The sequence below is a fragment of the Ekhidna sp. genome (genome assembly GCF_040220215.1).
In the GTDB taxonomy this organism is placed as follows: Bacteria; Bacteroidota; Bacteroidia; order Cytophagales; family Cyclobacteriaceae; genus Ekhidna.
In genome coordinates, this window is the sequence record NZ_JAVJTR010000025.1 from 115,343 (window position 1) to 172,243 (window position 56,901).

The 56,901-nt window shown below is 42.3% G+C and carries 60 protein-coding genes (2 of these 60 only partly in view); 26 read left to right on the forward strand and 34 right to left on the reverse strand.

Going from position 1 to position 56,901, the window contains the following annotated elements:
- On the forward strand, positions 1 to 859 hold the 3' portion of the coding sequence (locus RIC88_RS16850) for a hypothetical protein (RefSeq protein WP_350218741.1). Its footprint begins 248 nt before the window's first position; only the last 859 of its 1,107 coding nucleotides appear in the window; the start codon falls outside the window, past its left edge; it ends in the stop codon at positions 857 to 859.
- Between the two features lie 33 nt (positions 860 to 892).
- Here RIC88_RS16850 and mnmC2 read toward each other — a convergent pair whose 3' ends face one another.
- Positions 893 to 1,552: a tRNA (5-methylaminomethyl-2-thiouridine)(34)-methyltransferase MnmC2 gene (mnmC2, locus tag RIC88_RS16855; RefSeq protein ID WP_350218742.1), complete on the reverse strand. Its 660-nt coding sequence runs from the start codon at positions 1,550 to 1,552 to the stop codon at positions 893 to 895.
- Between the two features lie 29 nt (positions 1,553 to 1,581).
- On the opposite strand from mnmC2, the gene RIC88_RS16860 reads away from it, so the two are divergent.
- Positions 1,582 to 2,079, forward strand: a complete 498-nt coding sequence (locus tag RIC88_RS16860) for a DinB family protein (RefSeq protein WP_350218743.1) — start codon at positions 1,582 to 1,584, stop codon at positions 2,077 to 2,079.
- A gap of 333 nt (positions 2,080 to 2,412) precedes the next feature.
- Here RIC88_RS16860 and RIC88_RS16865 read toward each other — a convergent pair whose 3' ends face one another.
- A complete protein-coding gene (locus tag RIC88_RS16865) occupies positions 2,413 to 3,840 on the reverse strand; it encodes a M28 family peptidase (RefSeq protein ID WP_350218744.1) in 1,428 nt (475 codons plus the stop codon).
- 148 nt (positions 3,841 to 3,988) lie between these two features.
- Here RIC88_RS16865 and gcvP point away from each other — a divergent pair, with 148 nt between their 5' ends.
- Complete coding sequence (gcvP, locus tag RIC88_RS16870; protein ID WP_350218745.1) at positions 3,989 to 6,874, forward strand: aminomethyl-transferring glycine dehydrogenase; 2,886 nt, start codon at positions 3,989 to 3,991, stop codon at positions 6,872 to 6,874.
- 42 nt (positions 6,875 to 6,916) lie between these two features.
- Here gcvP and RIC88_RS16875 read toward each other — a convergent pair whose 3' ends face one another.
- The 6 genes from RIC88_RS16875 to RIC88_RS16900 form a co-directional block, all read right to left on the reverse strand.
- Positions 6,917 to 7,633, reverse strand: coding sequence for a hypothetical protein (locus RIC88_RS16875; RefSeq protein ID WP_350218746.1), 717 nt, complete (start codon positions 7,631 to 7,633; stop codon positions 6,917 to 6,919).
- Between the two features lie 102 nt (positions 7,634 to 7,735).
- Entirely contained in the window at positions 7,736 to 8,167 is a 432-nt protein-coding gene (locus tag RIC88_RS16880) for a hypothetical protein (RefSeq protein ID WP_350218747.1), read from the reverse strand.
- A 121-nt stretch (positions 8,168 to 8,288) separates the two neighbouring features.
- Positions 8,289 to 8,861, reverse strand: a complete 573-nt coding sequence (locus tag RIC88_RS16885) for a hypothetical protein (protein ID WP_350218748.1) — start codon at positions 8,859 to 8,861, stop codon at positions 8,289 to 8,291.
- A gap of 42 nt (positions 8,862 to 8,903) precedes the next feature.
- The gene (locus tag RIC88_RS16890; protein ID WP_350218749.1) at positions 8,904 to 9,041 is read right to left on the reverse strand and encodes a hypothetical protein; all 138 of its coding nucleotides are present in this window, start codon (positions 9,039 to 9,041) and stop codon (positions 8,904 to 8,906) included.
- Positions 9,042 to 9,139: 98 nt separating this feature from the next.
- Positions 9,140 to 9,925, reverse strand: coding sequence for a thioredoxin family protein (locus tag RIC88_RS16895; RefSeq protein WP_350218750.1), 786 nt, complete (start codon positions 9,923 to 9,925; stop codon positions 9,140 to 9,142).
- Between the two features lie 69 nt (positions 9,926 to 9,994).
- On the reverse strand, positions 9,995 to 10,528 hold the full coding sequence (locus RIC88_RS16900) for a hypothetical protein (RefSeq protein ID WP_350218751.1): 534 nt from the start codon (positions 10,526 to 10,528) through the stop codon (positions 9,995 to 9,997).
- On the opposite strand from RIC88_RS16900, the gene RIC88_RS16905 reads away from it, so the two are divergent.
- On the forward strand, positions 10,509 to 11,543 hold the full coding sequence (locus RIC88_RS16905; protein WP_350218752.1) for a strictosidine synthase family protein: 1,035 nt from the start codon (positions 10,509 to 10,511) through the stop codon (positions 11,541 to 11,543). The genes RIC88_RS16900 and RIC88_RS16905 overlap by 20 nt on opposite strands.
- A gap of 249 nt (positions 11,544 to 11,792) precedes the next feature.
- Here the strand turns inward: RIC88_RS16905 and RIC88_RS16910 are convergent, their stop codons facing one another.
- The 3 genes from RIC88_RS16910 to RIC88_RS16920 form a co-directional block, all read right to left on the reverse strand.
- Entirely contained in the window at positions 11,793 to 13,847 is a 2,055-nt protein-coding gene (locus RIC88_RS16910; RefSeq protein ID WP_350218753.1) for a T9SS type A sorting domain-containing protein, read from the reverse strand.
- Between the two features lie 73 nt (positions 13,848 to 13,920).
- Complete coding sequence (locus RIC88_RS16915) at positions 13,921 to 16,785, reverse strand: FAD-binding and (Fe-S)-binding domain-containing protein (RefSeq protein ID WP_350218754.1); 2,865 nt, start codon at positions 16,783 to 16,785, stop codon at positions 13,921 to 13,923.
- 64 nt (positions 16,786 to 16,849) lie between these two features.
- Complete coding sequence (locus RIC88_RS16920) at positions 16,850 to 17,143, reverse strand: GIY-YIG nuclease family protein (protein WP_350218755.1); 294 nt, start codon at positions 17,141 to 17,143, stop codon at positions 16,850 to 16,852.
- Positions 17,144 to 17,275: 132 nt separating this feature from the next.
- Here RIC88_RS16920 and RIC88_RS16925 point away from each other — a divergent pair, with 132 nt between their 5' ends.
- The 10 genes from RIC88_RS16925 (at position 17,276) to RIC88_RS16970 (ending at position 24,899) form a co-directional block, all read left to right on the forward strand.
- The gene (locus RIC88_RS16925) at positions 17,276 to 17,827 is read left to right on the forward strand and encodes an RNA polymerase sigma factor (RefSeq protein ID WP_350218756.1); all 552 of its coding nucleotides are present in this window, start codon (positions 17,276 to 17,278) and stop codon (positions 17,825 to 17,827) included.
- An 80-nt stretch (positions 17,828 to 17,907) separates the two neighbouring features.
- On the forward strand, positions 17,908 to 18,702 hold the full coding sequence (locus RIC88_RS16930) for a HEAT repeat domain-containing protein (RefSeq protein ID WP_350218757.1): 795 nt from the start codon (positions 17,908 to 17,910) through the stop codon (positions 18,700 to 18,702).
- A 17-nt stretch (positions 18,703 to 18,719) separates the two neighbouring features.
- Positions 18,720 to 19,550, forward strand: coding sequence for a DUF4097 family beta strand repeat-containing protein (locus tag RIC88_RS16935; protein ID WP_349566397.1), 831 nt, complete (start codon positions 18,720 to 18,722; stop codon positions 19,548 to 19,550).
- Between the two features lie 12 nt (positions 19,551 to 19,562).
- Positions 19,563 to 20,393, forward strand: coding sequence for a DUF4097 family beta strand repeat-containing protein (locus RIC88_RS16940; protein WP_350218758.1), 831 nt, complete (start codon positions 19,563 to 19,565; stop codon positions 20,391 to 20,393).
- Positions 20,394 to 20,498: 105 nt separating this feature from the next.
- Entirely contained in the window at positions 20,499 to 21,428 is a 930-nt protein-coding gene (locus tag RIC88_RS16945; RefSeq protein WP_350218759.1) for a bile acid:sodium symporter family protein, read from the forward strand.
- 115 nt (positions 21,429 to 21,543) lie between these two features.
- The gene (locus tag RIC88_RS16950) at positions 21,544 to 23,376 is read left to right on the forward strand and encodes a SurA N-terminal domain-containing protein (protein ID WP_350218760.1); all 1,833 of its coding nucleotides are present in this window, start codon (positions 21,544 to 21,546) and stop codon (positions 23,374 to 23,376) included.
- 86 nt (positions 23,377 to 23,462) lie between these two features.
- Positions 23,463 to 23,723: a DUF493 family protein gene (locus tag RIC88_RS16955; protein WP_350218761.1), complete on the forward strand. Its 261-nt coding sequence runs from the start codon at positions 23,463 to 23,465 to the stop codon at positions 23,721 to 23,723.
- A gap of 12 nt (positions 23,724 to 23,735) precedes the next feature.
- Positions 23,736 to 23,969: a 4a-hydroxytetrahydrobiopterin dehydratase gene (locus RIC88_RS16960; RefSeq protein WP_350218762.1), complete on the forward strand. Its 234-nt coding sequence runs from the start codon at positions 23,736 to 23,738 to the stop codon at positions 23,967 to 23,969.
- 154 nt (positions 23,970 to 24,123) lie between these two features.
- Positions 24,124 to 24,393, forward strand: coding sequence for a hypothetical protein (locus RIC88_RS16965; protein WP_350218763.1), 270 nt, complete (start codon positions 24,124 to 24,126; stop codon positions 24,391 to 24,393).
- Positions 24,394 to 24,464: 71 nt separating this feature from the next.
- On the forward strand, positions 24,465 to 24,899 hold the full coding sequence (locus RIC88_RS16970; RefSeq protein WP_350218764.1) for a YHS domain-containing (seleno)protein: 435 nt from the start codon (positions 24,465 to 24,467) through the stop codon (positions 24,897 to 24,899).
- Between the two features lie 134 nt (positions 24,900 to 25,033).
- On the opposite strand, the gene katG is transcribed toward RIC88_RS16970, so the two are convergent.
- Complete coding sequence (gene katG, locus RIC88_RS16975) at positions 25,034 to 27,208, reverse strand: catalase/peroxidase HPI (protein ID WP_502880010.1); 2,175 nt, start codon at positions 27,206 to 27,208, stop codon at positions 25,034 to 25,036.
- Between the two features lie 64 nt (positions 27,209 to 27,272).
- Between katG and RIC88_RS16980 the strand changes: the two genes are divergently transcribed.
- Together RIC88_RS16980 and RIC88_RS16985 are read left to right on the forward strand one after the other, a co-directional pair.
- Entirely contained in the window at positions 27,273 to 28,139 is an 867-nt protein-coding gene (locus RIC88_RS16980) for a DUF3089 domain-containing protein (protein WP_350218765.1), read from the forward strand.
- Positions 28,136 to 28,345, forward strand: a complete 210-nt coding sequence (locus tag RIC88_RS16985) for a hypothetical protein (RefSeq protein WP_350218766.1) — start codon at positions 28,136 to 28,138, stop codon at positions 28,343 to 28,345. Before RIC88_RS16980 ends, RIC88_RS16985 begins: the two co-directional genes overlap by 4 nt.
- Before the next feature lie 126 nt (positions 28,346 to 28,471).
- Here the strand turns inward: RIC88_RS16985 and RIC88_RS16990 are convergent, their stop codons facing one another.
- The 6 genes from RIC88_RS16990 to rsmI all read right to left on the reverse strand — a co-directional run bounded on the left by RIC88_RS16990 (position 28,472) and on the right by rsmI (position 32,860).
- On the reverse strand, positions 28,472 to 29,299 hold the full coding sequence (locus RIC88_RS16990) for a DUF4349 domain-containing protein (RefSeq protein WP_350218767.1): 828 nt from the start codon (positions 29,297 to 29,299) through the stop codon (positions 28,472 to 28,474).
- A 44-nt stretch (positions 29,300 to 29,343) separates the two neighbouring features.
- Positions 29,344 to 29,946: a MarR family winged helix-turn-helix transcriptional regulator gene (locus tag RIC88_RS16995; protein WP_350218768.1), complete on the reverse strand. Its 603-nt coding sequence runs from the start codon at positions 29,944 to 29,946 to the stop codon at positions 29,344 to 29,346.
- Positions 29,947 to 29,964: 18 nt separating this feature from the next.
- Positions 29,965 to 30,585, reverse strand: coding sequence for a hypothetical protein (locus RIC88_RS17000; protein ID WP_350218769.1), 621 nt, complete (start codon positions 30,583 to 30,585; stop codon positions 29,965 to 29,967).
- Positions 30,586 to 30,587: 2 nt separating this feature from the next.
- Positions 30,588 to 31,316, reverse strand: coding sequence for a hypothetical protein (locus tag RIC88_RS17005; protein WP_350218770.1), 729 nt, complete (start codon positions 31,314 to 31,316; stop codon positions 30,588 to 30,590).
- Positions 31,317 to 31,397: 81 nt separating this feature from the next.
- On the reverse strand, positions 31,398 to 32,183 hold the full coding sequence (locus tag RIC88_RS17010) for an inositol monophosphatase family protein (protein WP_350218771.1): 786 nt from the start codon (positions 32,181 to 32,183) through the stop codon (positions 31,398 to 31,400).
- On the reverse strand, positions 32,180 to 32,860 hold the full coding sequence (gene rsmI, locus RIC88_RS17015; protein ID WP_350218772.1) for a 16S rRNA (cytidine(1402)-2'-O)-methyltransferase: 681 nt from the start codon (positions 32,858 to 32,860) through the stop codon (positions 32,180 to 32,182). Before rsmI ends, RIC88_RS17010 begins: the two co-directional genes overlap by 4 nt.
- Before the next feature lie 570 nt (positions 32,861 to 33,430).
- Here rsmI and RIC88_RS17020 point away from each other — a divergent pair.
- The 3 genes from RIC88_RS17020 (at position 33,431) to RIC88_RS17030 (ending at position 35,995) form a co-directional block, all read left to right on the forward strand.
- Positions 33,431 to 34,219, forward strand: a complete 789-nt coding sequence (locus RIC88_RS17020) for a PhzF family phenazine biosynthesis protein (protein ID WP_350218773.1) — start codon at positions 33,431 to 33,433, stop codon at positions 34,217 to 34,219.
- 177 nt (positions 34,220 to 34,396) lie between these two features.
- Positions 34,397 to 34,564: a hypothetical protein gene (locus RIC88_RS17025; protein ID WP_350218774.1), complete on the forward strand. Its 168-nt coding sequence runs from the start codon at positions 34,397 to 34,399 to the stop codon at positions 34,562 to 34,564.
- 207 nt (positions 34,565 to 34,771) lie between these two features.
- Entirely contained in the window at positions 34,772 to 35,995 is a 1,224-nt protein-coding gene (locus tag RIC88_RS17030; protein ID WP_350218775.1) for a WG repeat-containing protein, read from the forward strand.
- 146 nt (positions 35,996 to 36,141) lie between these two features.
- Here RIC88_RS17030 and RIC88_RS17035 read toward each other — a convergent pair whose 3' ends face one another.
- The 3 genes from RIC88_RS17035 to RIC88_RS17045 all read right to left on the reverse strand — a co-directional run bounded on the left by RIC88_RS17035 (position 36,142) and on the right by RIC88_RS17045 (position 38,617).
- A complete protein-coding gene (locus tag RIC88_RS17035; protein ID WP_350218776.1) occupies positions 36,142 to 36,975 on the reverse strand; it encodes a dienelactone hydrolase family protein in 834 nt (277 codons plus the stop codon).
- An 82-nt stretch (positions 36,976 to 37,057) separates the two neighbouring features.
- Complete coding sequence (locus tag RIC88_RS17040) at positions 37,058 to 37,705, reverse strand: TPM domain-containing protein (protein ID WP_350218777.1); 648 nt, start codon at positions 37,703 to 37,705, stop codon at positions 37,058 to 37,060.
- A gap of 12 nt (positions 37,706 to 37,717) precedes the next feature.
- The gene (locus RIC88_RS17045) at positions 37,718 to 38,617 is read right to left on the reverse strand and encodes a TPM domain-containing protein (RefSeq protein WP_350218778.1); all 900 of its coding nucleotides are present in this window, start codon (positions 38,615 to 38,617) and stop codon (positions 37,718 to 37,720) included.
- A gap of 69 nt (positions 38,618 to 38,686) precedes the next feature.
- Here RIC88_RS17045 and RIC88_RS17050 point away from each other — a divergent pair, with 69 nt between their 5' ends.
- Positions 38,687 to 39,277, forward strand: coding sequence for a LemA family protein (locus RIC88_RS17050; protein ID WP_350218779.1), 591 nt, complete (start codon positions 38,687 to 38,689; stop codon positions 39,275 to 39,277).
- Here RIC88_RS17050 and RIC88_RS17055 read toward each other — a convergent pair whose 3' ends face one another.
- The 3 genes from RIC88_RS17055 to RIC88_RS17065 form a co-directional block, all read right to left on the reverse strand.
- Positions 39,278 to 39,967, reverse strand: a complete 690-nt coding sequence (locus RIC88_RS17055) for an energy transducer TonB (RefSeq protein WP_350218780.1) — start codon at positions 39,965 to 39,967, stop codon at positions 39,278 to 39,280. It abuts the gene before it with no gap.
- Between the two features lie 229 nt (positions 39,968 to 40,196).
- The gene (locus RIC88_RS17060; protein WP_350218781.1) at positions 40,197 to 40,712 is read right to left on the reverse strand and encodes a hypothetical protein; all 516 of its coding nucleotides are present in this window, start codon (positions 40,710 to 40,712) and stop codon (positions 40,197 to 40,199) included.
- A gap of 125 nt (positions 40,713 to 40,837) precedes the next feature.
- On the reverse strand, positions 40,838 to 41,557 hold the full coding sequence (locus RIC88_RS17065; protein WP_350218782.1) for a DsbA family protein: 720 nt from the start codon (positions 41,555 to 41,557) through the stop codon (positions 40,838 to 40,840).
- A gap of 134 nt (positions 41,558 to 41,691) precedes the next feature.
- On the opposite strand from RIC88_RS17065, the gene RIC88_RS17070 reads away from it, so the two are divergent.
- Positions 41,692 to 42,258: an RNA polymerase sigma factor gene (locus RIC88_RS17070; RefSeq protein ID WP_350218783.1), complete on the forward strand. Its 567-nt coding sequence runs from the start codon at positions 41,692 to 41,694 to the stop codon at positions 42,256 to 42,258.
- Positions 42,245 to 42,631 (forward strand): DUF6768 family protein, encoded by a 387-nt coding sequence (locus tag RIC88_RS17075; protein WP_350218784.1) that lies wholly within the window; start codon positions 42,245 to 42,247, stop codon positions 42,629 to 42,631. The genes RIC88_RS17070 and RIC88_RS17075 overlap by 14 nt, the downstream gene beginning before the upstream one ends.
- Here RIC88_RS17075 and RIC88_RS17080 read toward each other — a convergent pair whose 3' ends face one another.
- Positions 42,632 to 43,621: a hypothetical protein gene (locus RIC88_RS17080; protein ID WP_350218785.1), complete on the reverse strand. Its 990-nt coding sequence runs from the start codon at positions 43,619 to 43,621 to the stop codon at positions 42,632 to 42,634.
- A 225-nt stretch (positions 43,622 to 43,846) separates the two neighbouring features.
- Between RIC88_RS17080 and RIC88_RS17085 the strand changes: the two genes are divergently transcribed.
- A complete protein-coding gene (locus tag RIC88_RS17085) occupies positions 43,847 to 44,167 on the forward strand; it encodes a PadR family transcriptional regulator (RefSeq protein ID WP_350218786.1) in 321 nt (106 codons plus the stop codon).
- Between the two features lie 22 nt (positions 44,168 to 44,189).
- On the forward strand, positions 44,190 to 46,802 hold the full coding sequence (locus RIC88_RS17090) for an ABC transporter permease (protein ID WP_350218787.1): 2,613 nt from the start codon (positions 44,190 to 44,192) through the stop codon (positions 46,800 to 46,802).
- Here RIC88_RS17090 and RIC88_RS17095 read toward each other — a convergent pair whose 3' ends face one another.
- Complete coding sequence (locus RIC88_RS17095; protein ID WP_089354946.1) at positions 46,803 to 47,315, reverse strand: DUF350 domain-containing protein; 513 nt, start codon at positions 47,313 to 47,315, stop codon at positions 46,803 to 46,805. It lies immediately after the preceding gene.
- A complete protein-coding gene (locus RIC88_RS17100; protein ID WP_350218788.1) occupies positions 47,312 to 48,112 on the reverse strand; it encodes a hypothetical protein in 801 nt (266 codons plus the stop codon). The genes RIC88_RS17095 and RIC88_RS17100 overlap by 4 nt, the downstream gene beginning before the upstream one ends.
- Positions 48,113 to 48,199: 87 nt before the next feature.
- On the opposite strand from RIC88_RS17100, the gene RIC88_RS17105 reads away from it, so the two are divergent.
- On the forward strand, positions 48,200 to 48,640 hold the full coding sequence (locus tag RIC88_RS17105) for a BLUF domain-containing protein (protein WP_350218789.1): 441 nt from the start codon (positions 48,200 to 48,202) through the stop codon (positions 48,638 to 48,640).
- A gap of 59 nt (positions 48,641 to 48,699) precedes the next feature.
- Complete coding sequence (locus RIC88_RS17110) at positions 48,700 to 49,152, forward strand: DUF6265 family protein (protein ID WP_350218790.1); 453 nt, start codon at positions 48,700 to 48,702, stop codon at positions 49,150 to 49,152.
- A 26-nt stretch (positions 49,153 to 49,178) separates the two neighbouring features.
- On the opposite strand, the gene RIC88_RS17115 is transcribed toward RIC88_RS17110, so the two are convergent.
- From RIC88_RS17115 to RIC88_RS17145, 7 genes are all read right to left on the reverse strand, one after another.
- Complete coding sequence (locus RIC88_RS17115; RefSeq protein WP_350218791.1) at positions 49,179 to 52,421, reverse strand: S41 family peptidase; 3,243 nt, start codon at positions 52,419 to 52,421, stop codon at positions 49,179 to 49,181.
- Between the two features lie 65 nt (positions 52,422 to 52,486).
- On the reverse strand, positions 52,487 to 53,641 hold the full coding sequence (locus RIC88_RS17120) for an MFS transporter (protein WP_350218792.1): 1,155 nt from the start codon (positions 53,639 to 53,641) through the stop codon (positions 52,487 to 52,489).
- Positions 53,641 to 54,651, reverse strand: a complete 1,011-nt coding sequence (locus RIC88_RS17125; RefSeq protein WP_350218793.1) for a glycosyltransferase — start codon at positions 54,649 to 54,651, stop codon at positions 53,641 to 53,643. The genes RIC88_RS17120 and RIC88_RS17125 overlap by 1 nt, the downstream gene beginning before the upstream one ends.
- On the reverse strand, positions 54,652 to 55,356 hold the full coding sequence (locus RIC88_RS17130) for a TIGR04283 family arsenosugar biosynthesis glycosyltransferase (protein ID WP_350218794.1): 705 nt from the start codon (positions 55,354 to 55,356) through the stop codon (positions 54,652 to 54,654).
- Entirely contained in the window at positions 55,353 to 55,757 is a 405-nt protein-coding gene (locus RIC88_RS17135; RefSeq protein WP_350218795.1) for a VOC family protein, read from the reverse strand. The genes RIC88_RS17130 and RIC88_RS17135 overlap by 4 nt, the downstream gene beginning before the upstream one ends.
- 2 nt (positions 55,758 to 55,759) lie before the next feature.
- Positions 55,760 to 56,104 carry a DUF4260 domain-containing protein gene (locus tag RIC88_RS17140; protein ID WP_350218796.1) on the reverse strand — a complete coding sequence of 115 codons (345 nt, stop codon included), beginning with the start codon at positions 56,102 to 56,104 and terminating at the stop codon, positions 55,760 to 55,762.
- A gap of 12 nt (positions 56,105 to 56,116) precedes the next feature.
- Positions 56,117 to 56,901: the 3' portion of an aminotransferase class V-fold PLP-dependent enzyme gene (locus RIC88_RS17145; protein WP_350218797.1), read on the reverse strand. 487 nt of this gene lie beyond the right edge of the window; only the last 785 of its 1,272 coding nucleotides appear in the window; its start codon lies beyond the right edge, outside the window — the gene reads right to left on this strand; it ends in the stop codon at positions 56,117 to 56,119.

The window sequence follows — 56,901 nt, forward strand, 5'->3', positions numbered from 1 at the left end:
CTTCCGGGCTAATAACGAGACTGGAGATTCTGAGCAATTCTATGTTCGACCGCACCAATCCGGAAATCCAGATGCGAATCAGGCAGCACCGACAACCAAAAACATTTCACCATGGCAACTGTATTTTGGCCCCCGATATTCGTTTGCTTACAAATACAATTATGAAACCTGGACTCACATAAAGATTCTAGTGAATGAAGATAAGGCTCAGGTATATCTGGATAATAGTGACAAACCAAATCTCTCCTGGGATCTCTTTCATAAACCGGAATCCGGCAAGATCATCATAAGAGGGGGTAACTCGTCTGGCTTTCATATCGCTAACATCAAAGTCTCATTCGACGCTCCTGATCTTGTTGATTTTAGCCCAATTGAAAGGGAAGCTATTCCCAATTTGATCCAGGAGTGGGAAGTCTCAGACATGTTTGAGGAAAAGCTTCTTGAAAACCCAAACAATATCGAAGAGGCCCTGGCGAACAGGAAGTGGCAAGGGAAAATAAAAGCAGAAGAAGGGACTGCCGCTAATATTTCCAGAATCCAAAATTTATATAATGGCGAGCCTGGCAATACCGTTTTTGCAAAAATCACCATTACCTCAGAAAAAGATCAAATGAAACTATTTGAGTTTGGCTACAGTGACCGGGTTGTAGCAATTCTTAACGGAAAACCCATCTATTGGGGAAACAATAAATGGCGAAGCAGAGACTACCGATACCTAGGTACGGTAGGGTTATTTGATGGGATCTATCTGGATCTAAAAAAAGGCAAAAATGAGCTCTTGATGGCTGTTTCAGAAGATTTCGGTGGTTGGTTAATTACCGGGAGATTTAAAGATAATAGCGGGGTAATTGTAAAATAGGTTTCCATGTGAGTCGGTCTTCTGATCGGCTTACTATTTTATTCCCCTCACCATCTCCTTCTTACCCATCGCTCCTTGTAGCGTTTCAACCTTAAATCCAGCTTCTACGAGGTTGCGTTTGAATTGTCCCTGAGCACAATAGGTGGTGAGTATTCCTCCTTTATCTAACAGTGAGAAGCATTTCTTTAGGTTCTCCAATGACCAAACTTCCGGTTGCTTGCTGGGTGCAAATGCATCGAAGTAAATAATGTGAAATGAGTTTGAAGTGGTGAAGTCTTCAAGCCGGGAAGTGGTTTTATATAAGCTGAATGGAAGCGTTATGCTAAGTTCTTTCTCCCATTCAGTTTCATGAATCTCAAGAAGTAAGCCCTTCTCCTTTTCGGATTGGAAGAAGTTCAGATTCTGATAAATCTCTTTTTCAATCGGGAAGGGTTCCAAAGAAGTGAAGTGAATTTTTTGGCTGTGTCTTGCCGCAAATTGCGCTGTTAGAAAGGCATTCAGACCGGTTCCCAGACCTATCTCCAGAACTTTGATTTCCTCAGCTTGATTTCCGAACAACCAATGTTCAAGTCCTTCACGTATAAACACATGCAAGGATTCTCCTCTGGCTCCTTTTGTGGAATGGTAGGTCTCGTTCAGCTCTTCATCAAATAAGCTGTGAGAACCATCTTCGGTGGTAATGATCTTGATCATGTGCTATCTTAAAACTTAAAATTGATGCAATGGAAATATACGATGGTCAATCCTTTGTTAAATACCTGGACAAAGTAAAAGCAAGAACGGCAAGATTGTTTGACTTTATCCCTGAAGATAAAATCGAGTGGACTTATCAGAAGGGGAAGTTTACCATTGGTGACCAGATAAGACACCTGGCAGCTATAGAACGCTTCATGTATGTTGAGAATGTTCAATTGAAACCTTCCAAATACAAGGGATGCGGAATCGAACTGGCTGAAGGGAAGGAGGCCATCATAAATTTTTACCTTCAAATGCAAAAGGAATCACGAGCGGTTTTTGAGCGTTTGAGCCATGAAGAGATGGAAATGAAATGCGAAACACCAGGAGGCGTTAAGATCACAGTTTGGAAATGGTTGCGCGCATTAATAGAGCATGAGGTTCATCATAGAGGACAGCTTTATATGTATTTAGCCATGTTGGGAGTAAAAACACCACCGCTTTATGGGCTGACGTCTGAAGAGGTTATTTCAAGGTCGGTGTGAGTATTGATAGGGATTTAGTATTTATTTATCGACTGAATATGGGACTCTATAATTTTAGGATCACATTCCTCCAGAGGTTTGTAGTTCCTATTTCAACAAACCCCATCACTATCTTGAACCCAGTCAAATCTCCTTAGATCGAAATCTTAATGTATCTCCAGGAAAGGATTTTTTAAACCAAAACTTTCCCTAAAATCACTTTAAATATTTATTATTGTACTAGAAAGATGGATTAATAGTCTTTCTTTCCATAGCTGGTTGAAAAGATCTTGTGGGGCGAAATGCCCCACAATGATCAATTTCTCTCAACTAGTCTCTTCCACAAAACCCTCGCTACTTATCTACTTTTATTCTTTCTTCTCTGTTGGCTATTTCCCATCCGGTATGGAAAACGAGCTTGGCTCTTTTCTCCATGGTCTCAAACTCGATCTTTTCAATCGTGTCAGTCGGTTGGTGATAGTCCGGGTGCGTTCCATTGAAGTAAAAAATAATCGGAATGTTATTCTTTGCGAAGTTGTAATGATCAGATCGATAGTAGAATCGATTTGGATCGTTCTCATCATTATAAGTGTAATCCAACTCAAGATTTGTATAAGTAGTGTTTACTTTTTCAGAAAGATCATGAAGCTCCTGAGATAGCTTATCCGAACCAATTACATAGATGTAATCTGAGTTTTCGGAATGTGCATCATCCACTCTTCCTACCATGTCAATGTTCAGGTTTACCACCGTATTCGCAAGCGGAAAAACCGGATCCATATCTGTATAATATCTCGATCCCAAAAGTCCCTTCTCCTCACCCGTCACTGTCATGAACAAGATGCTCCTTTTTGGTCCTTTCTTTTTCTTTGATGCTTCTACAAAAGCTTCCGCAAGCTCCAAAACAGTAACAGTTCCGGATCCATCGTCATCTGCACCATTGTGAATTTCCCCGTTGATAATTCCAACATGGTCATAGTGAGAAGTAATCACCAAAATTTCGTCAGGCTTTTCTGTTCCCTTTAGTAGGCCCAATACATTTTCAGTCTCGACAGGTTTGTCGAGGTAATCTGCATTAAAAACAACCGTTGCAGTCTCCCCTGCTTTAATTTCTGAGAAAGGCTTTCCATACAACCAGCCAGCTAAATCCATATTAGCAATGACAAGTTTAGTAGCTGAATTGTCTCTATCATCCAGCTTTAATGATGGCTTTTTCAAATATGGACCGTATCGGGTGATCATCGATTGGAACTCTTCCTCATTTTCCAAAGCAAAGAATACTCCGGCAGCTCCTGATTCCTCAGCTTTTTGAGCCTTTTCCTGTAGGCCTCCAAGCTGATCCGCTACAAAAACAATGTACTTCCCTTTGTAGTCTATTTCTTTATTTTCTTCATCCGCCAAAATTAGCTGAATGTATTCTTCGCCTGAAGTTTCAGCACTCGAGTAATACACGAAATCTTCAAACCCGACTTTCTTTTCATCTCCTTTTCGGAAATAAACCGATCCGATTGACGCCTCTGTCAAATTAAACTTCTGAAAGTATGAACCATTTACAGGTGCTTCCAGACCTAATGACATAAAGTGATTGGCAATGTATTCAGCAGCCATTTTTTGCCCTTTCTGACCCGTTTCCCTGCCTTCATATTCATCAGAAGCCAGAACTGAAAGGTGCTCTTTAAGATCATTTGCTGTGATTGTTTTTGCAAACTTAACGGCCGTTTTATCCTGTGCGAGTAGTCCGAAGGCCACAATCAGGCCCAGTACATAAGTTAACTTTCTCATTTTGATATATCGTATTAAAAAATCAAGGCCTAAAGCTAAGGAATTTTGATGCGGGCAAACCAAATAATTACACTAATGGTTAGGAAAGAAAATACTTTTTGTACTGAGTGTCCTGACGTAAATTTGCGGCCTCTAAACAGTGCCCCTGATGAAATTAAATCTAAATGATCGTGTAGAGTTTGAAAGAAGACATAATGGACCTTCGGAAGAAGAGGTTACGAATATGCTTCAAGTCATCGGTTTAAATTCGGTTGACGAATTAATCCGAGAGGCTATTCCCGCTCCAATTTTGAAGAAAAAGCCCTTAGATCTTCCCCCTTCATTAAACGAATTCGAATATTTGAACCGAATGCAGAAGGTGGCCCACAAGAATAAGGTTTTCAAGTCATTCATTGGGCAAGGATACTATAATTGTGTAGTGCCAACCGTTATCCAACGAAATATCATGGAAAACCCCGGATGGTATACTGCTTACACGCCTTATCAGGCGGAAATAGCTCAAGGAAGGCTTGAAGCACTGATCAACTTTCAAACGATGGTTATCGATTTGACGGGGATGGAAATTGCCAATGCATCGCTCCTTGACGAAGCTACTGCGGCCGCTGAAGCCATGACCATGCTTTATGGTTTAAGAAAGGGGGATAAAAAATCATCCAATAAGTTTTTGGTAGACGAAGAGGTTTTCCCTCAGACGCTTGACGTACTCAAAACCAGGGCTCTTCCATTTGGCATAGAGCTCGAAGTGGTTGATCTGGCAAATGTAGATCTCAGCTCTCAGGAAATTTTTGGCGTATTCTTCCAATACCCAAACAACTCCGGGTCGGTTAGGGACTGGTCTTCTATAGTTTCTGAAGCCCAGGAGAATAATGTCTATACTGCATGTTCTACGGATTTACTTGCCCTGACACTCTTAACTGCGCCTGGTGAGTGGGGTACCGACGTGGTGGTTGGCACAAGTCAAAGGTTTGGCGTGCCTATGGGATACGGGGGGCCTCATGCAGCATTTTTTGCCACCCGTGATGCATATAAAAGATCCATTCCCGGTAGGATCATCGGTGCTTCCAAAGATGCTCATGGGAATGATGCCTATCGAATGGCACTTCAGACACGCGAACAACACATTAAGCGAGAACGAGCAACATCAAACATTTGTACAGCTCAAGTCCTCTTAGCGGTGATGGCCGGTATGTACGCGGTATATCATGGTGCGGTGGGTCTAAAACAGATTGGAGCCAGAACACATGGATTAGCCAAAGAGACTGCAAACACAATTGCTCAGTATGGTTTTGAAAATCAGAACACTTACTTTTTTGATACACTTAGAATCCCCCTTGATTCAGATCAATTAGTGCACCTGAAAAAATTAAGTCACAAAAGCGAAATCAACTTTCGGTATTTTGAAGATGGGGTTGGCATTTCATTTGATGAGTCGCATACCGTCCATGACGCCAATGAAGTAGTAAAGCTATTTGCCCGATTAGGTAATGCATTCGAAGCTCCGATTGTAGAAGATTTTGAAGTGGAGTTTCCATCGACTCTCATGCGGACTACACCGTTTCTGGAGCATGCTATCTTTAATCGATATCATTCGGAGCACGAATTACTTCGCTACATGAAGCAATTGGAAAACAAAGATATTTCGCTGGTTCACTCGATGATTTCTTTGGGTTCATGTACCATGAAGTTGAACGCCACCACAGAAATGATCCCTGTGACCTGGCCTGCGTTCGCTAACATCCATCCGTTTGCCCCAAAAGATCAGGCGGAGGGTTATGGTATACTCATCAATGAGCTACATGACTGGCTGGTAGAAATTACCGGATTTCATTCCGTTTCGTTCCAACCAAATTCCGGAGCGCAAGGAGAATATGCCGGGCTGATGGTTATTAAATCCTATCTGGAGGGAACAGGGCAACCAAATAGAAATGTAGCCTTGATCCCATCGTCGGCACACGGAACAAATCCCGCCAGCGCTGTAATGGCAGGTATGCGGGTGGTAATTGTGAAATGTGATGAAAATGGAAACATCGACGTAAATGATTTAAGAGAAAAAGCAGAAACGCATAAAAAAGAACTTGCCGCCCTGCTGGTCACTTATCCTTCCACCCATGGTGTGTTTGAAGAAGCAATTATAGAAATCTGTGAAATCATCCATGAAAATGGTGGCCAGGTCTATATGGATGGTGCCAACATGAACGCTCAGGTAGGCTTAACTTCTCCCGGAATCATCGGGGCAGATGTTTGTCACCTGAACCTTCATAAAACATTTTGTATTCCTCACGGAGGTGGTGGCCCAGGAATGGGGCCAATCGGAGTAGCAGAACATTTAACCCCATATCTTCCCGGACACGTAACTGAGCATAACAGCAACCCGGCAGTCTCAGCGGCAGCCTACGGTAGTGCCAGTATCTTGCCTATCCCACATGCTTACATTGCGATGATGGGGGCTGAAGGTCTTACCAATGCAACAAAAATGGCTATTCTCAATGCTAACTATATCGCGGCAAGGTTAAAAGATCATTATCCTGTTTTGTATGCGAATGATAAAGGGCGAAACGCGCATGAGTTGATCATCGATTGCAGACAGTTCAAAAAGTCAGGAATAGAAGTGGAAGACATTGCAAAAAGACTCATTGATTATGGGTTCCACGCACCAACGGTTTCATTTCCTGTTCCGGGTACCATGATGATTGAACCAACTGAAAGCGAAGTACAGGAGGAGCTGGATCGCTTCTGTGAAGCCATGATTGCCATTCGCGCGGAAGTTCAGGAAGTTATTGATGGGGTAGCTGATGCAAAAGACAATCCACTTAAAAATGCCCCACACTCTTATAAAGTGCTTGTTGCAGACGAGTGGAAGTATCCTTATACCAGGGAAAAAGCTGCTTTCCCAGCTCCGTATGTTAAGGAGAACAAATTCTGGCCAACTGTGAGTAGGGTTGACAATGCCTATGGTGACAGAAATTTGGTATGTAGTTGTTTGCCACTGAGTGAATATGAAGATGTGGAAGCGGCTATTGAGGCGGAGGCTTAAGCAACAGAAAGGGGGCGATTTGCTCCCTTTTTACACTGGCCATTAAAAAAGATACACTGTTATTCCAGTTTTATCTGAGTATATTTTTTGCGTCCCCAATGTGATATTATCTATTCTAGGCAAGTCAATCTTATGCAAAAGTGTATCATAATGTTTAATGACTTTCCCTGTTGGCTCACCGCTTTCATCATATTCATCTATTTCCTTTTCAAAGATTATCTTTCCCGTTGAAAGATTGTAATCGACACTCTCGTAACTTGGCAAGTTCATGTACGAGCTGGAGAAACCAATAAGATAAAAGTCATCATTTTGATACCTATACTTATGTGTTTTGGACCATTTATCTCGACTACCACCGAAGTGGTGAATAGTTAGAATTCCGTTTATTATCTCCATGTTTTCGTATCCACTTCCCATCATTCCACCTGATTCGCTAGGATAAATTGCTTTATTTGAGGATTTCAATAGGAGCCATTCAGGGTTGTTTTTATAGGCTTTATCCGTATTTTTTTTATAGATATGTAAAAACCTTACATTCCCCAATTCAGCTTCCAAGTTTGAGTCATAAACTACCACCAGCTCGTCGATATTATCATTGTCTAAGTCACCAACGACAGAGTCTATTTTAATAAGCTTAATTGAATCATGAGTCTGGCTCAAGGATATTTGTCCATAAAACAGCGCGAATAAAAGCCAGAAAATTCTGATGCTTGTAAGATATGACCGTTTTGCCTTTTCAAAATTATTAATAGATCTCATTTTGACTTATAAATTATAAACAACTACACCTGAATCAAGTGCGATTTTAATTGGTGGCATTTTCCTGCACCTGATTTTCCTGCACCTGTACGTGACAATTAATTAAGTTAATATGAGAATGGGGATTATACAACCATTTTCTTCTGGACACAAATTCGTACATTCAATCCATTCTCCATCTATTGTTGGATGTTGACACATCTCCCCTCCCGGACTACCTCCTCCCCCAAAGTCATCAACCTCCGGTTCCGGACCGGCCATTTCACGCACAAGCCGACACGTTATCACTGTATGGCTATACTCACAGTCATCCGGCTGACCGGATCGTTTAGTGCAGTAGTAGTAATCCGTGGCATAACACTCCGTCCTGCCTCCCGCTTCTGTGCCAATTTTCCACTCAGTGACAAACTCCCCTTTCTTATTCAAAATACCGTAGTGGCTGTTGATGCCAATCCATAACAAGTACATAGCCGGTGAAAAGGCTGTCGTTTGTTGTAGCGACTGGTTGAACAATCTCAAGGTGAATTTCTCCATCCTTACGGTAGGAAAAAACAAAGGAACGCAACTGATAATAATTTTCTTCTCAAGTGAGTTGTCAAATCTTGTTTGTGTGTCTCAAAATATCAGTGAAGCTTAACTCATCATACTGAGCCATTCACAAGATCTTTCTTTTAAACCAAATTCGTTCGACTGATTCTTTATCCGTTCTTAAATCAATCTGTATGAAACTAAAAGCTTTTCCATATTTTTTGGTTAACGTTAGTTCTGGTGTTGCTTTTTCAATTTGTATATTATCCTCACTTCTAGCCGATATTGATTTAAGGAGAGGGTTTATAGATTGGCTAACACGTACTTCGTTCCCAGAAATCGAAACGTTTATTTCTGTTCCATCAATTATGATTTCACTCAATTCTATTTCACCACTGTAATTTGTGTAAATCAAAGTAATACCATCATAAACAAATGTCCACCATTCATCAGCTGGAGTTTCTTTATAGTCTGAATCCAGCGGTTCGCCGAAAACTTTCAGGCTTTCAAAACCATCCCCAGGGAAAATCAAACTACCAACACTTACGCCATTGATATTAAAATCGAACTTCGATTCTCTTCTGATAAGCATAGATTCCTGATCCTGAGCATTCAACCCAAAAACCAAAAGTATTAGCCAGAATAAAACGAAAGCATTTTTATTTCTAATTGCAATCATAATTTTCGATTGTTTCTCCATTGCTGTCAAATTTTGTGCTTAAGTAGTTTTCGATATTAAGTTTCATGCTTTTTCGCTTTCAAAATGTGCTTTGACATCCGATACTTCCAGCTCATGATTTCTTTTCGATTGCTCTATAGGATTTTCCCTACAGGAAAAAATTGTAGCTATTAAGATAGCCAGATAGGTAATTCTCTTCATTTTCCAAGTTAGGTTCAATAAAAAAAGCCCTTAAAGTTATAAATAACGGCAAGAGCTTTTCCAATACCCATTTTCGGGTAATTTTATGAAACTGTTGATCAATCGAGCTGAGCTAATAGTTCTTTGGAGGTGATTTTATCCATAAACTGTTGCATTTTATCTGTTTGGCCTTCACATTTATAGCAATATGCCATGATAAAGTTTTTCATCTCTGCTTCCTCCATCTTATCTACTTTTTTCATGGCTTTCTTGTAGGCTCCTTTATATGCCTGATTCAAAATAAGATTGAATTCAGCCTCAGTTGCCAAGGCTTCAGATGATGATTCTTTTACCGATTTTTTGAAGTGCTGATCACTTAGGTTCAGGACATCCCTTTTAAGAGTCGGGCTTTCCATGTTTTTTGCTGCATCCTGATACCACGCTCCCAAAGTAAAATAGGTGTTAGCATCCGCTTGATTCTGTATTAATTTAGACAGATGATCTGATGGTGCAGGAGTGGACGGAAACTCCTCAAAAGCTGTCATATATGGTGAGGCACTTGAAAAACCGATTTCTTCCCAAACTGATTCTCCTGAAGCATCCATGATTACCACTTTGGGGATGGTGTTAGCGCTGTATTTCAAAGCGGTGTTTCTATCAGAATCCACGTCTATTTTGAGAAAAATAAACTTATCCGCATAAGCATTCATCTCTTCTGTATTCCACATATCGCTATCCATCTTCTTACATGGTCCACACCAGATTGCCCAAAAGTCCATCACAATAAGCTTGTTTTCATTGAGCGCCTTTGCTCTTGCAATGTCATAGTTTTTTATCCATTGTAATTGTCCAAACGAAAAAGTTGCTGTAAAAACAAACAACATCAAAACTGAGATTTTCTTCATGTCTATATTTTTTAGTGAATTAGGTTTTGTAAAATTAATTTTTTTTACATAACCTACAACTGCTTTGCTTTACATTAGGTTACATAACCTGATCTCAAAAGATCCCTCGACTTTGTTCTCATTGTCAAGAACAGCTTGTAGATATCCTATTACTATCTGGTTATCGATTGCGTAAATTTCCATGAAGCCACTTGTGGCAGTTATGTTTTGTGAGGTAGAAATTTCGAATGTGACTTGAACCTGGTTGGGATCCAGGGCCTGAGGTGTTACAAAAAAGCTGCCCTCGGCTGGTTTAAATATCGCTTTAACGTGAGTTAAAGAGGGGTTGGGTTGAGAGCAGGGGTCACCTACGGTTTCTTCACTTGATAGAAAACGAACCCGGTATTTAAAATCAGACGAGATTAGATATCCGTTTGCGGATTTGTAAGACCACTCCTTTCCGTCAATAAATCCCTCAAGCCTATTGGCGGGAAGCTGCACATCGTCGCTATTGCATCCGGTTAAAAAAAAAGTAAGAAGAAGAAATCCAATCAAATGGATTTTAAAAGATTCTCTACTTTTATGAATTACACCTTTAAACACTATGAAAAAATTCTTACTCACACTTCTAATCATTGTCATCCTGATCGGCGGGTTTATCCTATACATCTTTTCCTCCACCGGATATTTCCGTGAAATTAATAACACTGAATCGTATGAAGTTATTGCAGAAATTCCGATGAAGGGTGCAGAAGACTTTACTATAAGTTATGAGGATGGGTTTATGATCATCTCACAGGATGACCGAGCTGGAAGAAGGGATGGCAAGCCATCACAAGGTCATCTTTATTACCTGAATCTTGACTCAGACAATTTTCAGCCAAAAAAACTCACTGCAAATTATCAACTTCCATTTTATCCACATGGAGTCAGTTTATTGAAGCTGGATTCTGCCCATTATCAAATATTGGTTGTCAATCATGCAAGAGGTCATACCATAGAAAAATTCGAATTGTTTGGAGATAGTTTAGCCTATATGGTCACTTACAAAGATGAAAGTATGATCAGTCCGAATGATGTGATCGCCTTGGATAAGGATTCGTTTTATTTCACCAACGATCACGGATATACCAGCTATTGGGGAAGAATGGCAGAAAACTATTTAGGAGTGGCAGCCTCCAACGTCATGTTTTATGATGGGAAATACAGAAAAGTAGCGGATGGCATCAGCTATGCCAATGGCATCAATATTTCAATGGATCGACAGCAACTTCTCGTTGCTTCACCCAGAAGCTTTAAGTTGAAATACTATGACATTTTGGAAAATGATGATCTTGTACATGATCGGGACCTGAATGTGGCTTCCGGTATCGACAATATTGAATTGGATTCTGAGGGAAATCTCTGGATGGGTTCGCACCCCAACCTTATGGCATTTGCCTCCTATGCTGCAGGAAAAAAAGAAATTGCTCCTTCTGAAGTTATTAGAGTGATAGATGGAGAAAAAGTGGAAAGCTTATTCGAAAATGACGGTGCTTTTGTCTCTGCCAGCAGTGTAGCTGCTCCATATAAAGACCTGATTTTCATTGGAACGGTGATGGATGATCGGCTAGTGATTTTGAGGAAAAAGTGTGTGTAGATAACTCTTTTTGAGCGGCAGTGATATCGTAAGCTCTTATTTAACCTATCCTTGTAGATATTCTCGTTTTGAAAATCTTGGAAAACCTTCTTTCTTGTTTGGGAAATAATACTTGACAAAGGGATGTATCTACATGAACCAGCGATCCGGGATACAATTATTTAGGGCAAATAACTTTTTCATTTTGCTTCCAAAAGGTCGAAAGGTAATTTACTGTCTAATTGTATTATGCAAATTTTGTCTTGGGAGTCAATAACCCTTTAAGATTTTAAAAGTTCGGTTGGTTTCTTTAAGGTGAATAAAATAGATGCCATGCTTGTGCTTTCCTAAATCAAAGCTTAGGCTAGAGCCATTGGTACTTTGTGATTGTAAAAGCCTTCCTGCAGAATCAACCAACTCGAAAGTCAAAGGTGTAGAATTGTTTAACACTTCGATGACCACCAGGTTGGATGAAGGATTAGGGTAAATCAAAACGTCACGCATCTCACCCACTCCTAATGCATCTATTACTATTAACACCTGTTCCACATCTTCAGCAGCATGATAATTTCCATTCCCCATTTGTGACGCTGTAAGGGTTGTTGACCCTTCACCTGCGATTGTAACAACACCATCTGATGTTACAGTCGCTACAGAGGTGGCGGAGGAAGTATATGTCACCTCTAGGTTGGATGAAGTCGTAGCGGTAAGGACAAATGAGTCGTCATCAATATCTTTAATAGGTAAGGGATTAAAAGTGATGGTTTGACCGGCCTTATTAACCGTGATGGATTGTATAACATCATCAGCAGGGTTATAGTCGTCATTTCCTGCCTGAGAAGCTGTGATATTGCAAGATCCGGCACCATTTATAGAAACTGTTGAACCTGATATAGACACTATGTCCTCATCGGAACTGAGATAAGCGATTTGAAGAGATGATGTAGTAGTTGCTTCCAGTTCAAAATCCGGATCTCCGAAGGTAACATCAGCAAGAGGATCAAAAGTAATTGTTTGATCCATTTTATCTGAGAGATTATATTTCCATAAATCATATTCATCTTCAATGTCATCGCTTCCGATAAAATAAAGCTCTCCATTGAAAATGGTTTTAAGGTCATGAACATAGAAATCTGGAGCTGTTGTTATGACAGATGCACCGTCAGTAGGGTTGTAGATTCCAAGGTTATTATCGATACGATAGTAGAGATTAATGCCGTCTGATAATATTTCCGTCCTGTTATTTACATCCGGCACCACAACCGTTGTTCCTTCATCCGTGCCATCCGATTTCCAGAGGTGGCTTTCTGCCACGAAATAAATCTCCCCCATATAGTCAATGAAGTTTTCCGGGAAGCTATCGCCTGCTCCTTCGTCTAAATCCTTAACCAGCCCTGTTCCAGGGGCCGTACCATCAGTTTTGTAAAGCTCAATCCCCGCATCATCATCTGCCGCTCTGAAAAAGAGGTTGCTGCCGGATGCAACCATTGGGTCATTGATGCGGCCACTGGTGAGAATATCTGTTAATTTTTCAGTGCCAGCAATGGTGCCATCTGAAATCCAAACTTCATCTTTAGTTACATCGCTAGCGGTCCAATTGTAAAATAAGATATTTCCCTGGTGAAAAGTCACATATTCAGGGTTGGCATCCGCTCCTAGGTCAGAAAGCTTGTTTGTGCCGACCTCTGTTCCATCGGATTTCCACAATCCAAATTCGGATGCTTCCGCAGCAATAAAATAGAGTGTTCCATTCGCATTCGCTATATATCTAACTAATGAGCCTGTTGCCCCAACTTTTATGTCCTTCACCTGAACTGTACCTCCTTCTGTTCCATCTGAAATCCATAGTTCTTCACCATCTTCATCCTGTCCGGTAAAAGCCACTCCACCATCAAATTCCACAATGTATTCAGAATCAAATCCAAAGTTATTTCCTGAGTAAATATCCTTTACGAGAACAGTGCCGGCTTCAGTACCATCCGATTTCCATAATTCCTGTCCTGTGGATACTCCTTCATTTGCAGCAAAATATAAAACGTCATTTACAACTAAGCCAACTGGTTGATTAGGCATCCCACTTCCAGATGTATGGATGTCTTTTATCATGACTGTTCCACTGACCGTACCATCTGACTTCCACAACTCTCTACCATTTGCGGAAGATGAAACCGCAAAAAAGACATAATCATTATTTTGATCAATGTAGATCCAGCTTGATCCAACGGAAGCATTGCCGTTAAAGACTAAATCGTATTCTTCTTGTGCTTTCGCATAAAAAGTGAAGCACAGAGCTATACAAATGAGGAAAATTTTGTGATGTAACATGGTGAGGGTGAGTTGATTACCCTCAATTTAAATAAAAAAAAGAATAGGTTGTATTATTCTAACTTCTATCTATTTATAAAATCTCCACAATATGTCTCGCTACTTTGCCCGTTCCATCCAAAATCTGATGGCGACAGGATGTGCCAGATGCCAAAATGATCGTGTCCTTTTCTGCTTCCCGTACTTTAGGGAAAAGCACCAGCTCGCCAATTTTCATGGACACCTCAAAGTGTTCTTTTTCATAGCCAAATGAGCCTGCCATTCCACAACATCCACTTGGGATCATTTGCACATCAAAACCTTCGGAAGCCTTTAAAATCTTAATAGTAGGTGTCATTGATGAAAGTGCTTTTTGGTGGCAATGGCCATGTACCAGTATTTTCTTTTTAGATCTTGGGAAGTCTTCTGACTTCAGCCTTCCTACTTCCAACTCCCTAGCTAAAAACTCTTCGATCGTAAAGGTTTTCTCGGCTACTTTCAGTGCCTGTTCCTTTTCTTTTCCCCGAAGCAAATCAGGATACTCATCTCGGAACGTCAGTATCGCGGAAGGTTCAATTCCTACCAGACAGTTATCCTTCTTGAGAAGTGAATGAAAGAGAGCCACGTTTTGCTCGGCCAGCTCTTTCGCTTCCTCCAGCATGCCTTTAGATAAATATGCTCGTCCACTGATGGCATGATTAGCCGCTCTCACTTCATATCCCATCCGGTCCAGAAGCATGATTGCCTTTTTGCCGATCTCCACATCCAGGTAATTAGTAAACTCATCAAAGAAGAAGTAGACCGTCTTTTTAGGTTTCCTCTGAAGCGAATGAAATTTCTTATCAAACCAGGATCGTAAGGTCTGATTCGCCATCTTAGGGATCGAGCGTTTTGAAGCAAATCCCAACATCGGCTTGGACAGATTTCTGGTCAGGTTAAATGCCCAGGGAGCTTTCTCAAACCGCTCCATGCTTTTCGCATAATTGGCGATCATCCGGGTTCGAAAAGGGGCTCCTTTTTCTTTCATTGACTGGTACTGCCACTCGGCTTTCAGCTTTCCCATATCCACATTCGATGGACATTCTCGTTTGCAGCCTTTGCAAGACAGGCAGAGGTCCATTACCTCTTTGATTTCGGGCTGTGTGAATGGGTTTACTTCTTTGGATCGAGTGAGCATTTCCCGTAGAATATTGGCTCTTGCTCTGGTGGTGTCTTTTTCGTCCCGGGTGGCCTGATAGCTGGGGCACATCGTTCCTCCGGTCAGTTCCGATTTTCGGCAGTCGCCTGATCCGTTGCATAGTTCCGCAGCACGAACAATTCCTTCTTCTTGTGAGAAGTCCAACATGGTCTCAAACTCAGGAGTATCTTGATTCTTCTCGTACCTGAGTGACGAATCCATCGGCGCTGTGTCAACAATCTTCCCTGGGTTGAAAATATTGTGAGGGTCCCAGGCAAGCTTCACTTTTTTAAGTAGCTGATAGTTTTCCTCCCCGATCATTCTTGGAATGAACTCTCCTCTCAAGCGTCCATCTCCATGCTCCCCGGAAAGTGAGCCATTGTATTTTTTGACCAAATCGGCGATCTCTTCAGCAATGGTTCTGAAGAGCTTGACTCCTTCTTCTGTTTTCAGGTTCAGATACGGGCGAAGGTGCAATTCACCGGATCCGGCATGCGCATAATGCACACTATACAATCCATACTGGTGTAATATTTTGTTGAAGTCGCCAATGTAATTGGGGAGGTCTTTTACGTCAACGGCAGTGTCTTCGATAACCGGAGCGGGTTTTGTATCTCCTGGAATGTTGGATAGCAGGCCCAAACCGGCCTTTCTCAGGTTCCAGACCTTGGTGATATCATCTCCTTTGATAATCGGAAATGCATAGCCTAATCGTTGCTTACCCACTTCCGTTAGAAAATTCAGGATACGGATATCTACCTCTTTTTCCGTTTCACCTATCAGCTCGACAACCAGTATAGCCTTAGGTTCACCTTCTACAAAAAATCGATTCTCCGCTTGTTCTTTATTTCTTGCAGTAGCCTCCAGAATGTAATGGTCCATCAATTCACAGGCATAAGGCTGATAATTAAGCGCAATCAGGTTTGCTTTCAAGGCATCATCGATTGTTTTGGTATGAATGCAAACGAGCCTCTTATGACCTTCTGGTATTTTGGTGATCTTCAGTTTGGCGGCTGTTACAAACGCTAACGTTCCTTCCGATCCGGCTATCAGGGAGCAGAAGTTGAATGGTTTTCCATCAGGATTAAAGGGCTGCATATCTGCCAGCATATCCAAGGCATACCCGGTGTTTCTTCGTGGGATGTTTGGCTTAGGGAATTCCTTTTTGATCCGCTGGACATTCGCTTCATCCAAAAGGATATCCGAGATGTTTTGATATAGCTGGTTTTCTAATTCAGATGAACCTCGCAAATCATCGTTTTCCTTGAAATGCACTTCCGAACCATCGGATAGCAATGCCTTCACCTCCAGTAAATGTTCTCTCGTACTTCCATAAACGACAGAGTTGGAACCACAACTGTTGTTTCCAATCATCCCTCCGATCATCGCCCGATTGGCGGTGGATGTTTCAGGAGCGAAGAAGTAGCCATGTTTTGATAGCTCCCGGTTGAGTTCGTCACGTACAATTCCCGGCTCCACCCAGGCATATTCTTCCTCAAGGTTGACTTCCAGGGTTTTTGTGAAATGTTTTGAAACATCTACGACAATTCCACCACCAACTACCTGTCCGGCCAGGGATGTTCCGGCTGTACGAGGAATCAGCGAGGTTTTATTTTCAGCAGCAAATCGAATGAGATTTTTGAGGTCTTCATCAGTCTTTGGAATCGCTACACCCTCCGGTACTTCCCGATAGGCAGATGCATCCGTAGCATAGATATGACGGATGGCTTCTCCGGTATGCAGCTCGCCTTTCAATTCCTTTTTTAGACTTCCGAAGTTCATAGGTCAAACCTAGCTGAGATTTTTCATTATAGCACGTCACCTCGAACGAATGTGAGAGGTCTCCTTAATCTAGCGAATCATGAAGATCGTCCCAGTTGGGATTAATTATATTAATAAGTATCGATTTCTTTCTTCTCCCGAATTTCTTAATCTGCTTCTCTCTAGTAATAGCTTCTTCGATCGTTGGGAGATGCTCAAAATAAACCAGTTTAATAATGTTGTACTTCGCTGTAAAGCTTTTGGGATATAACTTGTTTTTATGCTCATAAACTCTTGAATAAAGGTTCGATGTAACACCAGTATATAGCACAGTATTGTGTTGATTGGTCATAATATATACTGAACCCCCTCGCTCCATTTCATAAAAATAGTGATCTGGCTTAAAACAAGGAGACTTCTCAGTCGTACCTCCTTCGAAGTGACGAAAGAAATTTCCAATCCCGATGTAACCTTCCGAAATTAGGGGAGTTTCCCCGACAGAATGCACCAAATGAACCTACTGGAAGACCACAGTTTGATGTTGAAAGTGAAAGAAGGAGAGGTAGAAAAACTCAACCTGCTTTACAAACGGTACAGTCGCCGATTCTTTGGCTTCTTCTATGGAATGACCCATGATGGAGCGACAAGTGAAGACCTGGTGCAAAACGTCTTCATGCGGATTTTGAAGTACAAGCACACCTATAAAGAAAATGGCGATTTTGAGGTGTGGGCCTTCCAGATGGCGAGAAACGTGCATCACGATCACTACCGAAAGAATAAACGATATGCTTTTCAGGAGGACATGAATCCCTATGAAGAGCGATTGAGTGAGAATATAAATCAGGAGGTAGAAATGGAAAAAAGTGATGAATTGAATTACCTGCAAAAAGCACTCGCCAACCTATCAGAAGAAAAGCGGGAGCTGATTGAGTTGGTACGGTTTCAAAAAGTGAAATACGCCAAAGTGGCGGAGATGCTGGGTGTGACGGAAAGCGCCATTAAGGTACGTGTACATCGAATATTAAAAGAATTGAGAGAATCCTACATAAAAATGGACATCTAATCCCCCTTTGAAGGGGGGTGTGGAGGATGTGAGATGGCAGGGGGATGTAAAGAAGAACACTAATCTCAAAATGAGATATTATGAAAATAACAAATAAAAAAGCGGAAGAACTCTGGCAGGATAAGCTGGCAGGAAACATCAGCGAGAATGAAGAAAAGGCATTGAAGGAGTTTCTTCTATCCAATCCTGAGAAAGCTAAGAAGCTGAAAGACCTGGAGCAAACCTGGGACTTGTTTGAGGAGATCGAACGACCTGAACCGAGTGATGCCATGGATGCCCGCTTTGAAGGAATGATGTCCGCTTATTCGGAGAAGCAAAAAGAAGTTCGTCCAAATGTGCTGGACTGGATTGTAGCACAAATGACCAAAAGCTGGCAGGTAGGTCTGGCGTCATTGGTGATGGGGCTGTTTATTGGTTGGTGGATGTTGCCATCTCAGGATCAGAAGCAGGATATTGCTCAACTGAGCAGTGAAATCCAAAGCATGAAAGAAATGATGATGCTTACCCTCATTGAGCAGCCGAAGGCACAGGAACGTATTCGTGCTGTAAATATGGCTGCCGATATGCCAAAGGCAGATGAGAAAGTGATTAATGCATTGATATCTACGCTGAATAACGATGATAATATCAACGTACGATTAGCCTCTTTGGAATCTTTGGTGCGCTATGTCGATGAGCCTGATGTTAGACATGCTTTGGTAGATGCACTGAAGATGCAAGAGTCGCCGCTGATGTTGGTTGCCATAGCAGATGTGTTGGTGGCCATTCAGGAAAAATCATCCGTGGATGCCATGGAAAAGCTGAAAGAAAATACCGAAGATGAATTCGTGAAGGAAAAGCTTAACGAAAGCATCGAAACACTCAAGAATACATAAACTCAAAATAAGGACTAATGAAATTATTACTCATACTATTAACGCTGATCAACCCGGACCTCAAGGAGGACAGGATCGTGATCAACAAAACATACGATATTCCAAATGCTGAGAAAATGCTGGTAATGATCCACAACATGAATGGGGATGTGACGGTGGAGGCCACTGAAGGAAATCAGGTTTCGCTGGATTTAACCATTGAGATTTCAGCATCTTCTGATGATTTAATTGACCAGGCAAAAAGGGACTTAAAGCTTGGAGAATACATCAAAAATGACTCACTGGTTTTGTATATGAAAGCGCCATTTATGAGAAGGTGTGATGGACAGCAGTTTTGGGGATACAATATGAATGATGGCCCTGACTATTCTTTCAAATATCAGTACAAATTGAAGGTGCCAAAAAAGATTGCTATCCATGCAAAAACCGTCAACAATGGAGACGTGCTGGTAAGGAACATGGAAGGGAAAGTAATGGTGAGCAATGTAAACGGCGACATTGAGGTTGAAAACGTCCACGATCTAAGACGTGCTTCAACGGTCAACGGAGATGTGGACATCACGTTTGTGAAAGCCCCTCAAATGCCGGTAAAGTTCCATACCGTAAATGGTGACTTTACTTTCGAGCTGCCGGATGACTTCAATGCGCAGGTATATTTCGACAGCATGAATGGGGATCTGTATACTGCATTTGACTACAAACGGATGAGTCCCAAAGTAGAGAAGAGCGAACGTAATGGAACCTTCAAAATTGGAACCAAAACCGGCGTAGAAATAGGGTCTGGTGGCCCTGAACTTTCGTTCAAAAGCATCAATGGAAATGTTTATTTGAAAAAGAAGAAATCATAAATAGATAAGAAAATGAAAAAGTTAATAATCATATTATTTCTTGTAGCCTCAGCTAGTGTGTGGGCACAGGATTTCAACGAGCGTTTAGTAATTCCGCTCAGTTCACCAAATGCGAAAGGCAAATTGGAAGTTGGCCAAGTTCGTGGTGACATAAAAGTGGAGGCCTATAATGGTAAAGAAGTGATCATTGAAGCGACAGCTAAAACTTCTGATCATGACCATGATGGAGATTGTGTTAGCTGTGATGATAAAGGCGACAATGATCGATCGGTTCCGGCTGGGATGAAAAAGATAGCTAGCAGTCCGATTGAGTTGAGCGCTTCTGAAAACAATAACAGAGTAAAGATAGAAACCAACTCCTGGAAGAAACCAATTAATCTTTCGATTAAAGTTCCAGCCAATTTTGATCTTGAAGTTTCTACAGTACATGGGAAAGTAGATGTAACAGGAATCAATGGAACTCATGAGATTTCAGCCGTGCATGGCCCTTTGACTTTGAAAGATATGAGTGGGTCTATTGTGTCAAATACGGTTCATGGAGACATCATTGTAAATTTTATTAAAGTGACTCCAAATGAGCCCATGTCATTTGTAACCCTGCACGGAAATGTAGACGTGACTTTTCCTTCGGGAATCAAGGCAACCGCCAAGATGCGATCAGATCGGGGCGAAATATTCACGGATTATGATATGACAGTAGACCGATCAAAACCAGAAGTGAAATCAGATGATGGAAAGTATAAGGTATCCATCAATTCCTGGGTATTTGGTGCTATCAACGGTGGTGGTCCGGAGTACACGTTTAAAAACATGCACGGAGATATCATTATCCGGAAGAAGTAAATCTTTTTAAACGTCATCGCGAACGTATGTGAAGCGATCTTAATTTTAAGATTGCTTCACTCCTTCGTCGTTCGCAATGACGATCATTTATTTTATCTTGCCCTGATGGATTCGATCGATCAGGTCACACTCAACTTCAGTGAAGCCAACTTATTTTACCTTAATCTAAGTCTTGGATTCATCATGTTTGGCGTGGCTATCAACCTCCGCGGGGAAGATTTTATTAGGGTGTTGAACAATCCGAAAGCAGCTTTCGCAGGCATCTTATCACAGTTTATCATTCTTCCAGTTCTTACATTTCTTTTGATTCTAATCATTCAGCCTCGTGCCAGTTTTGCACTAGGGATGATGTTGGTGGCGGCCTGTCCGGGAGGGAACATCTCCAACTTCATGTCTGCAATGGCCAGAGGAAATGCAGCACTTTCCGTAAGCTTAACCGCGGTATCAAGTACGTTGGCCATTATTCTTACCCCTATTAACCTTACTTTATGGGCAGGATTCTATCCGCCTACAGCAAATATCCTCACGGAAGTCAGTCTTGATTTCTGGCAGCTGCTGAAGACCATCACTATGCTGCTGCTCATCCCTATTGTTTTGGGCATGGTTTTAAGAAAGTGGAAACCGGGAGTTGCGGACCGTCTGCATCCTGTTATGCATTACAGCTCTATTGGAATTTTTGTGGCCATTGTTCTGATGGCTTTCAGTGCCAATTTCGATCTCTTTCTGCAATACATTCATCTGGTGATTTTACTTGTTCTCGTTCACAATGCCATTGCAATTACAGCAGGATACCAGATGGGAAGGGTTTTCAAACTTGATGAGCAGGATAAACGGTCCATTGCCATAGAAACAGGCATTCAAAATTCCGGGCTTGGATTGATCCTTATTTTCTCCTTTTTCGATGGATTAGGGGGGATGGCGATAGTAGCAGCCTGGTGGGGCATCTGGCATATTATTTCAGGGTTGAGCATTGCCTGGTTTTGGAATAGAAATGCAGAATTATCCACAGCCACCGTTCCTGATTCGAATGGTTAATTAAGGCATGTGATAATCAAGACATTAACCAGATTTCCTGAATATTTCTTGTGAGTAGCCAATAGCAAATTATTTCCTTATTTTTGCCGACCTCAAAAAGAGCATTTAGAAGATTATGGCACTAATAGGAATACTGAGAAACAAGATGGGTAAGATCGTGGTGGGAGCAATCATGGTCACCATGGTAGCATTCATTGGCACAGATTTAATTGGAAACTCATCTATTTTAGGTGGAGGCGATAACCCTGACATTGGGGAAATCGCAGGAGAGAATATTTCCAACGCACAGTTTCAAAACAAGGTTGATGAGCTGTCTTACAATTTTGCTATCAACACTGGAAGAAATCCACTGCAGGAAGAGACTGACCAAATCAGAAATCAGGCCTGGAATGCATTGATTCTTGAAAAAGCATATGAAAAGCAGTTTGAAGAACTTGGCATTGCAGTAACCAATGCAGAGCTGGTGGACATGGTTCAGGGCAGCAACATCAGCCCTCAGATCATGCAGTTTTTCGGGGATCCTCAAACCGGTCAGTTTAGCAAAGAAAATGTGACTGCTTTCCTGGGAAGCCTTAAGCAGGCACCCCCTCAGCAAAGAAATTCCTGGATTGCATTTGAGCAATCACTGATTCCAAGCAGAAAGCTTGAGAAATACTCAAACTTGTTCACTAAGACCAACTATGTGACCAAATATGAAGCGAAGGATGAGTATGTAAGTCAAAATGCCAATGCAACCATTGACTATATGTATGTACCGTTTTTGAGCGTTTCAGATTCATCTGTCAGCGTTACAGACAGTGAGCTTAAGGCCTACTTAGCTAGCCACAAATCAGAGTTTCAGCGAGAGGAAACGCGTAATATGGAATATGTCATTTTTGACATTACCCCTTCAAGTGCTGACTCAGCGATTGTAGCGGACGAGGTTGCTGAGTTTAAGCTGTCTTTAGAAACAGCTACTAACGACTCAAGCTATGTGAGCATCAACTCTGATGATCCATATTCATTCATCACGTACTATGAAGATAACTTACCGGCATCTCTACAGGGCCAGGAAATTGGATTTGTTTCTGAGCCTGAAATCGTAAACGGATCGTACGAGTTTTACAAGCTTTCACGAAAAGATGAAATCACTCCTGACAGTGTGCTTTATCGGGTAGCTAAAATGAAGAAGGAGTTTTTCGTTTCGGATGAGACCATCAATGAGGTTTACAGACAAGCGGATCTATTTGCAGCATCTTCCGGGAACCTTGAGGAGTTCAGAAGACTGGCAGAAGAGCAGGGACTTAACGTTAGAGAGGCAAACAGAATTGGTAAAAATGCACAGCGTGTTGGACCGATGGTAGAGGCAAGAAGCTTAGTGCTTTGGTTATACAATGACGCTAAGACAGGAGCTGTTTCTGAAGTGAAAGAAGTAGGAGATAGATACGTAGTGGCTGCCATGACTGCTGAGCAGGAAGAAGGCGTGGCAAACCTGAATGAAGTTAGAAATCAGGTGGAACGTAAAGTAAGAAATGAGAAGAAAGCACAAACGATCATCAGTAAGCTTAATGGGCTTGATGCTTCAGATGTTGAGTCGTTAGCCATTGCATATGGTGACGGTGCGAAGACAGGGACTGCCGATTTTCAGCTATTCTCAAACAGTATTACCGGAGTTGGTTATGCTCCGGAAGCAATCGGGCTTTCGTTTGCACTGGATGAAGAAGAAATTACTAAAGGGTTTGGTCTTCAGGATGGTGTAATCGTTGTGAAGCTTATTGCAAAAGACATTCCTGCAGATGTGGATGATTATTCAACGTTCGCGTTGCAAGTATCACGTCAGCGATTGGGACAGAATGCCATGGTTGCAGATTTCCCACTTTCATACTTCCGATTATTCGTTCCTAGAAAAATCGATGATGCAGTGAAAGAATTCGCGGATATCGAAGACATGAGATATAAGTTCTTCTAAGAAGCTAAGATTTTATTCTAAAAGCCATTCCGAACTTTATCGGGATGGCTTTTTTTATAGTACTGGATTCCAATTAAATTGAATGTATGAGCTGGGACGAAAAAGCATTTGTTGAAAAGCTTGAGGGAACACATGACTTCCCTGACAATTACACCTTTAAGTTTATTGTAAAGCCGGAGCATCAGCCCAGGGTTGAAGCATTATTGCCCGGTGCAGAAATTAAACTCAAGCCCAGCTCAGGCAATAAATATGTGAGTATTACCTTGAATCAGAAAATGAATTCAAGTCAGGAGGTAGTAGAGGTGTACAAGCAAGCCAACAAGATTGAAGGAATCATTGCACTTTAAAAATCAAGAACTATGAGTTGGAAAGAAGAAGACAACAAGCTTAAAAAGACATTTAAATTCAAAAACTTTGTTGAGGCCTTTGGCTTTATGAGTCAGGTAGCAATCATTGCAGAAAAGATGAACCACCACCCCAATTGGAGCAATGTGTACAACACGGTAAGCTTCGAATTAAACACCCATGATGCCGGTGATGTAGTGACTGAGAAGGATCATAAGCTCGCGGAGGCCATTGATGGGTTGGTTTAATTTTCGCCACATCTGAGATGACTCGATACAGATCTTTCCGCGCCCATCACCTTCTGCCAAGTTCAGGATGACATTTCGATCAATATTCTTAGATATGTACATGAATTAAGCCTTCGATCTTATTTTCAGCTTGATTTTGGATTAACTTTATTAGATGACGCAGAATCAAAAACTCAATGCTATTTTGAGGCATCTGGATTATATATCTAATCATAGAAATAAAAGCATCCTGACAGCCTCAGATGTTTCAAAGTACTTTTTCAAAGAATTTGAAGTAGAGATTCCTCTTGGGGAAGCCAAACGTCTGTGTCAACTTTTGATTGATCACAATGTGGTAAAAGATGTTGATGCAGCCGATGAGCTATGTATTGGATATAGCAATTCCACCTCAAAGGCATTGCAAAACGCAAAATTCATGGGTTAAACATGATGACTTCCAGAAGACAATGTACTCGATCTCCTCATCTTTCCCCCTGCATTCCCGTACCTAATGCTATGAGAACAATCACATCTATTTTCCTGATCATCTTTTCCTTCATTGTCACAGCTCAGAAAAATCCTATCTATACTAGCAATGATGGCGCAATCAAGGGCTATGATCCTGTGGCGTACTTCAAGAAAGGCGAACCAGTTAAAGGAAGTGAATCTTTCAAACTTGAGTGGAAAGGGGCCGAATGGCTTTTCAGTTCACAGGAAAATTTGGAAGTTTTCAAGGCTGAGCCAGAGAAATACGCACCTCAGTTTGGTGGGTATTGTGCCTATGCCGTTGGGAATGGTTATACGTATGAATCCAGCCCTATGACCTGGCGTATTGTGGACGGGAAGCTCTATCTCAACTATAGCAAGGGCATTCAGAAAAAATGGGAGGCTGCTCAGGGTGAATTAATTAAAAAGGCTGAAGAAAATTGGCCGAGGTTAGTGGAGGAGTGACTTATCAATCCACCTAATGTATCGACCTAAATTAAGTTTTCAGCTAAACAGTTTAATAACAACTAGCTATTAAATAAAATTTTCCAAAATCAATCAATTCGAAACCCTTTGAGACAGCCTTCCATAACTAGTTCTTAATTCAAATCGAATCGATCCGCATTCATCACTTTTGTCCAGGCTGCAATGAAGTCATGGACAAATTTTTCTTTGTTGTCATCTTGTGCGTACAACTCTGCATACCCTCTCAAAATTGCATTGGAACCGAACACCAGGTCTGCCCTTGTTGCGGTAAAGGCAACTTTTCCTGTTTTCCTATTTTTTCCTTCATAAAGGTTTGCTCCTTTGGGCTCCCATTTATACGTCATGTCTGTCAGGTTCACAAAGAAATCATTGGATAAAGCTCCCACATTATCAGTGAACACTCCTTCCTTCGAGCCACCATAATTAGCACCCATCACACGCATACCACCTACTAGCACCGTCATTTCAGGGGCTGTAAGTCCGAGAAGCTGTGCATGATCCAGCATCATTTCTTCAGCGGTAGCCGCGTACGCTTTCTTCATGTAATTTCTAAAACCATCGGCCACTCGCTCTAATGGCTCAAAAGCCTCAACATCTGTCATTTCTTGCGTTGCATCACCTCTTCCGGGAGCAAATGGAACCGAAACATTGTGTCCAGCAGCCTTAGCTGCTTTTTCAACACCCACACATCCTGTCAATACGATGGCATCTGCAACACTTGCATTGAATTCATTCGCGATTGGTTCGAGCTTTGAAAGCACTTTTGAAAGTCGTTCGGGCTCATTACCTTCCCAATCTTTCTGTGGTGCCAATCTGATCCTAGCACCATTGGCTCCACCTCGCATATCAGAACCCCTAAAAGTTCTGGCACTGTCCCATGCCGTAGCTACCATATCCTGAATGGAAATTCCAGCTTCTGCGATTTTCTTTTTCATCGCACCTATGTCGTATGATGCGTTACCCGGTTCAATTGGATCCTGCCAGATCAAGTCTTCTTTCGGCACTTCCGGTCCGATGTATCTCACCTTAGGTCCCATGTCTCTATGGGTTAGCTTAAACCATGCCCTTGCAAAGGTCTCAGAGAAGTAAGCCTGATCATCTTTGAATTTCAGAGAGATTTCTCGGTAAATCGGGTCCTCCCGCATAGCCATGTCTGCGTCTGTCATTATGGGCATGGTCCTAACCGAAGGGTCTTCTACATCCACAGGCATGTCTTCTTCTTTGATATCAACAGGCATCCATTGGTTTGCACCGGCAGGGCTTTTCTTCACTTCCCATTCATGCTCAAAAAGCATTTTGAAATAACCATTGTCCCACTTGGTAGGCTCTGATGTCCAGGCACCTTCAAGACCACTCGTGATTGCGTGTCTACCAACTCCTCCGTTTTGATTATTCGACCAACCAAAGCCTTGCTCTTCAATAGGCGCTCCTTCCGGTTCGGGACCTAACTTATTGGCATCACCATTTCCGTGTGCTTTACCTACTGAATGACCGCCTGCTGTCAGTGCTACGGTTTCTTCATCGTTCATGGCCATTCTTTTAAATGTCTCTCTCACTTGAGCTGCCGTTTTAAGTGGATCAGGGTTTCCATTAACACCTTCAGGGTTCACATAAATGAGGCCCATGTGGACAGCTGCCAAGGGATTTTCGAGTGTGGAAGGATCATCGAGGTTTTCATAGCGCTCTTCACTAGGTGCAAGAAATTCTTTTTCTGCTCCCCAATAGACATCCTTTTCAGGGTGCCAGATGTCTGGTCTTCCATAAGAGAACCCAAACATTTTCAATCCCATGGTTTCATAGGCAGCATTCCCTGCTAAAATGTAAAGATCAGCCCAGCTGATTTTATTACCATATTTCTTTTTGAGGGGCCATAAGAGCCGTCTGGCTTTATCTAAGCTGACATTGTCTGGCCAGGAGTTCAATGGAGAAAACCGTTGGTTTCCTGTACCTGCACCACCTCTTCCATCAGAGATTCGATACGTACCTGCAGCATGCCAGGCCATACGGATCATAAGCCCACCATAGTGACCCCAGTCTGCCGGCCACCAATCCTGACTGTCTGTCATCAAAGCATGCATATCTGATTTTATAGCATCAAAGTCTAATTCTTTAACTGCTTCTCTGTAATTAAAATCTTCATCATAAGGATTCGTTTTGGAGTCGTGTTGACTAAGGATATCCAGGTTAAGTGAATTTGGCCACCAGTGTTTATCAGTTGTGCCGGAGGAAGTATTGCCTCCATGAAATGGGCATTTGCCAGCCCCATTTGAAGATGCGTTCATATTCATTTTAGAAAAGGTTTAATATTTTAACGTTAGTAAATGTACTATTTAGATTATTTATAATATTTATATGTCTATAAGCTCATCTTATGTAAGATTATTGTGTGGTTTGTTGGTTTTTTCTGTCTCTCTGAACCTACCTGCCCAGTCGAAGAAGAAGTTCAAAACCAAATATGATCGGGATGATTTAGAGCTGGCTCCTGCAGCACCTGATTACAATAAAATGAAGTACTGGATTGCCCATCCGGAAGTTCAGGATATGGCTGATGAAGTACCTGGAAAAGGTGAGCTTAAAGAATATCAAGCCAGTGCCGAGGTAGATGTTTTTTTCATTTATCCTACCATCTATTCCAAAAAACAGGACAAAGAGTACCCGTGGTTTGCTGATGTTAATGATGAAAAGCTAAACAAGGAAATAGCAAACTCAACAATCAAGTACCAGGCGAGTGTGTTTAATGGTTCTGCAAAAGTGTATGCACCCATTTACAGGCAAGCACACATTGGAATTTACCATATGGACAATCTCCCATTGAAAGTAGAGGCTTTAGAGTTTGCTTATACAGATGTGAAAAGAGCATTTGAATATTACCTTGAAAACTGGAATCAAGGCAGGCCAATTATTATCGCCTCGCATAGCCAGGGAACAAACCATGCGACGAAACTACTTCGTGAGTTTTTTGAAAATCGACCGTTGATGAATCAGTTGGTGGCTGCTTACATTGTAGGAATGCCCATGGATAAAGGCACTTTTTCATACGTTCCTGTTTGCGACAACCCTTTGGAAACAGGTTGTTGGTTGACTTGGAATACCTATGCGCGTGACTACTACCCGCCTAATCATGATTTCTGGTATGCGAATGCCTTGAATGTAAACCCCCTGAGCTGGTCGACTGATACAACTTACGTGAGTTGGGGTGAAAACAGAGGGGCATTTTGAAGAATTTTAAGAAAATCAGACCTGGGCTTTCTGACGCTCAGAATATGGATGGCATGCTATGGATCAATAAGCCTAAATTTTTTGGCAACTTCCTTATCAACTGGAAGCGCTATCACACTGTCGATTATAATTTGTTTTATATGAACATCAGAGAAAATGTAGCTGAGAGGGTGGAGGCGTATTTAGAGGTGTCAAAAGGTCAATAGCGAATAAAGCCAAATCTGAACGCCTCATTATGTCTTTAAAATTAGAGTATTTCATTTTTTTAGATAATCCCCCCTTGAAGGGGGGAGGTGCCATAGCCTCCCCGATAATGCTAGAGGGAGGTTCTACTATTTCTTACGAGCCCTAACCTTTCTCACCACCCAAACAACCCCGACAGCAAGCAAACCAAATGGCCAAAGTGCTAGCGTGTAAACAAGGAAAGTAAGAAATCCCTGCCAACCGGAGGTAATAGAATTAACTAATCGGGTACCGAAACCGGGACGCTGCTCCTGATCCAGTTCGTATGGAATCAATTGGTAGAAGGACACATCGATGGTGCTGAAGCTAATCTGGTGGTTCAATAGCTTAAATTGACCCTGTAACGACTCAATCTCCGATCGTACCTGATTCAGGTTTCTTTCCACCTCCAGAATGTCGCTGATCTTATTCGCTTGTTTGAGTATCTCCAGGTAACGCTCCTCCAGCTTTTTCTTATTGTCAATTCGGGACTGAAGATCATAATACCTTTCTGTTACATCATCGGTATTCACCCATCTGTTATCCAGCTTTTTATCCTTGGTAATATCAGCGATCATTGGATCAAAGTTTTGTGGTGGCACTTTGATACTCACATTATAATTCACCCGATCATATCCCTTATTTTCATTCTCCGAGCTGATGTAAGCCTCATATTTCTCAAGCAAATCATTCAGCCGATTGTATTCCTCTTTTGTACTTTCTACTCTGTAAGAAAGACCACCGGTTTTGATTACTTTCTTTTGAATTTCACTTTGATCCTGCTCTGTATTCGAAACTTTTCGATACGAGCTTGAGGCTGATTCATCCACAGCCTCCATCATTGGAGCCGCTTCCATGTCCGCCATTATAGAGTCAGAACTTCCATTGCCGCCACAGGCAGCCATTAGGAAAACGATTAGAATAGTGAGTGTCTTCATAGGAATAAATTTAGCGGATGTTGCTACAAGAATCCTACCAATTATTAACTATCTATTTGCTGGAAGTCACCACAATCAAGACGAATCTCATTCTCCAATAGTGGCTTTTTAATAAACTGACAATAATGGCCGTTGGAAGATTTTTCGTAAAACCGACATCCGAAACACGTGCGCTGTACGTCGATCAAGCCACGCTGATTTAACTTGAATATCACTTTAGCTAGTGACTGAAAAAGTGCATCCTTTTCCCTGGGATCCAGTTCATCCAAAATGTCTTTAACAGGCTCCCCGAAATCCTTCAGTGAATCAACCACTGACTTTCCTTTCTCCGTAAGTAGAATAGTGTAAGCCCTTGCATCGCTCCCCGACTCTTTCGTAATGAGCTCTTTTTGAAAAAGAACTTTAACAGCATCACTAATGGTGGGCTTTTTCATATTGAACTCACGTGCCAGCTGACTGACATTGGCGAGGCTTGAATCATGATTTTTAATAAAAATCAGTAGTTGTATTTGGATGGGGCTTAAGCTGGTCTCGTTGCTCTTTTGCCACAAAAGGACGCGAAAAACTTCTGAAATTCTTTCCAGACCGACCACCGACTTACTGCTTAGGTCAGACTCTTGTATTTTCGGATCAAATAGATTCGCCATATGACAAAGTTAGCAATCCTAATTATTCACAGAAAGCATCTCCTTTAATTCACCTCTTAAATTGCTCGCCTCCTGATGTCCAAAATAGTGTCTTAGGATTTCATATCGCTCATTGAATAAAATGAATGTGGGAGTGCCTCTCATTTGATTGAGCGTAAAGGTGAGCGGTATGCAAACCTGAGACTTGAGGTAATCAGTGACTCTTTTTCTTAGCTCATTTTTTTCAAACTCCGGCCAATAGCTAAAATTGGGGTTAGACAAGCAGATATCTTCGGCAGCAGCTTTCATATCAAATGTATGATCAGCAAACCGATCCATGGCAATCGGAAACGCTATTTCAATAGGGTATTTGCTTGTGCCCTGCGTGCTAAACGCTTTTTGGGTTTCACCGATCATCTCTCCTGATGAAATTAGTTTGTTTGTGTTTTCCTCGGTGTTCAGATCAAAATCTTCAAAGGCTGTGGATAGGCCCAGGAAAGAAATTTGTTCGCCAAAATCCCTGTACAGTGAGTCGACCAAAGGAATGCCGTACATAAAGCAACCGGGACAATTCACCTGAAATACGAAAAGGAAGTTCAGCTTTTTCAAACTGAACTCCCCTTGGATGGGTGGATAATATTCCAATTTCAACTTTTGCATAGCTACTCTACGGTATACGGCAAAGACAAATCGCCGGAGGCCACACTATAAACAGCGTACACGCCAAGCATCGGAAGATCATCTTTTGAGGTATTTACCTGCATATAAGCGGCCACACCGTTAAAGTTAAAGTCCGTTTTGCCACTGACCCGATAGGTTGGCACCACCACTTTTATTTGATTTCCTTTTGTGATGACATGAAAACCCGGTGAATCCATGTACATGGGCATTCCCGGGTTTGTTGGTGGCAGAGTTACTTCGTCCTTTTCCGGATCAAACTGCTTTACAGCAAGTCCTCCGGCTACACGTTTGTCCTCCGTAAGCACCACCCAATGAGGATGCCAAATGATGCCGTCATTGGCATAATTGCGATCGTAGTTTTCGTCCCACAATGGCGTGTCATCAAAATCTGGATGAGAGGTTAGAGCAAGTGCCACTATTCCATCGGTTTCACTAAACCCAACGTCTATGGGTTTTAGATTAGTAGGAAATACATACCCCAAAACAGGCGCGCCATCCAACTGACCTGCAGCTGAAGGAACCGATTTTCCGGCCTTCCCATTTACCGAAATGGTAAATACGAGGTGTTCGAGTGATTCATCATAAATGACTTGAGCGTTTGTGATCTTCCGGTCATCTGATTTTGCAAAGCTTGGATCTTCATTTTCTCCTTGAGAAAACGATTGACAACTCATGGTTGTGATCAATAATAAAGTCAAAAGGTTTTTCATCATTATTTAATTAGGATTCCTAATAATAATACAAACATAAATTATTTAGTAAGGATTCCTAACTTATTAAATCAAATTTTTTTACCAATACTTCTTGATCACATGTAAAAGCTCCGAATGAACCCCACCTCCCGCTACAATCTCCCTTCCAAAGATGTAGTCATCTCCTCCCTTGAAATCGGTGACCGTCCCGCCGGCTTCCTGAACAAGAATGACGCCTCCGGCGATATCGTATGAGTTGAGATTGTATTCAAAATACCCTCCATACCTGCCACAAGCCACATACGCCATATCAGCTGCTGCACTACCCATTCTTCGAAGGCCCTGGGTGGATTCCATCAACTGATGAAGTATCAACAGGTACTCATCCAATCGCTCAAATTCGTAATAAGGAAATCCGGTAGCCAGAACGGTATCGGAAAATGATTTGGCTTGAGATACCCGAATCGGCTGCTTATTCAGGTAGGCCCCTCCATCTTTCCATCCATAGAAGCATTCATCGTTAGCAACCTCATAGACCACTCCTGCGATGATTTTTTCTTCATTCATCAGGCCAATGCTGACACAGTAATTTGGAATGCCATGCACAAAGTTGGTCGTGCCATCCAGTGGATCGATGATCCAGGTAAATTCTTTTTGTCCTTGTGTGGTGGTCTCTTCCTCAGTTATAAATCCGGCCTCCGGAAGAATCTTTTCAAGCCCGGAAATAATCTGCTTTTCGGATTCAGTATCTACATAGGAAACCAGATCGCTTTCACCTTTGAACTCTACTTCATCATACGAAAACCGTTTTCGCTCCTGCCGGATAAACCCTCCGGTTTTCATGGCTATAGCAGCTACTTTTTCGGTGATGTTTTCTAGGTTCATTTGGCTCCTTCTAATACAATGACAAATTCTCCTTTGATGCTTTTCGTGCTGAAATAGGTCAGCACATCATCTATCGGGCCTGTCACCGTCTCTTCAAACTTCTTTGTTAACTCTCTGGAAACTGAAACGTTTCGCTCCCCCAAAATTTCTCTGAATTGTTGCAATGTTTTTAGGAGTCGATGTGGTGATTCATAATAAACTACCGTTCTGGTTTCATCTTTAATGGATTCAATACGGGTTTGACGACCTTTTTTGTGAGGTAAAAATCCTTCGAAGACAAAACGGTCACATGGAAATCCGGATTTGATCAAAGCTGGAATAAATGCAGTCGCCCCAGGTAATGAATCAACTGGAATCTCGTTTGCAAGTGCTTCCCGAACGAGCAAAAAACCCGGATCTGATATGCCTGGTGTTCCGGCATCCGATATCTGAGCAATCGACTTGCCTTCTTTCAATTTAGAGATGGCTTCCTCAACTTTCTTATGTTCATTGTGGGCGTGGAAACTTTGCGCCGGAGTGCCAATCTCATAATGCTTCAGTAAAAAACCTGATGTTCTGGTGTCTTCCGCCAGAATGAGATCTACATTTTTCAATACCTCCACCGCACGGTAGGTCATGTCGGCAAGGTTACCGATGGGTGTGGGGACGAGGTATAGTTTTCCGGGCTCGATGGTCATGAAGCTAATTTAGAGATTTAACCACAGAGGACACAGAGAATGATTACAGAGGGCACGAAGACTTTTTAAACACAGTTCATCCTGCGCTTAGCGAAGAATCTATTCCAAAAAACGGTAGATTAGAAGACAGCCTCTTATGGCGGTTACAGTGATGCGTTTGGATTTTTAACTGAGTATCCTCGCCGGCAGCATAAACAGCGCGCGGATAAAGGCAAACACTCCCTCGACTGCAAAGCCAAGCAGCCTGAATGGCAGCAAAATGAGCCAGATAACCGGGTAAAAGAACAAAATGGCCAATGCCAGGGGCCAGCAGATGACAAGGAGGATAAACCAGAGTAGTAGTTTCATAAACAGTTATACGGTCGGACAAATAAGGCGGTTATCTGTATCATAAGCGTACAGTTAGTGCCTAAAAACGTTCTTTTTTGAACGATAGACCTGAAACAGTGCAGGCGGCTAGCCTCAGGGTGACCGATTTGTAAATGAATGCCATGCGGAATTCCAGACTTCCGTCAGACAAGTTTTTTCAGCATCTTTCTAATTCCTGACCAGCGATTTTTATCTTTAGGTATGAAGTTACCTATATACCAAGTCGATGCGTTTACCGATCATCTCTTTGCGGGCAACCCTGCCGCAGTAGTCCCAATCGGAGACGAGTGGCCCATCGATGACGTGTTGCAAAAGATCGCCATAGAAAACAACCTGTCGGAAACTGCTTTTTTTCAGGATCAGGGAGATTTCTTTGATCTGCGATGGTTTACACCGGAGTTTGAGATTGACCTGTGCGGCCATGCCACACTTGCTTCTGCGCACGTCATTTTCAATCACATGGGGTATAAGAAAGACAAGATCGACTTTGAGACGATGAGTGGTCCGTTGGTAGTGAAACGAAAAGAGCATTTACTACAACTGGATTTTCCATCCCGAAAACCGGAACCCGTTGAAATGATGGAGGGCTTTTTACAGGCGTTCAATCATAACCCAAAGGAAGTCTTAAAGTCGAGAGACTATGTTTTGGTGTATGAGAGTGAAGCTGAGGTTCGTTCTCTGAAAGTAAATCCGAGTCTGCTTAGTCCGGAGCAGTTCAACAAAGGAGGGATTATTTGTACCGCTCCCGGTGATGGAGTGGATTTCGTTTCCAGGTTTTTCCTCCCGGGGGCTTCCGTTTTTGAAGACCCTGTTACTGGTTCTTCGCATTGTTCACTGATTCCTTACTGGTCGGAGAAGCTAGGCAAAAATGAAATGATCGCCTACCAGCTATCCGAGCGCAAAGGCTACCTCAACTGCATCGCGCTGGGTGAGCGTGTGCTTATTGCCGGGAATGCGGTGACCTATATGAAAGGTGAGATTGAGGTGTAATGAATCTGTCTCAGTCTAAAAAGATAATTTTGTTGTTTGGTTGTTATTAAAAACAATCCTTAGTGGCAATAGCCTTTTGTGTTAGTATAAGTGATTCAAAATTCCTATATAAAATGGAACCGATTTAAATAGATTCCCATTAAATTTATTCTAACAAACACCCGTAACAACTGCGTCATGACTACAGAAGAAATCCAATCCGAAATCACAGAGCTTGAATCCAAGCTGACAGGCGACATGTTTAGCGACATGGAAATCAAAGACAAAATCCACAATTTAAAAATGAAGGTGAACGGAACTCGTCCGATGAACTCAGAGATTGAGTGCGTTGGATGTGGTAGTTGATCGAATATAAATTTTCAGACCTTCCCGAATACGTATATATAGTTAGGATAACGAATCTTAGCCATGCATAAGTATTATTACATATTTCGCGCTACCGTTGCATTTCTTTCCATTGCACTCTTCATCAGCACGTGTGCTTAATCTAAAGCTCTTCACGGAAGCCATTTAGATTTTAGCCTGTCTTTTATAGTGCAAAAGACATTTCACATGATATCTAAAGTTATCCGGGCAACACTATTATGGCTTTTATGCCTTCCAATTTCACTATCAGCGCAAGAAGAACCGACCTACGATTACATTGCCAGTTTTGGTGAGCATGGTAACAGCAGCCTTGCAGTTGTAAGAAAAGAAAATCTATACGGCCTGATTGATCGACAGGGCAAAGAAGTGGTCCCTCCGGAGTATGAAAAAATCTATTCATACAGCGAATCGACATCAAACTGGGCCAAGGTGCAAAAAGATGGGCTTTATGGTTTTTTAGATAGGTCAGGCTCCATTGTTGTAAAGCCTGTCTATGATCGCATTTATGATTTTGGTGACAAAGATGTTAACTGGGCGCTCGTTCAGAAATCAGGTTTTTATGGCTTTATCGACCGGTCCGGAGTAGAGGTGGTCGCACCTGTTTATACAGATATTAACTCGTTTGGCTCTAATGGGCTTGCTGCATGGGCCAAAGTTCAAAAAGAGGGGTTTTATGGCTTTATTGATCGAACAGGGAAAGAAGTTGTGCCGGCGATTTATCAGCGAATCAGCAGCTTTGGTTCTATCGGAACAGACTGGGCAAAAGTTGAAATGAATGGGTTAGTTGGGTTTATTGATAGAAGAGGGAATGAAGTAGTAACACCTGTCTACACTTCGGTATCCTCCTTTGGCAACATTGCTCATCATTGGGCGAGGGTAGAGAAAAATGGACTTTATGGTGTCATTGATCGAACAGGTAAGGAAGTGATCAAACCAAAATATGAGCGTATTTATGATTTTGGCACGAAAGGAGCAAACCACTTAGCAATGGTTAGAAAGGCGGGGCTGTATGGGTTTGTAGATAAAACAGGTGATGAAGTTGTGCCTCCCATTTACGACAGGATCAGTTACTTCGACAGAGAAAATTCTAACTGGTCGTTGGTAGAGAAAGATGGAAAATTTGGGTTTATTGATAAAAGCGGAAAGGTAGTAGTACCAGTAGCAATGACCGATCTGAGTGGTAGCTTCCACGAGTTAAGTGAGCACTACAGTTCTCCCGGAACTCATATCGGAAACATCGGACCTGTTAAGAAATTTTGGGTCAGTGATTTTGTTGGAAAGTATGCTTTGATCAAAAGCAAAAAGACATGGAAGCTAGGTGTCATAGATAAAGAATTTGAGGTTGTGGTGCCAGTGGAGTATCAAAAAATCATGGTGGATGTGGACGGAAATATTCACGTATGGAAATAATAAAAGCTGTTCCAGATTAGTTTTACAAACGGTCATTCTGAATTTATTTCAGAATCCAAGATGTGGATTGCCTTATTTAGATCCTGAAACAAGTTCAGGATGACTGCCTGAAATTTGTGGAACAGCTTTTATTATACTTCTTTAACCTATTTGAAAGCCTCTGCAAAAAGCACTTTCATCTCTGCCCAACTTGCACTGTCAGCTTCAGCATTATATGCTAACGGCATTCCAAATTTAGCTCCGACTGAATCAGCTACTTTGCTGGTGAAGCTGTGAGTAGCACCTTCATAGTTTATGAATTTATAATCAGCACCTGCAGCATCCATGGTAGATTTGAAGTCTTCTATTTGTTGCTCAGGCACAAATGGATCCTCAGCTCCATTTGCTACTAAAACGCGCGACTTAACAGCTCCTGAATCCGGCATTACAGGCAGCCTCAGACCTCCATGAAAAGAAGCCACCGCATCCAGGTCATAACCTGCATTTGCCATACTTAGTACAACAGACCCACCGAAGCAATAGCCTATTGCACCGACTTTTTCATTATCAACATTTGGATGATTTTTTAATGTTTCCAATGCAGCATCAAATCGCGCTTTAGCCTCATCAAAATTACCCATGACCATTCCGGCAAATTCACCGGCTTCATCGGGGTGAGCGGCCTGCTTGCCATCTCCGTACATATCTACGGCAAGGGCCACATATCCAAGGTCAGCCAGCATCTCGGCTCTTTCTCTGGAATATTCGTTGTGTCCCCACCATTCATGAACTACCAAAACACCCGGACGTTTGGATGAGTCGTTGACGTCCATGGCCAGATAGCCTACCATGGTTGTAGAATCAGTGGCGTACGAAGTGACTTTTCCGATCACCTTCACCGGTACTTCTTCCGGCGTATCACTCTCTGATTCTTTTTCTGTGCTGGTGCATGCAAACAAGAATGCTCCAAGCACTAATCCATAAAACAGTTTGAATTTCATCGTTCTTTAGGTTTTTAAGTTTGTATAAAGGTAAACAGGAATCAACTACAGACTGTTCCGGTCAACCAAACTTGCTGATGCCTTAATCTTTGATTCTTAGTTCGTCAGACAGCTCGTTGGTATCAGAGTCTTTTCGAATAAACCCATTGTTCAAGAGCAAGTCCTTGCAGTGGTTGATTCCATTCACCAGTCCATCTCCTATTTTATTTTGTCTTAAACCATCAGTAATAAGAGAGACTACTTTCTCCCAGTCTTCTTTGTCAACCTTGGCATTGATCCCTTCATCCCCCATGACCAACACCACATGTTCGAGCCTGCTTATATAAATCAAAATTCCAACTCGTTCTTTGGTGTCATACACTTTTTCATTGATGAATGCTTCTTTCGCCCGGAGAGATATCATCTCCAAGGCTCTTTCCTCAGAAACAAGAATTCTTTTAAGGATTGGAAATAGAATTGGGAGAAAATACCCAATTGCCATTAATCCAAGAATTACGATAAATACCTCAAGAAAGGATAAAGCAGGAAGCATCCATGTATAGGAGAGCAGCGCAATAATCCCAAATCCCGAGATTCCAAGGATTGCTGATAGATGCCAGGATACTTCAGCATAATCATCACTTTTCCTCGTGAAAAAAGGAACAATCTCACCGCACGACTCTTTTTCGAGTGCTTTAACGGCCTCCTTGACTTGATGCTTTTCTTCTTCTGTGAATATATATTTTTTCATATGCTTCAAATTTTACCAACCGCCAGAAGCGCCTCCACCACCAAATCCACCGCCTCCACCGGAGAAACCACCACCGCTGAAGCCTCCTCCTCCGCCCCAGCCACCGGAAGAGCCTCCTACATAGCCTCCATAATATCCACCTCCACGTCTGCCCCCTCCACCGGAACCAACCCCGTTTAGGAAGAAGAAAGATATTATTGAAGCAAATACGCCAGCGTAGAGATTCACTAAAAGCCATACAAGCAGAAATATACCTACCACTACCACAACACTGCTTTTTGAATTGCCCAATTTCTTCGCGAGGAAAACTTTTGTGACAATCACTATGACGATAAGGATAACTATACCTGTAAAAGAAAAGAGGGTAATGAATTTTTTATTAGAAACTTGCCTGGAATCACTTGTAACCTCAGGCAATTCCTCACCATCAATTAATCCTATGATAGCTTCAACTCCTTCTTCAATTCCAAGGTAATAATCACCGTCTCTGAAATGTGGAACAATAATATTTGAGATGATACGCTTGGCGTAAGCATCCGGTATTGCACCTTCCAGTCCATACCCCACCTCAATTCTAAGCTTTCTGTCGTTTTTGGCAATAATTAACAAGACCCCATCATCAACATCTTCACGCCCAAGTTTCCATTGGTCGACCACCCGAATAGAATATTGTTCTATCGTCTCCGGTTTAGTGCTAGATACAGTCAGGATGGCTAGCTGACTACCCTTCCTTTCCTCCAAATCCTTCAGTTGATTGGTCAGATATGCCACTTCGTTTGGTGACAATATGTTTGCCTGATCTGTAACTCGATCAGTAAGTGTTGGAACTTCCTGTTGATCTTGCGCTTTCAAATGGCTAACGGCTACCATTGCGACAAGCAGAATGACTATTGATTTTAGGTATGATTTCATATCTTCGATGAAAATAAGGAAAATATAAATTCTACGAGAGCCTTGAGCTTTGAATATTAAATAAAACCTATGAGCAAGCGAGTAATTACCATACTGATTATTGTAGTCGTTGTTTTTCTTGGATATAACTTCTTCGCCGGGAAGTATAACAGCATGGTGACTATGGATGAAGAAGTGAATACCGAATGGGCCAATGTTGAAACTCAGTATCAGCGGAGATACGACCTTATTCCCAACCTTGTGAATACGGTAAAGGGTTTTGCAGAGCAAGAAAAAGAGGTTTTGACTCAGGTTACAGAGGCCAGGGCAAAAGCATCGAGCATTCAAATTGATCCTTCGAATCTCAATCAGGAAGCACTTCAAAATTTTGCCAATGCACAGGGACAGTTAAACTCCGCGCTTTCCAGATTGCTTGTTACTGTTGAGCGATATCCCGATTTAAAATCCAATCAGAATTTTCTTGAGCTTCAAGCTCAGCTGGAAGGAACCGAGAATCGGATTTCAGTGGCTCGTACGCGGTACAATGAGAAAACTAAGGCGTACAACACCTACATCAGGAAATTTCCAAACACCATGCTAGCTGGCATGTTTGGTTTTGAAAGAAAGCCACTCTATGAGGCAACTGAAGGAGCGGAAAACGCCCCAACGGTAGAGTTTTGATTAGTGGAGCTGAAAGTTTATCGGAAGCCGCATTCTTACCTTAACCGGGACTCCTCTTTGCTTCCCTGGACTATAGTTTGGTAGGAGCTTTAAAACCCTGATAGCTTCTTCATCACATCCGGCACCAATGCCCCTTATTACTTCAATGTTGGTGATTGCTCCGCTTTCATCTATTACGAATGCTAAAGTCACCCTCCCCTCAATACCTATGCGCTTGGCAGCCTTTGGGTATTTAATGTTTTTTGCAATGAAGCCTAAAAGTGCCGCATCTCCGCCAGGAAACTCAGGCATCTCCTCAACTACATCAAAAGGTGTATCATCGATGACTTCAACTTTTAAGGGTTCACTATTGACAGCATCATCAATTGCACTTTGAACATCTATTTCAGGTCTATTTTTCTCAATTGTTTTCGTTAGTTTTTCAATCTCTTTGATTTCAACAGCTGCTGAAATTACCTGCTTTTTAACTTTTGGCTTTGGAAGTTCAGGAATCTCATGTTTGGTAACCTTTGGCTCCTCCAGGACATACCAGGGTTCTTCATCGACTGGTGTCGTTTCTACAACTGGATCAATCGGCGACCTCCATTCAAATGCGACAATGGTCAAAGACAAGGCGATAATCATACCAATACCAAAGAACATAGGTCGTTTTGACTCTAGCTCATACTTTTTGTTTTTCTTCAGTTCCATGATTCAAGGATTTATAAGGTTTTCAATCATTAGATCGAAATAAAAGCATGAATCGTGCCTGAATGACGACTTAGTTAAAATGGATAATCCCCTTGAGCCGTCCGCGGAAGCGGGGATTACAGGGGTGTATTACATGTTAACACACACCAATTCTACAAAGTCTCGGATCGGTCTCAAGGGAGGAATTGAATAATGAACTCCTTATTCTTTTGCGATTTTTTGCTCAATGTCAATTCAGAAAATCGTTGATGTGTTTGACCAGGTCATCGAAGACTTCCCTTCTTGGGAGTAAATCCTGAGTGTCATTCCCGGCAATGGGTCTGGGGATGGTCTGATGAGAGGCCTGAAGATACTGTTCGCACAGCTTCAAATCTTTTAAGATCGGATTGTTTCTGTCTAGTGAACAGGCATGCCTGAATTCTTCCAGATAAATTTCATACCATTTAGATGCACTGCTAAAGGAAACGAGAGAAGTAAAAAACAACTCCAGGGCATTATCTCTTCCACTGACAAAAGTTAGTCGGGATGGATCAAAGTTATCCTCCTGAAGTGACCATAGTTTTAGAATGTTTCCAGAGAGGTCATTGGTTGATGAGTACAGTACATCTGTACGATACAAAGAGGAAATCACGAGCGATGAGCCATCACTCAATGACTGAATGAGAGACTTAAAATTCTGAGCCGTCTTGTCCCTGAAATAAAAAGGTGGAGCTTCTTTTCCCTGTATGTGAATATAATGTAGCATATCGCAATTCTACATTAATATACACTCAATGGACAAAAAACAGACTGCTCAAAGGTGTTTTTCAATGCCACACCAAATAAAATTTCGAATTAAATAGGTGATCTTTCATGAACTCCCTAAATCCCTCAAGGGGACACTCTCTCCATCGTCTTCTCCACTTGCGACTTCATCTGCTCGAAGGTGGCATAGCCGTGGGCGATCATGAAAAGCTGGTCTTTGTGTAGTAAAACCATCGTTGGGTAGCCTTGCACACCCCACTGGCGGTTGAGTGAGAACTCTGCATTTGTTTCATAGCGAATCTCTTCGCTTTCAAATCGATCAGAGAATTCCTTGAAATTAACATCAAACTTTTCGCAAATGCTTTTATAAAACTCAATCTCCCCAGGATCCTCAGACTCCACATAAAACTTGCGCTGGACCTCCTCGAAGAACTCCATTTCTTTCTCCTGAACCAACGGTCTCGCTGCAACGACAGCCCTGCAGGCCGGCTCTGTATCGTAATTGAAATCATCGCGATCCATGAGCTTGTAGCCAAACGGCTGACCACTCATTTCCGTCACATGGCCCCAGTGTTCTTTCAGGAAGTCTTTCATCTTGTCATCCCACGCATCGCCTCCTCCCGGTCGCAGGCCACCAACAACAATTCGATAGCCAACTTCTTTGTCCCGATAGTAATCACGAAGCTTGATCAGGTCCGGAGAAATGCCCCAGCACCACGAGCACATGGGATCACCGATGTAGATAATCTCCGTTTTGTCTGTCAGCTTATCCTGACCAATGGATTGCAGGTCTTCGAAAGTAGAAGGTGTACAAATGCCAGTTTCCGGATCACAGTATGGGTTCATGCGTTAATATTTGGTTTGTCAACAGCATCAGGAGCCATTGAGTTTCTCCAAACCGCCTCAATTTCACTGCTTATCAGTAGATTGATAAAAATTCATTGAACCTTTTTCGACTTCCACCGACTAAGGGTTAGCAAATGAAAACTTCGGATCAAATAATAGAAGAATGGTTGGTGATCAATTGCCAGGCCGGAGATCGCAAAGCTTTTGAACTGTTGGTGAAACGCTGGAATCCAAAAATGCTGGCCCGGGTTTACTACACAACGAAAGATGCCTCCGCTTCCAAAGACATTGTACAGGATGCCTGGATTACGATCATCAAAAAAATCAAAACTCTAAAAGATCCCGCTGCTTTTCAAGGCTGGTCTTTACGAATTGCTACACATATGGCCATTGACTGGATTCGATCCAATCAGGTCAACAGAAAAAGGGAAGACATTCGAAAAACTGCACAAGCCGAGTTTGCCGAACTTAGTCATCGTCCCGATGAAGGAACGCTGGACGCACTCAAACGAGCAATTGACGAATTGCCCGAAGAGCAAAAGGCGGTGATCCAATTATTCTATCAGGAAAATTTATCCATAATCACGATCAGTGGCTTACTAGGTATTCCTGCCGGAACAACGAAATCACGACTCTTTCGTGGACGCGAATTTTTAAAAGGAATGTTGGAAAATAAAATGTATCAAGATGAAAAAGAATGATGAAATAGATCAGATGATCAAAGAAGCATTGTCTGAAGATGAAAAAGAGTTGTTTAACACCTACGACGAACAAAGCATGTTCCAAATGCTCGGAGGACTATTTCAAGGGAAAATGAAATGGCTCAATGCCGGGATTCTGATTATTCAATTTGTGTTCTTCGGTCTGGCCGTTTACTGTGGCTATCGCCTATTAAGTACGTCGGACGTTGCGGAGATGATACCGTACGGAGTTGGGGTAATGTTTCTACTCATGGCCATCGGCATGCTAAAACTTTTCCAGTTCATGGAGATGCACAAGAATGCCACCATACGAGAGATCAAGCGACTGGAACTCCAGGTTTCGGTGCTGGCCAAGTCTTTGAAGAAAGGCTGATCAACGCTTCCGGGCAAAAGAGGTCACGATCCCGAATTTGATTCCGGAGATATTCGAGCCGTCAGCCTTGTAGAAGGGAATGGACACATTGGTGAACATTCTGAGGTTGACGGTTGAATTTCGATTGATCAGGTAGCCTCCTCCAACGTATGCGCCGATACCTGTTTCAGTAATCGAATAATCTGTGTCGTACAAACGATCTCTGACATTGGTGTAGCCATATTCCATTCCTCCCTGAACATAGAACGTCATACGCTTTCTCGTCAGTGGATACAAAACGCCCAGGTTGATATTCCCTGTTTGCATGCGTCGATCAGGAGAATGATGATTGATGGAAAGATGAGAAGAAGGATACAACTCAAAATCGAAACTGAAAAGAACGGTGGCTGCATCATAGGTGTAGGTAAGCCCAAAACCTGACAATATGCTTTCACTGGGTATGTGTTTACCCCCTAACATCACTCCCACAAAATGATTGACTTTGATTTGCGCCAGCTCAACCCCTTGCTGGTCGTATTCCGTCACTTCATCAATTTCAATGTCTGTCTTCGCCGTTTTATTGGTGAAAAATGACCTCCCCAGTCTTGACAGCAGTGGATCCAGGTCCTGCTCCACAGATCCCTTAGCCATATCGTGCCACACCTGCTTATGGTTGGCCGATTCATAGACGCCAAGCGAGATGATATAAACCCCTTGAAGAAAGTGAATCTCTCCCTTCATAACATATCGTGAGCCTTTAGTAACAGCTACCCTGGCTGATTCCGTCAGCGGTTCTCGCGCACTATAGTTTTGATTGCCTACGTGTTCATTGAGCAGAATGGTGTAATCGTGGTTGTCCTCGATATAAGACTTAATCAGCTTGGAGGTAGAATACTGCAGACCTGCGGCAGAGTCCATATTGATCAATTCAAAGCCGGGAAAATAAACAATGTTTTGAGCGGTTGCTAGATTAAGTGTGAGCGAACCGAGTAGAAATAGAAAGGCCTTCATTGGGTTGTGGTTTAGTTGTCTGGACTAAGGAATAACCAGTGAAATAGCCCCCTAATGACTTCATGAAAAAGTGAAAATAAACTTTGACTATTTGGGGGAGCGTGACTTTTGAAATGACTAAGGCAACTTTTTGGAATCTTTAAAAGCAATGGACTTAATTTTTTCTCCATTTACGAAACAAATGATTTATTATTACGTCTTCATTTAAGAATCATATAGCAAATCATGAAAGGAACACACATTGGAGAATTTCAGGAGATAGTCATGTTGAGCATTCTTATTCTCAAGGAAAATGCTTACGGTGTGACTATACAGGAAGAAATCGACACCCGGATGGGACGCAAGATCAGCAGGGGAGCACTGCACACCGCCTTAACCCGACTGGAAGAAAAAGGCTTCATCTCTTCGAACTATGGAGAACCTACCTCCGAGCGGGGAGGACGAAGAAAGCGCTACTATGAAGTGACCAATAAAGGACTGGCGACTTTGCAGGAAGCTAAGGAACTGCGTGAAGGCATGTGGGACCTGATCCCAAAACTCACCTAAGCATAACTCAAAAAGGACTACTATGAAACATCCGGACATCCCATCATTTGCCTATAAGCTGTTCAAATGGTTTTGCAAGGATCATCTTTTTGAAGAGCTGGAAGGAGATTTGGAAGAATCCTTTCTGGCTAACAAAGCAAAATACGGACTCAAAAAGGCTCGTCGTATTTACACCCGGGAAGTATTGAAAATGTTTAGACCAACAGTACTCAAAAAACCCAAATCAGGACCGGGCTATCAGGCAGCTTTGATCGGAAGCTATGTCACCATCTCCTTACGCAATCTTCGACGACAAAAGCTCTTTTCATTCATCAATATTTTCAGTCTATCGGTAGCTATGTCCAGTGGGTTATTGGTTATCGGTATGATCTCTGACCTTCTCAAGTTTGACGAGTTTCATGAGCATAAGCACGAGATATACCGTGTGATTTCCTCTGCGACTTATCAATCGAGGCAATTAGAAACGCAGGCCTCTTCTCCGCTCGGTTTGGGTCCGGAAATCAAGCAACAGGTTCCTAATATTCAAGTCGCTCAACTGGGCAGAAGGCTGCAGGGAACAGCCACTGCCAACGACAAGAAAATTTTCGTCAAAGGTATCTATGCTGATGAGCATTTCTTTGATTTCTTCACTTTTGACCTGGTAAAAGGAAACAAACAAAATGTGCTGAAAGACCCATTTTCAGTTCTCCTTTCTCAGAGTTTTGTCAAAAAGACCTTTGAAGATGGTAATCCTGTTGGTGAGACCATTGATATTGAAGGGCTGGGAACTTTTAAAGTCACCGGTATTGTGGCAGACCCTCCACAGTTTTCACATTTACAATTTGAAGCGATCGTTTCACTAAGCACCACTTCAATCCTTGCCCGACAAGGAATCATTGACAAGTCTCACGGACAATGGGAAAACCTGGATAGATATTATAATTACATCTACATCCCTGAAAACCAGGAAAAATCCAGTGTGATTGCCTGGTTGAACAACAATGCACCAACCTACTACAAAGACCCGGATAATTTCAAGGCATCCTTTGAGCTTCAGCGTATCAATGAAATTGTACCCGGCCCAAACATCAGTGACTCCATAGGGCCCAAAATGATTTATCTGCCGATTATCATATTATCAGTTATTGCCGCTGCGATCTTACTGTCCGCGATTTTTAATTACACCAACTTATCGATGGCACGCTCTCTAAGACGGGCAAGAGAAGTCGGAGTAAGAAAGTTGAATGGTGCCAGTCGTGCATCAATCTTCGGCCAGTTTACGGTTGAGGCTATCATCCTCTCCCTTTTATCACTTGGTTTAGGAATCCTTCTCTTTCGATTGCTTCGAAATGGATTCATAGAAATACTCCCAAGAGCGGAAGAGATGGTAAGCCTGGAACTTACCCCTCAGCTGATTGGTTGGTTTGTCCTGTTCGCTGTTGCGACGGGTTTGATTGCCGGATTGAGCCCTTCGATATTCTTTTCACGCTTGAGCTCCTTGCGAGCCCTGCGTTCCGGAAAAATGCTAAAGGCATTGTCAGGAATCAATTTCCGTAAAAGTCTGATTGTAGCTCAGTTTACACTAAGTATCATATTCGTAATGGCTGTCGTCATTACGCACAAACAATATTCTTATTCGCTCAATAATGACATGGGTTTCAACAAGGATAATATTCTGAATCTCAGGGTTCAGGGAAATGATCCCCAAATACTCAAATCAGAACTCATGAAACTGCCTGAAGTATCGAATGTGTCGTTTTCTTCCTACATCCCAGGTGTTGGCAATTGGAACAATCTACAACTGGTGGATGCCAGAAATCAGGATTCGGTTTGGGTGCATCACATCAAAGTAGATGATGCCTTTTTGGAAAACATGCAAATCGAATTAGAAGCAGGAAGAAATTTTGTACCCGGTGAAAATGATGTGCGTGAATCCACCATTTTAGTCAATGAGACCTTCGTGAAAAACTTTGGTCTCGGCTCACCTTCGGAAGCATTGGGAACCGTGTTTAATGTTGAGGATGAATCCGTTGAAATCGTTGGCGTTATCAAAGACATCATTTATGCCAACCTGGAAGAACATATCAACAGCTTCGTGATAAGAAATACGGGCGAATATCAATATGCTAACCTAAAAATAGCCAGCTCAGATATATTGGGAACACTGGGCAGTGTTGAGCAAGTTTGGGACGAGGTTGATGCCAATCATCGGATGGATGCCGCATTCATGGATCGACAAATAGAAGACTATTATGAGTTTCTAGTGGACTTCATGAAAATCTTTGGATTCATAGGCTTCCTGGCGGTTTCGATCAGTACCCTTGGCCTATTAGGAATGGCGATCTATTCGACTCAAACCCGCATGAAAGAGATAGGAATTCGTAAGACGTTCGGTGCTTCAGAGGGTAAACTTATTTATCTGCTATCGAGAGGGTTCTTTAAAATGGTACTTTGGGCCATCTTGATCGGTACGCCAATTTGCTATTTCCTTTTTGACAAAGTCATTTTAGCTCAGAATGTGTATCGAACACAGATTACCATTGTGGAAATAGGGGGTAGCATCATCGTTCTGCTTGTGTTGTGTCTGCTCACCATCATCACCCAAACATGGAGAGCAGCAAGAACAAATCCTGCGACGGTATTGCGAGATGAGTGATTAAATGGGGGGTAATTCAGGGTAAGGAACAATCGCCTCAATGAGAAGCATGACGCCATCTTTTGTAAGCAGGGTGAGTGTGATTAAAATACTGCTAATGATCAGCGAGACACCTACATTATTTTTCCTGATCTCTTCAAACTCATCAATAGGTGTCAGTTTGCTATACAGGAATGTGCTGATCAATCCGATAAGGATGGTCGCTGTGTAAGCAATCGCAATGTAAATGGCTCCCGTAGCGATGTATTCGAAGGCTAAAGTGAAGCTATCGGCGCTTTTGTTGAGCAATCGAAATGATGATATCAAGGGTTGCACAATCCCGCTGATCATGATTCCAACTGACAAAATGATGGCAGAAACGAAGATGCTATAAGACAGATTGTAGTCCTGAATCTTATAATACTTTCTGCCTACCCACTGCACGATCTTGTAGGTCAGGGCTAAAATAAAAATGCCAATGGTGATGGCTGAAATGATCTCGATCAGGGCGAGTATGGCGATGTTAGGATTCATATTTCGTTAACTAAAGCAACTTTCCAGTACTTGACATTATTTGAATTAGGCGGCAGCATACCCAGCGGCCACCCCTTTCCGGTTGTCTCCCAAAAATAATAGTTCTTGCCCTGATAAGTCAGGTGGTCTCCAGCGGTTGGCATGTTCAGCGCCAGCATGGCATGCGCATACTCATTGCTCACCACGATCATCGGATCAAAAGCCAACTCTTCCAGAATGGTGTAGATCAAAACGGCTCGTGTGTCGCAATCGCCATATAACGAATGCAAAAATTCATAGGGTGAAAGAAGTCCAAGTGCTATTTTCCCTATGCAGGGTTTTCCCTTGTTGTCAGTTTCCGAGCAATCTTCCACACGAACATAGCTATATGGAATGTCTTGAACAAAGGTGACAACCAGTTCGGCCAATTCCTCTCTCGATAGCTGCTGCTGCAGGGAGATATCCTGAAGTGAATCAACCAGAAAATCGATGTGGCGTTTGCTGTCAAGCACTAGCTCCCGATAGATCTTTCCCCATACATTTTCATAGCTGTCCAACTCGTAGATGATGTCATTTCTTTTCTTTCCGGCCTCCAGGCTTACTTTCTCTACGGATTCATAAGATGCACAAAAGGACTTGGAGTAGTTGACAGACTCCCATTCTCGTTGATGTCTGCGATCGTTTTCAGTATTGATCACCGTAAAACCATCTCTACAGTATTCCTTATCAACCTCTCCAGTCTTTAGCAGACTGATTACACTTGTAAGCAGCGTGTAAACCACCACGATAAAGAAAAGGAAGCGAATGATGCCCTTCATAAAGCTAAAGATCTAAAAAGAGAATGATTTTCAAAGGCTTAATTCCCTTCAATTTTTTGGCTAAATTCCAGTACCTGACCAATTTTCATGATTTATTATATCATTTACACAAGCAAGCCCACGGGCGAAATCACCCCCGAAACACTTAAGGATATAACTTCTGTATCCGAAAAAAACAATCCGGGCAAAAAAATTACAGGAATGTTGTTGGGGGTAGAAAACAAATACCTTCAGTATTTAGAGGGGCCGGAAGAAAATGTAAATGAGCTCTTTCAGAAGATTTGGAAAGACCCGAGGCACCAAAATGTAACTCAATGGATCAAAGGGTATTCCAAAGAACGTGTCTTTGGAAGGTGGTCCATGGGGTCCTGGATGCTAAGCTATTCGGAGCTTAAAAAAATGCCCGCTTTAGCTGACTTAAAGAAGTTTCTGGATGATCCATTAAATAATGATCTGCAGTCAAAAAAATTTATGTCCATGATGCACGATTTGCTTAAAATGTGGATAGAAGAAGAGGCTGAGCACTAATAAAACCCGAGAGGTTTGTCGGATTGATCCTGGTTTAATCGTCAATAAAATAAAAAGACATGCAAGTATTTCACATTCTTACGGCTATCCTGATCTTTTCTATCACTTCACTTCACGGTCAGAATACCGATGTTCCCTACGCCTGGCTTGCCGGAAGCTGGACTGGTGATGGTTTTGGCGGAACTTCAGAAGAGGTCTGGTCTTTGCCATCAGCAGATGGCACGATGATGGGAACGTACAGACACCACAAAGGTGATGGGACTCTCAATTTCTACGAGTTTATGGTGATGGACTCTACAGGTCTTCGGCTCAAGCATTTTAATCCGGATATGACCGGATGGGAAACAAAAGAAGATTTCGTTCACTTCAAAGCCATTGAGTTTACGGAAGACATGATTGTACTGAAAGGGCTGGTTTTTGAGCGGAAGTCTGATGATGAAATCGAAATTAGGTTAGATCTGAAAAATGGAGACAAAGCCTGGACAGAGGTATTTAAGATGAAGCGTAAATAAAAAAGCCCGCATCAGCGGGCTTTTGGTTATCTATCTTCTTTAGAAGGGGATGGTGGCATCCCTTCATAATTTTGAAGTTGCTCATTAATCCATTCTATCGCTCGTTGTAGCTGTGCATCTGTTCCCTGGGCAAGCTGTCCGGGATTTTCTTTCACTTCAATGTCAGGCTCCACTCCATGTCCTTCCTTGAACCATTCCCCATTGGGATCATACATTCTAAAAGTAGGTACAGTAACACCCCCACCATCTATCAGTGATGGTGCTCCTGAAATTCCAATCAATCCTCCCCACGTGCGAGTGCCTATCAAAGGACCGATATCTGACTTTCTGAAATAGTCCGGGAACGCATCTCCGCCTGAACCACTCCATCCGTTGATCAACATCGTTTTTGGGCCGAAATTGGCTACCGGCGGCCATTGCCAGGTTTTTCCATCTCGCACATCCCAATAGGCCAGTGGTTTGCGGTTGAGTACTTCTATGAATCGATCCGGGATCTGACCTCCACTGTTGAACCGCTCATCAATGATGAGACCGTCCTTATGATATTGTGCAACAAATTGTCGCATCAGCTCATTCTGTCCATCAATTCCCGTGCTCCTTACGTAGATGTAACCAACCCTTCCATTTGTTCCTTCTTCTACTGTTTTGCGATTGTTTTCTATCCATTCCAAGTGGCGCAATCGAGACTCGTCATCTAATGTTTTGACCAAAACCTTCCTTGCTCCTGTCATTGAAGGGCTGCTGTTTACCGTCAGCTCAACCGTTTGATTACCAAGTCCCTGAAATGCAGCATGTGGTTCTCTAGAGGCATCCATTGGCACCCCATTTACGGCCAGTACATAATCATTCACTCCGGCATTCACTCCGGGAGCGTCCAACGGTGATTCCGTTTCTGCATCCCAGGAAGCCCCTCTTACGATTCTCGCAATTCGGTAAGCTCCATTTACCTTTTCCCAATCTACACCTAAATAACCCACATTTACATTGGAAGAACTTTCTAAGTCACCACCGCCTCTGTACGTGTGGGAAGCGTTTAGCTCGCCGATCATTTCACCAAGAACAAAATTGACATCCCAGCGGGTTACGCATTGATCTATCAGCTTTCCATATTGAGTACGGATCGAATTCCAATCCACCCCATGCATGTTTTCGTCGTAGAAATAATCCCTTTGCAACCTCCAGGCATCTACGAAAATCTGTTTCCACTCCTGCATTGGATTAACAGTCACCTTCACATTGGATTGATCAATTGATTCATCCATTTTTTGATTCTCCGAAATATCAATGACCGCAATCTTGCCGTTTTTGGAAACCGCCGCTTTCTTTCCATCAGCAGAGATTTCAAACCCATTCATGTCATTGACAATGGTTTTTACCTCCCGCTCTTCGATATCATAATACTTTAGTGCAGAATTGTTGTCATTGGAACCTGCATTCGGAAATTGAGTAAATACGACTTTACCTGAAACACCTTCAAGACTACCATAATTTCCAGCATCAACAGGCAGAAGCACCATGCGATCTTCAAAACCAACAAGATCAATTGCTACAGCCTCATTTTCTTTCTTTTCTTCATCGTCTTTCTTTTTTCCCTTTTTCTTATCGTCATCACCCGACTCCTCCTTCTTCATTTCAACTTCATCATTCTTCGGCTTCAGAGGGCTGTCCGTTGATGCCGTCAAAGGTACTGCTGCCAGCATGGTACTATTGGGATAGATGAATGTGTTATCCAAATCCGAATAGACCGGACGAATATTCCGGTTGGTCAGGAAAAACAAGTACTTATTGTCCGGATCGAAAGTGGGTGAAAAGTCGTTGTAATACTCACCGGTCAACCGGTGACTGGTCTTAGCCTGTGTGTTAAAAACATGAATGGAGTTGTTGCGATTGGCGTTCTCTTTTGTGTATGCAATCCATTTGCTGTCTGAGGACCATGAAAAAGTATAGTTTCCCAATCCTCCGTGGAACAAGTAGGACCCCTGATCCATTTTGATTGTTTGTCTACTGGAAAGATCAAAATAATTGAACTCCATCGCCTGATTGACAAAAGCTACTTTTTTGCTGTCCGGAGACCAAAAGAGCGCATATCGAAAGCCGGAGGTGTAGTTGGTCACAGTTTCAGCCCTATCCGTTTCAGTGTTGTAGATTCTCAATTGATACTCTCCGCTTTCATCGGACCAATAGGCGATTTTCTTGCCGTCAGGTGACCATGACGGAGTTCGCTCAAAAGCTCCGCTCGTACGAGTAAGGTTTCGCGTTACACCATCCTTGGCAGGCACAGTAAAGACATCTCCCCGAGCGGACATGATCACCCGTTTGCCATCAGGTGATATGTCAAACCAGCTTAAGTTTTCACTGGCATCTACCATTTTATCTGCAAGAGACAATTGATCAGTAATGACATTCACGACTACTTCAGTCGATTGCTGATTAGCCAGATTTAGCAGATATAGTTTTCCTTCATTTTCATAGACGATTTCGTTTGGACCCAAAGAAGAGAAATGGGTGTCGTACTCCGAATAGTCTGTGATCTGGGTGTTTGTCCCTGAATTCATATCATAGACCCAGATGTTGTAACGTGAATTGGGGCCACTATCAGAAAGGTAGTAGATCTTGTCTCCAGCCCACATCGGAAATTCATCACTCGATGTATTATTGGTAATGTTGGTTGAGGTATTTGTAGACAAGTCATAAGTCCAGATGTCTGGAGCCCAACCTCCTTTATATCGTTTCCACGTTCGGTTAATTCTGGATTTGAAATTGAAAGCGATCTTTGAGCCGTCTGGAGAATACGAAGCAAGCGAACCGTACGGCAGAGCTAACTTGGCAGGCAATCCTCCGTCGATTGATACCTCAAAAAGCTGAGAAAACCTTTGTCGCCCACTTTCGCGTGAAGAGGCAAAAAGGACCTTATTTCCATCCGGGTGCCAGTCCAGCACCATGTCTCCACTTCCGTGAGAGGTTAATCGTTTAGGCACACCCCCTGTGGATGGAATGACATACACATCCCAATTTCCATCGTAATTGGCAGTAAAAGCGATCATACTTCCATCGGGAGAAAATTTCGGAAACTTCTCTTCGCCGGCCGGAGAGCTTAGCTTGTTCGCCGTGCCTCCATCTTTTGAAACAAGCCAGATATCACCTGCATAAACGAAGGCAATTTGGGTCTGTGAGACATCCGGTTCGCGGAGCATCCGTGCATTTATTTGAGCTGCAAGATCATAGGTAAACAGACTCAGAATGAGTGTGGTAACAAGTGTTTTTTTCATGTTAGTAGGGTTGATTGTAATTGAATTTACTCATTAATACACTGTATATGAAAATAGGTTGCACCCTATTTCTTAAATAATGAAAAAACTCCAAGCAATGGTCCAATCGCCAAAATCAGGTAGAGATTCTCGAAAGGAACGAATTCCACCAACACGCTTAATAGCTGAATACTCACAATGGTAATCGCGAACCCAATGCAGGTCACAAGGGTCAGTGCTGTTCCTTTCAATTCAGGATTGGCATTTTGAGCAACCAGGGTAGAAAATAGTGGAGAATCAGCGATCACTACCAGCCCCCAAAAGATCAGAAATGCAATAAAGTAAGGAAGTGAAAACTGAAACATGAGAGGAGATAAGAGACAACAAATGCCGGAAAAGCTTAAAGCCCAGGTAGCCACTTTTTTCGATCCCCATCGGTCGGATAAATAACCGCCAAAAACGCAAGCCAATCCTCCCAGGCCGATGATAAAGAATGATAGTAGCGGAATGTTGACTGTCTCTAAATGGTAAGCTCTATACTGAGCCAAAATGATTGGAACGAACGCCCAGAAAGCATACAACTCCCACATGTGACCAAAGTATCCAAAAGAGGCAGCCCGAAACTCTTGGTTTTTAAACACGCGACTAATACTATTAAATTTCGGTACCTGCAGCTTGCTTCGGTATGGCCCTTCACCGACAAAAAGTCGTATCAGCAATCCCCCCAGAACCGCGAGTGCAGAGGTGATCACCAAAACCAATCGCCAGTCATAGGAAACCTCCATACTTGCAATCAAATGTGGTAAAGCTGTCCCAACCACCAATGCTCCTACCAAAAAACTAAGGGCTTTTCCGAGTCCTTTCTCGTAATAGTCGGAGGCAATCTTCATCCCTACCGGATAGATTCCCGCAAGGAAAAAACCTGTTAGAAATCGAAAAATCAGGATTTGACTAAATGAAACATCCAACACGATCAGCAGGTTAGCTGTGGCACCTAACAAGGCACTAGTAAAGAAAACATTGGAAGGATGAAAACGATCGGCGATGGTAAAGACCGCATAAACTAATGTACCAATGATAAAGCCGAATTGCACAGAGGATGTCATGAATCCCAGATCTGTTGATTGGAGGTCAAGTTTGACAATCAGATCTGGCATAATTGCATTGCCTGCAAACCAAAGTGAGGTGCACAAGAATTGTGCAAGAACAATGATAGGTAATATGAACTTTCGGGTTGCCATCAGGCAAAAAACCAAAAGTCTTTCACGGGCTTTTTCCCCCAGCTCTCCAGCTGCTTTCTTATTTCGATTTTATTGTCAGGTGAGGCCACCACGATCAGAATTTGCGGATTTTTTAAATCAGGAATGCTTTCCAAATGTTCGATGGTAATTCCATACACATCCTTTCCTACTTTTCGTCGGTTGTCGCACACCCAATGAAACGTGTTTTCTTCTTCAAAAAGGAGTTTAGCCAAATCTTTTCCATTACGACCCGCTCCCCATAGTACAAGAGGTCTTGACCTGTCTCGATCTATTTGATAGAAGTACCGAAGCTTCATATCAAAGTACCTATTATCCTTATACTCATCCCATGTTCTCGAAATCCGATCTGCTCGATCCCTCCAATAGTGCAGCACTTTGTCGATTCCGTGAACCTTGAGTCCTTCTTTGTAAAACCGAAAACACAAGTCATAATCTTCCGGATAAACCTCAGGATTAAAGCCATTCACTTTATCAAAATCTTCTTTATGGATGATCCAACAATGCGAAGGAATCACACATTCCTGATAGATTTCCTGATAGTGCGTCTCGTTTCTAGCTACTTCATTGAGCCAGATTTCATATCGGCGAAAGCCATCACCCACTTCCCCTTTTTCCACAAAGTGCTCCGTACCCCCGGCTATGATGTGACCCTTTCCATATTTCATCCATTCCTTTACCAACACTTCCAGCTTATCTCGTGGCATCTTATCATCAGAGTCCATCCGGTTAATAAGCTCTCCTTTTACAGTTGCATATCCTTCTTTCAACGCTGGAATCAACTTATGGCGTTTGCTGTGCACCACCTTGATCCGCTCATCTTTTTCTGCATACCATTTCAATATCTCCGGTGTACGATCCTTTGAGTGATCATTGATCGCAATCAGCTCCCAGTTTTTATAGGTCTGTCCAATGATTGAGTTGATACATCCGGGCAGATATGGCGCTGTGTCTTTGGCCGCCATGATAATGGAAACAAGAGGTTGAGTCATTTACGTTTTTAGGTTTTTGCTCCAATACTTTTCAGCATATGGGGAGACAGGAAAGCCTAAATTAAAACGAATGAACATATTGAGATCAAACCAAGCGATTTTAAAAAACCCATGCTCGTTAAATCTGCGCGGAGAAGTCTTAATGGATGATTTTATCAGTGAAAGTTTTCCTACCCTTCTTAATCGTTTGCATAAGTAGGCTGTCTCCATCAATGGGTTTTCTGGAACTCCTCCAATCTCCTCCAATGCCGACCTGCGTAAAAAAACTGCCTGATCTCCATAGTAGACCCTTCCAAAACGATATCGAATGCGATTAATAAAAGTGATAATTGAAAGCTTCCAATCCGGCTTCAGAAAAGAAAACTCAAAAGCTCCGCCGTAGACTTTTTGATTCTGTAGCACTTTTCTAATTTTTTGATCAAATCCCTCAGGCAAAAACGTATCTGCATCCAAAAACATTATTATCTCCCCGGACGATTGTTGAGCGCCAAAATTCATGCTCAGGAATTTTTTGAAAACAAACTCTGGCAAAGAGAAGGTCTTCACCCGCATTGCTTCAATACTTTCTAGTGTAGAATCTGTACTCCCCGCGTCTATTACAATTATTTCAAGATCTTCCTTTTTCTCGGCACAACTCAGCGTATGCTCTATGGTTTTCCTGAGATATTCTTCTTCATTGAGTGTTGGGATGATGATGGATATCATGCCTGACTGATCTCAAATAAATGGCCATCCGGATCTGTGAAAAATGCCCGAATCTCAGCACCCCAATCGACCGGTGGCGTTAAGAAATTAGCTCCTCTCTCCTTCAGTGTTTCGTAGCAACCCACGCAATCCTTTACCCGAATGGTAAATGAATGACTAACATCATTCGGGTTTTTGGGTGGAACAAACTGTGTTTCCGGTTTGTCTTTGGTTGGCTCGCCCGAGGTAACAATCAAAATCCAGTTTCCCAAAAACTGAAGCACACACGAATCTCCACCATACTCCCGGTAAATTTCTGCACCAAGTACATTTTGGTAAAAGTCTTTGGATTTGGCCATGTCTGAAACCACCAAAATGGTGGTCAGGGCCATGTCTTCTGAGGGGAATGGTGTTTTAGCCATAACTATAAATTTCCGAGGTGTGTATGCTTAAAGTTATCACTAAACTTTAACCCATACCCGAAAATGCGATCCATACTGGCATGACCAAAGAGGATAATTCCTGCAAGTTGAAACTCTGGAATCATCCACCAAAAGCCTGCAAATCCTATCAAAATAGCAACCCCTTTGTGATGGAAGAGATTGTAGGATGTTGCCCCAATTTTTGTGTTGATTAAGTATCCTAACATCCCAATATCCGGAGCTAAGATCAGCAGCAGGTACATCCACCCGGCATAGTCAAGAAAACTGAACACATAAATCGATAGTAGAAACATCATCAGTTCCTCCAGTTTGAGTTGGTTTTTCATTTGTTTGCTTTTTTAAGAGGTGGCTATTTTGGTAATACCCTCAATCAGCACATCCAGTTCTTCAGTAAGGTTATACAGATTCGGTGTGACTCTCACCACTTCCCGGTCCGGTAAATATCGAATCACCGTAAACACCTTCGTTTTTTCATAAAGTTGGTCAATCACCTTTTTGGTTTCTTTTCCCTCCACTTTGAAACTGGCAATCGCACAACTTCGTGCTGATTCTGATGGAGTAGTAACCATTACATTCGGAATCTCTCTTGCCTTAGTTGTCCAATAGTTTTGAAGATAGCGCAACCGTTTTTCTTTTGTCTGTATGGTAATGGTTTCATTGAATGACTGGGCCTCCGGAATAGTCAGTATAGTTGGAACGGAGAGTGTTCCAAAATGTCCCAACTTCATTATGTCATCCTCTTCTGAACCACTATCTCCATAAAGTGGCTTTAGGTCTTTGATGCGATCTTTATTAACATATAGAAGGCCGGCACCTAGCGGGTTGCCAAACCATTTGTGGAGGTTGACACCTACAAAATCAGCACCTAAATCTTTCAGTTTATACTCGACCTGAGCGAAACTATGGGCCGCATCGACTATTACTTCAATTCCCTGAGGTTTAAATTGATCTGATATTTTCTTAATGGGCATAATCTGACCGGTCAGGTGAATGATATGGGTACATAAAATACCCCTGGTCTTTGGGGTTACCGCCGCAGTATATCTATCAAGTATTTCCTGATCACTTTTTGGAAGCAGTGGAAGGTTAATTCTTTTTATTACAATCCCCTTTTGCTTTTCCA

Excerpts from the sequence above, each read along its gene's own strand:
- RIC88_RS16865 (WP_350218744.1), bottom strand. The coding sequence starts at position 3,840 with ATGAGAAAGTTAACTTATGTACTGGGCCTGATTGTGGCCTTCGGACTA.
- gcvP (WP_350218745.1), top strand. The coding sequence starts at position 3,989 with ATGAAATTAAATCTAAATGATCGTGTAGAGTTTGAAAGAAGACATAAT.
- RIC88_RS17135 (WP_350218795.1), bottom strand. The coding sequence starts at position 55,757 with ATGGCTAAAACACCATTCCCCTCAGAAGACATGGCCCTGACCACCATT.
- RIC88_RS17080 (WP_350218785.1), bottom strand. The coding sequence starts at position 43,621 with ATGAAGGCCTTTCTATTTCTACTCGGTTCGCTCACACTTAATCTAGCA.
- RIC88_RS16935 (WP_349566397.1), top strand. The coding sequence starts at position 18,720 with ATGAAATTATTACTCATACTATTAACGCTGATCAACCCGGACCTCAAG.
- RIC88_RS17055 (WP_350218780.1), bottom strand. The coding sequence starts at position 39,967 with ATGGAACTGAAGAAAAACAAAAAGTATGAGCTAGAGTCAAAACGACCT.
- RIC88_RS16995 (WP_350218768.1), bottom strand. The coding sequence starts at position 29,946 with ATGGCGAATCTATTTGATCCGAAAATACAAGAGTCTGACCTAAGCAGT.
- RIC88_RS16890 (WP_350218749.1), bottom strand. The coding sequence starts at position 9,041 with ATGAAGAGAATTACCTATCTGGCTATCTTAATAGCTACAATTTTTTCC.
- RIC88_RS17130 (WP_350218794.1), bottom strand. The coding sequence starts at position 55,356 with ATGATATCCATCATCATCCCAACACTCAATGAAGAAGAATATCTCAGG.
- RIC88_RS16915 (WP_350218754.1), bottom strand. The coding sequence starts at position 16,785 with ATGAACTTCGGAAGTCTAAAAAAGGAATTGAAAGGCGAGCTGCATACC.
- RIC88_RS17035 (WP_350218776.1), bottom strand. The coding sequence starts at position 36,975 with ATGAAATTCAAACTGTTTTATGGATTAGTGCTTGGAGCATTCTTGTTT.
- RIC88_RS16925 (WP_350218756.1), top strand. The coding sequence starts at position 17,276 with ATGAACCTACTGGAAGACCACAGTTTGATGTTGAAAGTGAAAGAAGGA.
- RIC88_RS17085 (WP_350218786.1), top strand. The coding sequence starts at position 43,847 with ATGAAAGGAACACACATTGGAGAATTTCAGGAGATAGTCATGTTGAGC.
- RIC88_RS17060 (WP_350218781.1), bottom strand. The coding sequence starts at position 40,712 with ATGCTACATTATATTCACATACAGGGAAAAGAAGCTCCACCTTTTTAT.
- RIC88_RS17005 (WP_350218770.1), bottom strand. The coding sequence starts at position 31,316 with ATGAAAAACCTTTTGACTTTATTATTGATCACAACCATGAGTTGTCAA.
- RIC88_RS16910 (WP_350218753.1), bottom strand. The coding sequence starts at position 13,847 with ATGTTACATCACAAAATTTTCCTCATTTGTATAGCTCTGTGCTTCACT.
- RIC88_RS16980 (WP_350218765.1), top strand. The coding sequence starts at position 27,273 with ATGTCTATAAGCTCATCTTATGTAAGATTATTGTGTGGTTTGTTGGTT.
- RIC88_RS17090 (WP_350218787.1), top strand. The coding sequence starts at position 44,190 with ATGAAACATCCGGACATCCCATCATTTGCCTATAAGCTGTTCAAATGG.
- RIC88_RS17115 (WP_350218791.1), bottom strand. The coding sequence starts at position 52,421 with ATGAAAAAAACACTTGTTACCACACTCATTCTGAGTCTGTTTACCTAT.
- RIC88_RS16885 (WP_350218748.1), bottom strand. The coding sequence starts at position 8,861 with ATGGAGAAACAATCGAAAATTATGATTGCAATTAGAAATAAAAATGCT.
- RIC88_RS17110 (WP_350218790.1), top strand. The coding sequence starts at position 48,700 with ATGCAAGTATTTCACATTCTTACGGCTATCCTGATCTTTTCTATCACT.
- RIC88_RS16905 (WP_350218752.1), top strand. The coding sequence starts at position 10,509 with ATGAAAAAATTCTTACTCACACTTCTAATCATTGTCATCCTGATCGGC.
- RIC88_RS17095 (WP_089354946.1), bottom strand. The coding sequence starts at position 47,315 with ATGAATCCTAACATCGCCATACTCGCCCTGATCGAGATCATTTCAGCC.
- RIC88_RS17075 (WP_350218784.1), top strand. The coding sequence starts at position 42,245 with ATGAAAAAGAATGATGAAATAGATCAGATGATCAAAGAAGCATTGTCT.
- RIC88_RS17010 (WP_350218771.1), bottom strand. The coding sequence starts at position 32,183 with ATGAACCTAGAAAACATCACCGAAAAAGTAGCTGCTATAGCCATGAAA.
- RIC88_RS17000 (WP_350218769.1), bottom strand. The coding sequence starts at position 30,585 with ATGCAAAAGTTGAAATTGGAATATTATCCACCCATCCAAGGGGAGTTC.
- RIC88_RS17025 (WP_350218774.1), top strand. The coding sequence starts at position 34,397 with ATGACTACAGAAGAAATCCAATCCGAAATCACAGAGCTTGAATCCAAG.
- RIC88_RS16965 (WP_350218763.1), top strand. The coding sequence starts at position 24,124 with ATGACGCAGAATCAAAAACTCAATGCTATTTTGAGGCATCTGGATTAT.
- RIC88_RS17020 (WP_350218773.1), top strand. The coding sequence starts at position 33,431 with ATGAAGTTACCTATATACCAAGTCGATGCGTTTACCGATCATCTCTTT.
- RIC88_RS17040 (WP_350218777.1), bottom strand. The coding sequence starts at position 37,705 with ATGAAAAAATATATATTCACAGAAGAAGAAAAGCATCAAGTCAAGGAG.
- RIC88_RS16970 (WP_350218764.1), top strand. The coding sequence starts at position 24,465 with ATGAGAACAATCACATCTATTTTCCTGATCATCTTTTCCTTCATTGTC.
- RIC88_RS17140 (WP_350218796.1), bottom strand. The coding sequence starts at position 56,104 with ATGAAAAACCAACTCAAACTGGAGGAACTGATGATGTTTCTACTATCG.
- RIC88_RS16860 (WP_350218743.1), top strand. The coding sequence starts at position 1,582 with ATGGAAATATACGATGGTCAATCCTTTGTTAAATACCTGGACAAAGTA.
- rsmI (WP_350218772.1), bottom strand. The coding sequence starts at position 32,860 with ATGACCATCGAGCCCGGAAAACTATACCTCGTCCCCACACCCATCGGT.
- RIC88_RS16990 (WP_350218767.1), bottom strand. The coding sequence starts at position 29,299 with ATGAAGACACTCACTATTCTAATCGTTTTCCTAATGGCTGCCTGTGGC.
- RIC88_RS16875 (WP_350218746.1), bottom strand. The coding sequence starts at position 7,633 with ATGAGATCTATTAATAATTTTGAAAAGGCAAAACGGTCATATCTTACA.
- katG (WP_502880010.1), bottom strand. The coding sequence starts at position 27,208 with ATGAATATGAACGCATCTTCAAATGGGGCTGGCAAATGCCCATTTCAT.
- RIC88_RS17045 (WP_350218778.1), bottom strand. The coding sequence starts at position 38,617 with ATGAAATCATACCTAAAATCAATAGTCATTCTGCTTGTCGCAATGGTA.
- RIC88_RS16950 (WP_350218760.1), top strand. The coding sequence starts at position 21,544 with ATGGCACTAATAGGAATACTGAGAAACAAGATGGGTAAGATCGTGGTG.
- RIC88_RS16945 (WP_350218759.1), top strand. The coding sequence starts at position 20,499 with ATGGATTCGATCGATCAGGTCACACTCAACTTCAGTGAAGCCAACTTA.
- RIC88_RS17120 (WP_350218792.1), bottom strand. The coding sequence starts at position 53,641 with ATGGCAACCCGAAAGTTCATATTACCTATCATTGTTCTTGCACAATTC.
- RIC88_RS17065 (WP_350218782.1), bottom strand. The coding sequence starts at position 41,557 with ATGAACCCATACTGTGATCCGGAAACTGGCATTTGTACACCTTCTACT.
- RIC88_RS16880 (WP_350218747.1), bottom strand. The coding sequence starts at position 8,167 with ATGGAGAAATTCACCTTGAGATTGTTCAACCAGTCGCTACAACAAACG.
- RIC88_RS16955 (WP_350218761.1), top strand. The coding sequence starts at position 23,463 with ATGAGCTGGGACGAAAAAGCATTTGTTGAAAAGCTTGAGGGAACACAT.
- RIC88_RS17070 (WP_350218783.1), top strand. The coding sequence starts at position 41,692 with ATGAAAACTTCGGATCAAATAATAGAAGAATGGTTGGTGATCAATTGC.
- RIC88_RS16920 (WP_350218755.1), bottom strand. The coding sequence starts at position 17,143 with ATGGAGCGAGGGGGTTCAGTATATATTATGACCAATCAACACAATACT.
- RIC88_RS17030 (WP_350218775.1), top strand. The coding sequence starts at position 34,772 with ATGATATCTAAAGTTATCCGGGCAACACTATTATGGCTTTTATGCCTT.
- RIC88_RS16940 (WP_350218758.1), top strand. The coding sequence starts at position 19,563 with ATGAAAAAGTTAATAATCATATTATTTCTTGTAGCCTCAGCTAGTGTG.
- mnmC2 (WP_350218742.1), bottom strand. The coding sequence starts at position 1,552 with ATGATCAAGATCATTACCACCGAAGATGGTTCTCACAGCTTATTTGAT.
- RIC88_RS17050 (WP_350218779.1), top strand. The coding sequence starts at position 38,687 with ATGAGCAAGCGAGTAATTACCATACTGATTATTGTAGTCGTTGTTTTT.
- RIC88_RS17125 (WP_350218793.1), bottom strand. The coding sequence starts at position 54,651 with ATGACTCAACCTCTTGTTTCCATTATCATGGCGGCCAAAGACACAGCG.
- RIC88_RS17105 (WP_350218789.1), top strand. The coding sequence starts at position 48,200 with ATGATTTATTATATCATTTACACAAGCAAGCCCACGGGCGAAATCACC.
- RIC88_RS16930 (WP_350218757.1), top strand. The coding sequence starts at position 17,908 with ATGAAAATAACAAATAAAAAAGCGGAAGAACTCTGGCAGGATAAGCTG.
- RIC88_RS16960 (WP_350218762.1), top strand. The coding sequence starts at position 23,736 with ATGAGTTGGAAAGAAGAAGACAACAAGCTTAAAAAGACATTTAAATTC.
- RIC88_RS17100 (WP_350218788.1), bottom strand. The coding sequence starts at position 48,112 with ATGAAGGGCATCATTCGCTTCCTTTTCTTTATCGTGGTGGTTTACACG.
- RIC88_RS16895 (WP_350218750.1), bottom strand. The coding sequence starts at position 9,925 with ATGAAGAAAATCTCAGTTTTGATGTTGTTTGTTTTTACAGCAACTTTT.